Raw genomic sequence first — 53,823 nt, 5'->3', positions numbered from 1 at the left:
GCGCAAGCGCTCGGGCTGCGGGACCGTGCGCGCGGACGCCGTCTCGCTGCACCCGTACGACTACCGGCACTCGCCCACGTACAAGAAGATCCCGGCCGACGACGTCACGATCGGCACCGTCAGCCGGCTCACGAACGCGCTCACGCGCCTGCGCCGGGCCAAGGCGCTGTCGACCTCCAAGGGCCGCGAGCCCGCCGTGCACCTGACCGAGTTCGCCTACTTCGCGTCCGGCTCGCTCGCGTTCCCGCGCTCGACCCGCGCCCGCTACATCACGCAGGCCTTCGAGCTCGCGCGCAAGAACCCGAAGGTCTCCGAGCTCCTCTACTTCGGGCTGCTGCAGAACCCCGAGGTGCAGTGGAACACCGGGCTGCTGCGCCCCGACGGCTCGCCGGACGCCTCCTTCACCTCGCTGAAGGCGTGGGTGGAGCGGCAGCGCCGGGCCGGACTGCTCCGGCCCGGTGCCTGAGTCAGCTCACGGCTTGGCGGCCGACATCGCGTAGCCGACGCAGTCGGTGTGGCGCGGCTCACGCTCCCCGCGCGGGAGCTTGTAGCCGCGCTGCGCCATCACGGCGCGCAGCCGGTCCGGATAGTTGGTGATGATCCCGTCGACACCGGCGTCCATCAGCGACGCCATCGTCGCGGGATCGTCGACCGTCCACGGCACGACGGGCAGGCCGACGCGGTGCGCCTCGCGCACCAGCGCCGGCGTCGTGTACGGCACGTAGTTCGGGTCGCCGACCTTGCCGTTCTGCGGGTTGCCGTGCACGGGCGAGAGCGCGTCGGCGCCGAAGGAGTGCGCGGCGCGCACGTAGGAGCCGCCGAAGTCGTCGACGTCGATCCCGCCCAGCCACGGCGACGCGCCCGGCTGGCCGACCTGCAGGAAGTCGCCGTTGGTGAGCGCGACGATCGGCAGGCGCGGCATCACCTGCCGCCAGCGCATCAGGCTGCCCCAGTCGAAGCTCTGGATCGTGACGCGGTCCTGGACGCGCGCGCGGCGGATCTCCTGCGCCGTGATCTGGACGAACTCCTCGCGCGGCGCGGTCTCGTGCGGCGCGCCGGCCTCGACCTTGGTCTCGATGTTCATCCACGTGCGGTCGCCGCGCATGCACTCGGTGAGCGCGAACACCTGCCGCAGCAGCGGCATCTTGACGCCGCGGATGACCTCCTGCAGCGGGTAGTCGGCGAGCGGCTGGCCGCAGTCCAACGTCCACACCTGGGCGAGCGTGAGGTCCTTGATGAACTTGCCCACATACGGGAACTCCGGGTCACCCGCCGTGACCGGCGTGGTGTCCTTGCATTTCTGGGCGGACACGCGGCGGTCGTGCGTGACGACGGCGTACTTGTCCTGCGTGATCTGGACGTCGAGCTCGAGCGTGGTGACCCCGAGCTCCAGCGCCTTGCGGAAGCCCTGCAGCGTGCTCTCGGTCGTGAGCCCGAGCCCGCCGCGGTGGGCCTCGAGGTCGAACTGGCGCGGTCCGCCGTCGGCCGGCAACGGCCGGTCCCTCGCCTCGGCCGGGACCGCGGTGCAGAGCAACCCGCCCAACATCAGGGCGGCGATACGTGCGCGCATGCGCTTCCTCCTGAATTCAGAGGCCCTTCCCGCAGGGCCAGTGACCGCGGCGACGCTAGGCGAGCGGCGCGGGTATCCCGTGAAGATTCAGCGCCAGCGGTGCGCTTCGAAGCGCGCCGCGACCTCCTCCCGCGGTGGCGGGTGCGCGAGCACGTGCTGCACGCGCACGAGCGCCGCCGCGCCGAACAGCGCCGGCAGGCCGAGCTGGAAGACGCGGTAGCCGACAACCGCCGCCGTGGCCAGTGGGAGCGCCGTGCCGTAGGCGACGAAGGCGCCGATCAGGCCACCCTCGGTGCCGCCGACGCCGCCGGGCGTGGGGATCAGCGCGCCGGCGTGGCCGAGCGCGTAGGCCAGGACGAACACGCCGAGGTCCGGCGCGCCGCCGCCGAAGGCATGAAACATGCAGGCGAGGCTCGCGACGTCGAACGCGAAGTAGGTGATCGAGCCGACGATCAGCAGCGGGTCACCGTGCAGGACGAGCTGAAGCGACGTGCGCACCCCGTCGCGCACGAAGCCCCAGACGCGCCACACCAGGTGCCGCACGCGCCCGCTCTCCGGCTCCTGCGGCGGATCGCTGCGGCCGAACAGCACCACCAGCGCGAACAGCGCCCCGATCGCCGCGGCCGGGCCGAGCGTCCAGATCAGCGCGACTTCGCCGGGCAGCAGACCGATCGCCGTCAGCGTGCCGGCGACGATGATCGCCGCGAAGCTCACCGCGCTGGTGACCAGGAACAGCGCGGCGTGGCGCTGGGCGGCGAGGTCGGCGGGCACGCCGAGCCGCGTCAGCACGTACGCGCCGTAGGCCGGCCCGCCCGCGCCGCCGGCGGGCAGCAGGACGTTCGCGCCCTGCTCGGCCAGGCCGAGGACGAGCGCGCGCCGCCACGGCATGACGCGGTCGAAGGCCGACCACAGCGCGCGCACGAACCCCAGCATCGAGCCGATCCGGAACACGGCCGCGGCAACGATCCAGCCCGGCTCGGCCTGCGAGAACTCGGTGCGGACCTCGTCGATCCCGGGCAGCTCGGCGAGCGCCACGATCGCGAGCACGGCCACCACGGCGAAGAACAGCGCGCGCTTGCCGACGGCGCGGAAATCGATGCCTGCCTCGTGCGCTCTCGCCATACCGAAGGCGTAGGTTGGCAGCGAACCGATATCTGACTAAAGTCAGAGACCATGGAACCGGTCGCGCAGGTCCGCTCCTTCAACCGCACCGTGACTGAACGCGTCGGCGCGCTGATGGACTCCTACCTGGACCTCGGGCGCCCGCTCGGGGCCAACCGCGTGCTGTGGGAGGTGGGCGCCGTGACCGACGTGCGCGAGCTGCGCGCGCGGCTGGACCTGGACTCGGGCTACCTGAGCCGGCTGCTGCGCACGCTCGAGGCCGAGGGCCTGGTGACCGTGCGCGCCGGGGCCGACGACCGGCGCCGGCGCACGATCACGCTGACCGCCGCCGGCCGGGCCGAGCGCGCGCGGCTGGACGAGCGCAGCGACGACCTCGCCCGCTCCCTGCTGGAGCCGCTCAACGAGCGGGGACGCACGCAGCTGGTCGAGGCGATGCGCACGGTCGAGCGCCTCCTGACGTCGGGGATCGTCGAGCTGGCGGCCGAGGACCCAGCCGGCGACGGGGCGCGCGCGTGCCTGCAGCGGTACTTCGCGGAGATCGACGAGCGCTTCGAGGCGGGCTTCAGCGAGGACGTCGCGCTGCCGTTCGACTCGGGCGTGTTCGTGGTCGCACGGCTGCGCGGCGAGCCGATCGGCTGCGGCGCGCTCAAGACGGCCGACCCGCCGGAGATCAAGCGGATGTGGGTGGCGCCCGAGGCGCGCGGGCTGGGCGTCGGCCGGCGCATCCTGGCCGAGCTCGAGCGCCACGCGGTGCTGGAGGGCGCGACGGCGATCCGGCTCGAGACCAACCGCGCGCTGACCGAGGCGCAGGCGCTGTACCGCTCCTCCGGCTATGTCGAGGTCGAGGCCTTCAACGCCGAGCCGTACGCCGACTACTGGTTCACGAAGACTTTGACGCCGGGCACCGCGACGAATCCGAGCCTCCCGTAGGCGCCGCGTCGCCGCCCGGGCGCGAGGTGCGCGAGCGTCCGCACGCATCCTCTTGCGCCACCACACAGGGTCGCGCACCAGCGTTTCAGATTCGACCACCGGGGCGACACCTGCACGCGATGCCCGTCGCGTTCTTCGGTCTTCTGCTCGCCTGGGTCGCGGTGTTCGCGCCGTGGGCAGAGTGGGACACGCCCGCGCTGTGGGACCCGCGCGTGGAGGACGGCTTCTCGTTCCCGTACCTGCTCGTCGTGATCCTGGCCACCGCTCTCGTCCGTTGCCGGCCGGCCCGCTGCGTCGCGGGTGTGACGCTGATCGCGCTCGCCGCGCGCGCGGGTCTCCACCTGGCCCTCACCGGCGGCCCGTGGGTCGAGACCGCCCCGGACGCGGGGCTCGTCCTTGCCGCCGCCGGCGGAGCGGCGCTCGTGGTGAGCGGGTTCTCGACGATGTGGCTGGCGGTCGCGCTCGGGCCGCTGACGGCCGTCCTGCTGTGGCCGAGCGATCCGGTGCCCAAGGGCAAGCTGGATGTCATCGCCACCGACGGCGCCGAGGCGATCTGGTTCGACGGCGGCGACACCTACTTCAGCCAGCGCGGGTTCGTGCAGGTGATCACGCGCGGCACGGAGCTTCCCGCCGTCGCGCGCGAGGACCTCGAGCTGGTCGCGGCCTCCGGCGGCGCGCTCTTCGGTCTCTCCGAGCGCGACGGCACGGTCGTGCGCTTCGGTGCCGGAGATCGACCGCAACCGCTCGGTCAGCGCGCGTCCAGACTGGCCCCGGCGCCCGGCGGCGGGGTCGACCTGCTCACCGAGGAAGGGCTGCTGCGCTGGCGTGACGGATCGCTGCGGCCCGTGGTCCCGGGCATACGCGCGCGCGACTTCGCCGTCGGCCCGGACGGCGCCGTGTACTTCGCCCGCGAGGGCCGGGTGGTGCGCGTCGATCCGGCCGCGCGGTCCGAGACAGTCGTCGCCGACCTCGACGCGACGCGCGTGGCCGTCGGCCCCGACGGCACGGTCTACGTCAGTGACCGTGTGCTCCCGCGCATCGTCGCCCTCCGCGACGGACGGCGCTTCGTCGTGGCGGGAACGGGTGTGCGCGGCACCCATCGGGGCGACGGGCGCGCCGTGAGCGCGCGGCTCGGCTTCGTGCGGTCGCTGGCCGTCGACGCGGACGGGGACCTCTACATCGGCGAGACGGACCGCCTTCTGCGCGTCGGTGGGCCGCTGCTCGGCGGCCGCGCCGGCGCCGGCGACCCGCCGCCGCAGCCCGCGTGCGACGCGCTCGGCCGCTTCGCCCGCGCCACGCTGACGGGCCGCGACGTCGGCGCCGCCGCCGCGCGCGTGCGGGCGACGATCCCCGGCGAGTTCGAGGACCCGGCGCGCTCGGTCGAGCGGTTCTGGGAGCAGGGACCGCCGGGCGGCCGGATCGGGACGTTCGCCGAGGAGCGTTGCGGGTTCGTCGGTGGCTACGCCGTGACCGACGACGAGGCGCGCGCGTTCTGCTCCCAGGCGGCCGGCGGGCTCCCGCCGGCGCCCCGTTCGCTCGGCGTCGTCACGCGCGAGGCCGCGACGCGCTTCGCCTTCCGCGCCTGTCTGATCCGGCTCCCCGAGGCCCGGTAAACTCCCCAAAACCAGACCCCCTTTTAGGAGGAGACACGATGGGCCTCACCATTGGCGATACGGCTCCAGACTTCGAAGCGGAGACCACCGAGGGCACGATCAAGTTCCACGAGTGGCTCGGTGACTCGTGGGGGGTGCTCTTCTCGCACCCGCGGGCGTTCACCCCGGTGTGCACGACCGAGCTTGGCTACATGGCGTCGATCAAGCCGGAGTTCGACAAGCGCGGCGTGAAGATCATCGGCATCTCCGTCGATCCCGCCGAGAACAACGTCGGCTGGTCGAAGGACATCGAGGAGACGCAGGGCACCGCGCCGAACTACCCCATCATCGGCGACAAGGACTTCCAGGTCGCCAAGGCCTACGGGATGCTCCCGGCCGAGGTCGAAGGTGAGGCCACCGAGCGCACGCCGGCGCAGAACCAGACGGTGCGCAACGTGTTCGTGATCGGCCCGGACAAGAAGATCAAGCTGCTGCTCGTGTATCCGATGACGACCGGCCGCAACTTCGACGAGGTCCTGCGCGTGATCGACTCGCTGCAGCTGACCGCCACCCACGCCGTCGCCACGCCCGCCCAGTGGCAGCCGGGCGAGGACGTCATCATCGCCGGCTCGGTCTCCAACGAGCAGGCCAAGGAGAAGTACCCGGACGGCTGGGAAGAGCCCAAGCCGTACATCCGGATCGTGCCGCAGCCCGCCTAACCGAGGCTGCGCCAGAGGTGCACGACGGCGTACGCGCGGAACGGTCGCCAGCGTTCCGCGTCCACCGCGCCGTCGTGCAGCGCGTGGCGCACCCCGAGGTCGGTTCCGAGCCACGCGTCGCGGTCCTTGAGGGCCCGCATGTTCACGTAGGTCTGCGTCCACGCGCCGACGCCGCGCAGCTCGATCAGCCGGTCCAGCGGTTGCCCGGCCAGTGAGCGCAGCGTGTCGCGCCGGGTGACGGGCATCGCGAACGCGCTGTCGGGCGCTTCGGCGATCGCCTCCAGCGTGGGGAACCGGTGCGTGACGGCCCCCGAGGGCGCGGCGAGCGGCTCTCCCACCGCCTCCACCAACCGTCCCGCGTGGGTGGCCGCGGCCTGGATCGAGATCTGCTGGCCGAGCACGGCCCGCACCGCGATCTCCTCGCCGCTGACGCAGCCTGGCACGCGCGTGCCCGCGTCGTAGCCAGGCAGGTCGATGCGGGCGGCGATCTCGGCCGCGGGCGCGTCGAGATCGAGCAGTCCCGACACGTCGTGCGTGGCCTCGAACCCCTCGGGATGCGGGTGCAGCTCGACGACCTCGCCGCTGGGCAGGCTGCGCCGGTACACGCCGTCCACATACTCCTCCACGCCCGGCACCATGCGGCGGACGAGGAAGTCGAGCAGCGCCGCGCCGTCGTAGGGCTGCTCGGCGGCGCGCAGGATCACGTGGCGGGTTCGGCGGCCTTCTCCGCCTCCCGCTGCGAGCGGCCCGCCGCGATGACCTCCTTGAAGGACTTGAAGCGGAAGATCCGCACGACGGCGAACAGCCCGATCAGGAACGTCAGCGCCGCGATCGCGATCTGCTGGCCGACCGAGTACGCGGCGACGGTCGCGCCCGAGCCGAAGACCGTGACCAACAACGCCTGCTGCACGCCCGCGCCGCCGGGCGTGAACGGCACCAATGCGGCGATCGCGTTCACACCGAGCACGAGCAGCACGTTGCTCACCGACCCGCCGACGTTGAACGCCTCCAGCAGGCACCAGAAGGCCGCGAACCGGCACAGCCAGCCCGCGAACTGCACCAGCCACACCTCGCGGAAGTAGCGCTTGCGGTCGAACACGATCGTCAGGCCCTGGCGCACGCGTTCCCAAAAACGCCGCACGCGCGCCGACAGCAGCGCGAAGCCGACCATCACGCCGATGCCCAGCACGGTCAGCAGGAACAGCGTGAAGCGCGGGTTGGAGGCGAAGAAGGCGAGGTCGAAGGCCGGCAGCGCGGAGAAGTCCGGCGGCTTGGGGAACACGCCCTGGCTGAACGCGTACGCGAGCACGGGCACCGCGATCGTGAGGTCGAAGATGAACTCGATCGCGAACGCGGCGCCGACCGCCGGGTAGCTGGCCGTCGGCACCGAGGACCTGGTGAGGAACAGCCGGATCACGTCGCCGCCGCGCGCCGGGATGACCGAGTTGAAGCCGTAGCCTGCGAAGTACGCGCCCCACACGCGCCTGAACTCGATCTTGACGTCGGGATAGGCGGCACGCAGGATGTGGAACGACGCGCGTGCCCGCAGCGTGAGGTAGGTCGTGAAGAAGACCAGCGCGAGGAACAGCGGGATCCACTGGACGGCGGCGAAGTTCTCGAAGAACGAGCCGACGGCGTCGAAGAACGACGAGAAGGAATCTCCGATGCTGGCGTAGGTCACTGCCCTCTAGCGTGCCACGCGCAGCGGTGCGATGAAGAGCGCGGCCGTGGCGGCGAGGATTCCGGCGCCGAGGAAGCCGAGCCGCGGGTCGGCGTGATAGAGCGGCAGCCACATCAGCGGAGCGACCGCGTTGCCGGCGAACTTGAACGCGCTCACGACCGACGTCCCGCCCGCCCGATTGCCCGGCACGGCCTCCACCGCGAGCACGTTGATCCCCGCCCACACCAGCGCGGAGCCGAGCCCGACCGCGAACCAGATCGCGCCCAGCGCGAGCGGCGAGGGCGCGATCCCCATCGTCACCACGAGCGCGGAGCTGATCGCGATCCCCACGAGCGAGACCGGGACGCGGCCAAAGCGGTCGACGGCGTCGCCCGCCGCCCGGCCGAGCAGCATGCCCGCGACCCCGAATCCGGCGAGCAGCACGCCGCGCATGATCGAGCCGACGCTGAACGCGTCCGCGGCCTCGACGGCCACGAGGAAGCCGATCCCCGTGACGCCCGCGTAGGCCGTGAACGCGGCGCCGCTGAGCAGCCCGACGCGGCGTGTCAAGACGGCGCGCAGGCGCGGGGCCTCGTCGCGCTTCTCCGGGTCCGCCGGCGGCATCAGCGCCAGGGCGACCGCGACCGCCGACTGCACCAGGAACACGAGCCGCCAGTCGAACGCGCCCAGCAGCCCGCCGCCGAGCGGCGCGAGCGCGACCGCCGCCGTCTGCACGGCGGCGAACGTCCCCACGGCGCGCCCGAGCTGGCGCGCGGAGACGAGGTCGGCGAGCCCGGCCAGCAGGAGCGGCGTGAGGAACGCGTTCGCGCAGCCCTGCAGCGCGCGGATCACGAGGAAGCCGCCGAGGCTCGGCACGAACGCGGCCGCGAGCGACAGCAGCGCGTAGGCGAAGTACGCCGTGCGCACCACGCGTCGCCGTCCCAGCCGCTCGCCGATCGTTCCGGACACCAGCTGCAGCACGGCGAACGGGATCAGGTACGCCGGGATCGTCGCGGCGACGCCGGCGGTCGTCGCGTCGAACGCGTCGCGCAGCTGGGGCACGAGCACGGCGACCACACCCCCGCCGAACGGGCCGAGGAAGCCACCGATGTAGAACGGGAGCGTCCGCACGCGTCGATCCCTACCCTGCCACGCTCGTGTTCCGGCGTAAGGCCACAGCTCCCGACGGGTCCCGGTGGACGCTCGGCCGCCGCTGGCTGCCGCGCCGCAAGCGCATGGAGGGCGTCGACACGGGTTCCTTCGAGTTCCCGGACCTCGGCTCCGCCGACGACATCCTCGGCGCGATCCTGCTCGTCGTGTTCGGCGCGATCGCGATCCTGTTCCTCATCGTCACGCTCTTCAACGTGGTCGTGCTCGCCATCGAGCTCACGATCCTGATCCTCGGCCTGATCCTCGGGCTCTTCGCCCGCGTGGTGCTGCGCAAGCCGTGGACGGTGTTCGCCAAGTCGGGGCCGTGGCTGGAGGAGCGCCAGGTGGTCGGCTGGCGCGCGAGCCGGCGCCTGCTCGACGAGCTCGCGGGCGAGATCGAGTCAGGCCGGCTTCAGCTCGCGCTGGACGACCGGCGACGACTGGATGATTGACGTCGTCGTCTGGCCGTAGGGCGTGAAGCGGTCGATGACCTCCTCGAGGTGCTCGACCGACGCCACGTGGACCTTCATGTAGAAGCAGTCCTCGCCGGTCACCCGGTGGCACTCGGCGACCTCCGGCGTGGCCTGGGCGACCTCGGCAACCTTCGGGATCTGGCGCGGGGCGGGGCGCATGCGGATGATCGCGGCGAGCGTGAAGCCGAACGCGCGCGGGTCGACCGCGGTCCGGTAGCCGGTGATGGTGCCGTCGCGCTCGAGCCGGGCGAGTCGCTCGGCGACGGCCGGGGCGGAGAGGCCGACGCGGCGGCCGAGCTCGGCCTGACTGAGGCGTGCGTCGCGCTGGAGCTCTTCGAGCAATCGAAGGTTCGTCGCGTCGAGTGCCCCGTTGTCCGAAGGCATGCAGTGGAGAATAGCTTCGATCGGCCATTCCGTCGGCGCGTTGCGCCGACGATCCTGTGTGGCGCTCATGGCCGCTCGCCTCCCGTTCGTCGTCAGCGCGATCTTCCACTACCTCGGCCCGGCGTTCGCCGTGCTGCTGTTCGTGCGCGTCGACGTGCTCGGCGTGGCGTGGATGCGGATCGCGGCCGCGGCGGTGGTGTTCGCGCTCTGGCGCCGGCCGTGGCGCCTGCTGCGCAACCGCGACGTGATCCTCTGGGGCGCGGTCCTGGCCGCGATGAACTGCTGCTTTTACCTCGCGATCGACCGGCTGCCGCTGGCGACCGTCGCGGCGATCGAGTTCCTGCCCGTGATCGCGCTCGCCGCGCTCGGGATGCGCACCAAGCGCAACTACGCGGCGCTGGCGCTCGCGGTCCCCGGTGTGTACCTGCTCACCGGCGTGCACTTGGAGGGCGAGCCGCTCGGCGTCGCGCTCGCGCTGGCCAACGCCGGGCTGTTCGCGGCCTACATCGTGCTGGCGCACCGGGTGGCGTCGACCGGCGCGGGCGTGGACGGCCTGGCGGCGTCCATGCTGGTCGCACTGGTGTTCGTCACGCCGATGGCGGGCTGGGCCGCGATCCCCGCGCTCGGTGACCCGATCGCGATCCTGGCCGGCATCGGCGTCGGGATCTCCTCCTCGGTGATCCCGTACGTCGCCGACCAGATCGCGATGAAGCGGCTCTCCCGCGCCGGCTACGCGCTGATGGTGTCGCTGCTGCCCGCGACGGCGACGGTCATCGGCCTGCTCGTGCTCGCGCAGGTGCCGTCACTGCGGGACGCGCTCGGGATCGCGCTCGTCATCGCGGGGGTGGCGCTCCATCGCGAGCCCACACCTCCGCCAGCCGCACCACCACCGCCGCGGCCGCGGCCATCTCCTGCAGCGACGCCCATTCCCGCGGCGAGTGGTAGTCGTGGCCACCCGTGAACAGGTTCGGCGTCGGCAGGCCCATCGCGCTCAGCCGTGAGCCGTCCGTGCCGCCGCGGATCGGGGTGCGGATGAGCTGGATGCCCTCGGCGCGGATCGCCTCCTCGGCGGCGGTCACGGCCTGCGGGAAGGCGTCGATGTAGCGGCGCATGTTCGGGTACTGCGCCGTCACCGCGACGTCGAGCCGCGCGCCCGGGTGACGGGCGACGATTTCCTCCGCGGTGGAGCGCAGCCGCGCCGTGTGCGCGTGGAGCTGGTCGTCGTCGAAGTCGCGCACGATCGCGCGGACCTCCATGCGCCCGGAGCCCCCGGCGAGCTCGTAGACGTGGATGAAGCCGTCGCGGCCGTCCGTGCGCTCGGGCGTGAGCTCGGGCGGCAGCGCCGCGACGACCTCGGCCGCGATCCGGGTCGCGTTGACCAGCACGTCCTTCGCCCAGCCCGGGTGCGCGTCCACGCCGTCGATCGTGAGGACGACCTCCTCGGCGCTGAACGTCTCGTCCTGCAGCTCGCCGAGGTCGGAGCCGTCGAGCGTATAGGCGCAGACGGCGCCGAAGCGCTCGACGTCGAACAGCGTCGCGCCCTCGCCGATCTCCTCGTCGGGCGTGAAGCAGATCCGCAGCGTCGGGCGCGGGAGCTCGGGATGCGCGGCGAGGTGCGCGACCGCCGCCATGGTCTCCGCGACGCCGGCCTTGTCGTCGGCGCCCAGCAACGTGTCGCCGGACGAGGTGACGATGTCGCCGGCGGACGCCTCCACGACGATCCCGTGGCGCGGCAGCTCGATCGGGCCGCCCGGGTGATCGCGGTGCACGAGCGGCTCGACCCCGGCGCCGGGCGCGTCCGGGCTGGTGTCCACGTGCGCGATCAGGCCGATCACCGGCCCGGTGCCCGCGAGGGTCGCGGTCACATAGCCGTTGCCGTCGAGCGCGGCGTCGTCGAGCCCGATCGCCTGCAGCTCGTCGACGAGCAGCCGCGCGAGGTCGAGCTGGCCGGGCGTGCTCGGGGACCGGGTGCGCTCGCGCGCAGACTGGGTGTCGATGCGGACGTAGCGGAGGAAGCGCTCGAGCAGGCCGGGGGCGAGCGCCTCGGCCAGGGGCGAAGTGAACGTCACCCGTCAGATCATGGCTCAGCGACCCGCTCGATGCGGGTCCAGCCCTTCCAGCCCCGCTCCTGCAGGATCTCCCGCAGCCGCTCGGCCATCGGCGCGGCCTCGGCCGCGGCCTCGTCCAGCAGGTCCACGAACGGGTCGTCGAGACCGTCGTCGGCGTCGACCTCGCCGGCCTCCAGCGCGCGGCGCATCTGGCGCTCCATGATGTCGGCGATCTCGACCACTCGCGGGTCGTCGACGTCCCAATCGAGCGCCTGCCCGAGCAGGCGGTAGAGCCGCACCATGTCGGGATCGTCCAGCTCGGAGTGCTTGTGCGCGATCACCTCGTCGATCTGCTGCGGCCACTGGGCCGCGAGCACGATCCAGGTGTCGCGCTCGAGCTCGACGTACCGCTCGTCGACGCCGAGCGCGCGCACCCGCTCCAGGTAGCCGACGACGCTCTGCGGCAGCGCGAGATGCTCGCCCGCCGCGAGGCCCGCGATCCTCCGGCGGTTCTCCTGCAGGCGCCGGATCTCGGCCCGCAGGTGCCGGTCGACCTCCTCGACGCCGCGTGCGAACTCGTCCGGCCCCGCGTCGAGCAGCTCCTGGACCCGGGCCAGCGGCACGCCGGCGTCGGCGAGCGTGCGGATCCGGATCAGCCGCACGACCGCCGCGGCGTCGTAGATCCGGTAGCCGGAAGGCCCGCGCTCGGGCTCGGGCAGCAGCCCGATCTGGTGGTAGTGGCGCACGGCTCGCACCGTCACCCCGGCGTGCGCCGCCAGCCGGCTGATCGTGAGCATCGCTCAGGCGAGCTTACGCCGGTAGATGAGGACGGCGAGCCCGAAGGCCACCACGAGCAGCCCGGCGCACCACGCGAGCGCGACCCAGACGTCGCCGCCCACCGGCTGCCCGGCGAACAGGTCGCGGATCGTGTTCACGATCGAGGTCGCGGGCTGGTGCTCGGCGAACGCGCGCACGGCGGCCGGCATCGTGTCCGTGGGCGCGAACGCGGAGCTGACGAACGGCAGGAAGATGAGCGGGTAGGCGAACGCGCTCGCGCCGTCCACGGACTTGGCGGTGAGCCCGGGGATCACGGCGAGCCAGGTCAGGGCGAGGGTGAACAGCAGCAGGATGCCGGCGACCGCCAGCCACGCGGCCACGCCCGCGTCCGAGCGAAAGCCCATGAGCAGCGCGACGAGCACCACGACGACGAGCGAGAGCACGTTGGCGACCAGCGAGGTGAGCACGTGCGCCCAGAGCACGCCCGAGCGGGCGATCGGCATCGACTGGAAGCGCTCGAACAGGCCGCCCGTCATGTCCGCGAACAGCCGCACGGCGGTGTACGAGATGCCGGACGCGATCGTGATCAGCAGGACGCCGGGCAGCATGTAGTCCACGTACGAGACCGAGCCGGTGTCGATCGCGCCGCCGAACACGTACACGAACATCACCATGATCGCGATCGGCGTGATGACGGTGGTGAGGATCGTGTCCAGGCTGCGGGTGATGTGGCGCAGGGAGCGTCCGGTGAGAACGGCCGTGTCGGCGAACCAGTGCGTGGTCATCGCGCCGCGCCCACGATCGCGAGGAAGACGTCCTCGAGCGTCGGCTGCTTCTCGACGTACTCGACCTCGGCCGGCGGGAGCAGCTGCCTGAGCTCGGCCAGCGTGCCGTTGACGACGATCCGGCCGTCGTGGAGGATCGCGATCCGGTCGGCGAGCTGCTCGGCCTCGTCCAGGTACTGCGTGGTGAGCAGCACCGTCGTCCCGCGCTCGGCGAGCGCCTTCACGGCCTGCCAGACCTCCAGGCGCCCCTGCGGGTCCAGCCCGGTCGTGGGCTCGTCAAGGAAGATGATCGGCGGGTCGCCGATCAGGCTCATCGCGATGTCCAGGCGGCGGCGCATCCCGCCCGAGTAGGTCGCCACCCGGCGCGCGCCGGCCCGGGTCAGCCCGAAGCGCTCGAGCAGCTCGTCGGCGATCCGGCCCGGCTCGCGCAGGTGCCGCAGCCGGGCCATCAGCACGAGGTGCTCGCGCCCGGTGAGGATCTCGTCGACGGCGGCGAACTGGCCCGTGAGGCTGATCGACTTGCGTACGTCCGCGGCCTGCGCCGCGACGTCGAACCCGTTGACGCGCACGGCGCCCTCGTCCGCCTTGAGCAGCGTGGACAGGATCTTCACGATCGTCGTCTTGCCCGCCCCATTGGAGCCGAGCAGGGCGAAGACGCTGCCGCGCGCCACCTCGAGGTCGACGCCGCGGAGCACGTCCAGCTCGGCGAACGCCTTCCGGAGCCCGTGTACTTGAATGGCCGGCATGCAAGCGAGTGTCGGGGTTGACGCTGCGTCAAGGTCAAGGGGTCGATGATCGAGGCCATCCGTGCCGGGCTCGCCGCGCGCGCCGACCCGGCGAAAGCGCCGGACATGCAGCGCTACATGAAGTCGCAGCTGCCCTTCTACGGCGTGCAGAAGGCCGGGCGCGTGCAGCTGGCGCGCGAGGTGTTCGAGCCGCTCGAACGCGACGAGTGGGAGCGCGTGGTGCGCACGCTGTGGGACGAGGCGCGCTTCCGGGAGGAGCGCTACATGGCGCTCGCGGTGCTCAAGGACCGCCGCTACCGCGCCCACCGGGACATGGCCGCGCTGCCGCTGTACGAGAAGCTGATCGTCACGGGCGCGTGGTGGGATCTCGTGGACGAGGTCGCCACGGGCCCGCTCGGCGCGCTGCTGCCGGACGTCGCGCCGGTGCTGCGCGCATGGGCGGTCGACGAGGACCTGTGGAAGCGGCGCGCCGCGATCATCGCCCAGGTCACCCGCAAGCGCGAGACGGACTTCGAGCTGCTGCAGGCGTGCATCGAGCCCAACCGCGGCGACCGCGAGTTCTTCATCCGCAAGGCGATCGGCTGGGGGCTGCGCTCCTACGCCTGGATCGACCCCGAGGCGGTCGTGGCGTACTGCGAAACGCACGAGCTGGCACCATTGAGCCGGCGCGAGGCTTTGAAGAACGTGCGCACATGATCAGCGTCCACACCCCCAACTTCGTCATCGGGCTGGTCAGCGGCATCATGGCCGCGACCCTGATCCCACTCGGCGTCACGTTCCTGATCGTGTTCGGGATGCTGGGGCTGCCGTTCCTGATCGTCGGCGTGATCGAGGCGATCGTCGCGCTGGTGGTGTTCTACGGCGGCCGCAGGCGCGCCGCGCGCGAGGAGGCCGCGCGCATCTCGCACGGCACGGCCCAGGTCGTCGCCGCCGAGCACAGCTGGGACACCGAGGTCGGCGCGCGCCACCCCGTCAAGCTCACGGTCGCGCTGGGCGGCGGCGAGCACACCCGCGCGCTGCTCGTGCCTTCCCATGTCGACTGGCAGCCGGGCCAGACGATCGACGTGCGTTACGCGCCGGACGACCCGGCGAACTTCGTGCCGGCGGCCTAGGACGAGCCGCCGCCGTCGCTGCCTCCACCGCCGTCCGAGGAGCTGCCGGAGTCGTGGTTGTCGCTGCGACCGAAGAACGGCACCGACAGCTCGCCGCAGTGACCGCTCATCTGCGTGGGTAGGTTCAGAAGCCTATGCCCAAGAGCTTGCAGATTCCTGAGATCGACCTCGCCGACGGCGTCCGCATCCCGCAGTTCGGTCTCGGCGTGTTCCAGGTCCCGCCGGACCAGACCGCCGAGAACGTCGCCCACGCGCTCGAGGTCGGATACCGCCACATCGACACGGCTCGCATCTACCAGAACGAGGCGCAGGTCGGCCAGGCCGTGCGCGCGTCTGGAATCAGCCGCGAGGAGCTGTTCATCACCACCAAGCTGTGGAACAGCGACCAGGCGAACCCGATCGACACGCTCAAGGGCAGCCTCGAGCTGCTCGCGACCGACTACGTCGACCTCTACCTGATCCACTGGCCCGCGCCCGGCCGCGACACCTATGTGCAGGCGTGGAAAGGGCTCGTGGAGGCCCAGAAGCAGGGCCTGGTGCGCTCGATCGGCGTCTCGAACTTCCAGCCCGAGCACCTGCGCGCGATCATCGACGCGACCGGCGTCACGCCGTCCGTCAACCAGATCGAGCTGCACCCGTACCTGACGCAGCCCGGGCTGCGCCGCGAGCACGCGGACCGCGGCATCGTCACCGAGGCCTGGAGCCCGCTCGCGCAGGGCATGGTGCTCGACGACCCGGTGATCACGGAGATCGCCGCCGCCCACGACCGCACGCCGGCCCAGGTCGTGCTGCGCTGGCACGTCGACATCGGCAACGTCGTGTTCCCGAAGTCGATGACGCCCTCGCGCATCGAGGAGAACATCGACATCTTCGACTTCGAGCTGTCGGCGGAGGAGGTCGAGCGCATCGAGGGTCTGGACCGCGGCCATCGCACCGGCCCAGACCCCGACACGTTCAACGGCTGAGGACCGGCACACTCGATCACGCACGATTCTGGCGGCCGCCGATCACCGCCTGGACCCACCCGGCGACCGGTCATGGGCCACCAGCCCACTTCCGGTCACCGTGCGGCCCCAGCCGGCGCCGGCGACCACCAGCGATCGCACGTGCTCGAGCGCACCGGTCTAGCGGCCGACCATCCCGTTGCGGGCCACGGCGCGCACGGTCGCCTTGGCCCGCAGCCCCCGCGGGAGCTTCACGGTCAGCGCGGAGCGGCCGTCGACGCGGCGCACCAGCCGGCGGCCGTCGCTGAGCTCGAGCGTGACGATGTGCGCCGGCGCGGCGTCCTTGCGCCAGCTCACGCGCACCCGGCCGCCGTGGCGCGCGGTCTTGACCGCGTGCACCCGGCCGGGCTTCTTCGCCGCCGGCGCCTGGTAGGTCGCGATCGCCGCCTGGGTGGACGGCAGGCCGTCCTGCTCGACGACGGCGACGATGTGACGCCGCTCGCCGCGGCCGTCGGCGGGGTCGAACGCGATGGTGCCGCGCCGGCCCTTGGCCTTGCCGAGGATCGCGCCCGCGGTCGCGCCGCGCTCGGCGAACGTCACCTTCGCGTCCCCGTCGACGCGGTAGGAGAGCACGCGCCGGCCGCCGCGGCGCTCGACCTTCGCCGTCACCTTCGGCGCCCGTCGGCCCTGCGCGCTGCGGATCTCGGTGATCGCGGAGGAGCCGGGCTCCGGGACCACGCGCCACTCGCCCGCGGACGGCTTGCCGACCAGGATCTGCGTCGACCTGGAGGCCGGGTCCTTGATCACGAAGAACGGGTTGCGCTGCGTCACGCCGGTGCCGGCGGGCGTGGTGAACCGCTCCCCCTTGGGGCCGATGAGCGTGACGGTCGGCGGCGCGTCCGCGCCGGTGATGGCGATCGCCGCGCCCGGGAGGCCGGAGGGCAGCGTCACGCTCTGCGGAGCACGGCTCGCCCGCGCCGCGGTCACGCGCGTCTTGTACGGGCCGAGCTCGCAGCCGCTGAGGTAGATGGTCGGCGAGTCGCCCCACCGGTAGCCGAGCCCTGGGTTCCAGGTCGTCACGCCCAGGTCGATCGAGAGGCACACGCCCACACCGGCGTTGGACACCACCGCGCGTGCCTTCGCGGCGCACCAGTCGAGCAGGCAGGCCTCCACGCTGCCGGAGGCGTTGAACTGCGTCCCGCGCATCTCGAGCCCGAGCCGCCCGTGGATCATGGCCACGCCCGGCCACGGCCACTTCACGCTCCCGCCCGCCTTGATGTAACCGTTGCCGTGCATCTCCAGCTCGGCCTCCGCCCAGCGGATGCCGACGATGTCGATCTCGCCGAAGGCCCGGAAGCGCATCGGCAGATCGTCGTAGAGCGCGATGCCAAGACCCGCGTCGAGCGAGAGCGCGGACGTGCCGAGGACGGTCGGACCGGCCACGAGGCCGACCTCACCGCACAGCGCGAACGTCGGGACGCCGTAGTCGATCGTGGCCGGCGGCTCCGGCATCCCGGGGAAGGAGTGATCGAGCCCCGGCAGGCCGGTCGACGGGCTCGGCTTGACGCCGATGTTCGGCACGCACTCGCTCTCCTGGGGCGTGATCTCGACCCGGAACTTGATCCGCTTGAGGAAGACCGGGCCGATGATGTTGAAGCCCTGGCCGTTGAACGTCATCTCGCCGTCGGCGTAGTCGAAGTCGCCGTGGCGGATGCCGGCGCTGCCCCGCACGCGGGCGTCGACGGGCGGCGGGAGCGTGGCGTCGGCCTTGATCTCCCAGGAGCCCTGGCCGTCGTAGTCCAGCACGAGCTTGTGCAGCTGGATCGGCCCGAGCACGGCGTTCTCGACCTCGAAGTGGAAGCCCTCGTCGGCGGCCGCCAGCGGGCGGATGCCGCCGGCGGTCACGCGCACCGGCTTGTCGGAGGTCGGCGCGCCGAACTGCTGCGGCATGCGGACCATGAACGCGAACCGGGTGCCGCCGGCGATCAGCTGGGGCGACTCGGTCAGCGAGACGATCGGCAGCCCGCCGAGCTTGCTGTCCGCGGGCGGCTGGATGCCCTCGAAGCGCCCGTTCACGACCTTCCAGGAGATGCGGCCGCTGTCGACGGTGATGGTCTCGCCGGCCTTGGTGAACGTTGCGGTGCCGTCCAGCGTGCCCGCGCTGATCTTGCCCGACTTGGGGACGTTGACGAGCACGTCCTCCCCCCTGGCGGGCGTGATGGTGACGCCGTTGACCCTGACCGGCCGCGTAGAGCGCCAGTACTCGCCGCCGTCGTCGATCCAGCCGGGCGCCTTGCGGGGCAGCAGACACTCGCCCGTCGCGAGGAAGGCGCCGTGCTGAACGGTCTCGACGCAGCCGATCGGCTTGCTCGGGAGCGGTGGCGCGGGCGTCGGCGTGGGGTTCGCGAGCGCCGGTGTGGGCTGCGGGGAGGGAGTGGGCGTCGGGCTGCTCGTGGGCGCGGCGACGGTGAACGTCTTGGTCGCGACCGCGGTGCGCGGCGTCGGGCCGCTGATGCGCGCCTGCAGGCGAACGGTGTGCGTGCCCGCGTCGAACGCGCGGGTCGCGGCCGGCTTGCGACCGTCGTCGAACTCGCCGTCGTTGTCGAGGTCCCAGTCGGTGGCGATCGGGTCGCCACCCGGCGCGAGGCTCGTGCTCGTGAAGGTCACGGGCTCCCCGGGCGCCGGCGCGGCCGGCGCGTACGTGAAGTCCGCCGTCAACGGCGGCGGGGCGGCACGCGCCAGCGGGGCGAGGACGAGCGTGGTCAGGGTGAGGATGAGCAGGTTGGGGAGGAATCGCATGCCGAGCACGGTCCCGCGCCGTGACCCGCAGGCCATCCAGGGTGACCCTGATCCGGGACCCGCAACTCAGGGTGGGGGATCAGGGTCGTGCCCGATGGCACGGACCCGGAGCGCCTCGACGATGCTTGCCATGACCCTCCCCATCCTCACCGGCACCGCCGTCCGCGGCTTCGTCGGCGCCCTCGTGGCCGGCATCCTCGCTTCCACCTTCGTGCCGCTCGGCGTGACGTTCACGATCGTCGGGCCGGCCACGCTCGGCATCGCACTGCTCGCGCTCGGCCTGGGCTTCGCGGCGACCGCCCCGGTGCTCGCGCTGCTCGGCCGGCGCAGAGACGCGCGCGAGCGCGACGCCCGCACGGAGCGCACGACGGCGATCGTGCTCGAGGCGACGCTCGACCAGCACTCGCGCGTCGGCGTCCGCCACCCGCTGCGCCTGGCCGTCAACATCGCCGGGGCCCGCGCGGCCCGGACGCTCTTCGTCCCGTCGTGGATCGGCTATACGCCCGGGACCGCGATCCAGGTCGCCTTCGCGCCCAACAACCCCGACAACTTCCTGCCCCTGGAATGATTCCCGGCGTTGCTGCTGGGTCGGGACACGGAGCTGGCCAAGATCGCGGAGGCCCTGGACGGGCTGGACGCCGGACGCAGCGGCCTGCTGCTGGTCTCGGGGGAGCCCGGCATCGGCAAGTCCGCCCTGCTCGGCGCGCTCGCCGAGCAGGCCGCCGCGCGCGGGTTCCGCGTGTTGTCCGGGCACGCGACCGAATTCGAGCGCCTGCTTCCGTTCGGCGTGCTGGTCGACGCGCTCGACCCGTACCTCGACGAGCTCGAGGACGGCAAGCTGGCCCGCATGGGCGTCAGCCGCACCGAGGAGCTCGCGACGGTGTTCCCCGCGCTGGAAGGCCCGCGTGACGCCGTCCCCGAGGCGTACCGGCTGCACCGGGCGCTGCGCGAGCTGCTCGACGGCATCGCCGGTCCGCGGCCGCTGGTCCTGGTGCTCGACGATCTGCAGTGGGCGGATGACGGCGCGCGGGAGGCGCTCGCCGCCCTCGCGCGCCGGCCGCCGTCCGGCCGCGTGCTGATCGCCGGCGCGCACCGGCCGGACCCGGCGCTCGACGACCTCGACCGCTACGGCCACCCGCGCCTGCGGCTCGGCCCGCTGGGCGACGGCGACGCCCGGCGGCTGGTCGAGGAGCGCGTCAGCGGCGCGGCGTTGCGCACGGTCCTCGACCAGGCGGGCGGCAACCCGTTCTACCTCGAGCAGCTGGCCCGCTCGCCCGCGCGCGGGCCGCTGCCGTCGGCGATCGCGAGCTCGATCCGGGCCGAGATCGAGCAGCTCTCGCCCGCCGCCCAGGCGCTGCTGCGAGGCGCGGCGGTGGCGGGGGAGCCCGCGGATCTGCGGCTCGCGAGCGTGGCCGCCGAGCTCGACGAGGCCACCGCTCACGCCGCGGTCGACGAGGCCCGGCGCGCGGAGCTGCTGCGCCCCGTCGACGGCGCCGCCGCGTTCACGTTCCGCCATCCGATCGTGCGCCGGGCGGCGTACGAGTCGGCCGGGCCCGGCTGGCGGATCAACGCGCACGGACGGCTGCGAGAGGCACTGCTCGAGCTCGGCGCCGACGTCACCGTCGTCGCCCAGCACGTCCGCCACGGCGCCGGGCTCGGTGACGAGCAGGGGATCTTGATCCTGATGGCCGCGGCCGAGCGGGTGATCGAGCGCGCGCCGGGGGACGCTGCCGCGTGGCTGGAGGCCGCGCTGCGCCTGCTGCCGATGCAGGTGGGCGAGCGCTACGCGGCGCTGCAGGCCCGGCGCGGCACGGCGCTCCTGCTCGCGGGCGAGCTCACCGCCGCGCGCGAGGCGCTGCTGGCTGCCGGCAGCGACACCGCGGAGAAGTGCTGGCGGCTGGCAGAGGTCGAGCGCTGGCTCGGGCTCGAGCAGGAGGCGGTGCGCCACCTGGCCCGCGCGCGGGAGCTCGCCACCGACGATCCGCGCGTGCGGGTCAAGTGCGAGATCGAGCTGGTCCTCGTTCACGAGTGGAACCTGCGCTACGACGACGCCCGGGAAGCGGCGCAGGCCGCGGCGGGGGCGCCCGCCGACAGCGGCGATCCCGTCCTGGTGGCCGAGGTCGAGGGCGTGATCGCCACCACGCTCGTGCAGACGGACCCGCGCGCGGCGGCCGGGCCGTACGCGCACGCGGCGACGGTGGTCGCGGGCTACGACGACCACGACTTTCCCGCCCACCCGATGAGCCTCTGGGACCTGGGCTGGGCGGCGACGCACCTGGAGCGCTACGACGAGGCGATCGCGCACTTCGACCGCGGGCTGCGGATCGCGCGTGACCGCCGTGCGCACGGCAACGTGGCCATGTTCCTGATCGACCGGACCGAGCCGCGCTTCCGCGCCGGGCGGCTCACCGAGGCCGTCGAGCTCGCCGAGGAGGCGGTCGAGGCCGCGCGCGTGACGCCGAGCGCCCGCTACGAGTGGTGGGCGCTGGCCCGGCTCGGTCTCCTGCTCGGCCGCAGCGGCGATGCCGCCCGAGCCGCCGAGGTGATGCGCGACTGCGAGCGCGTCGCCGCTTCCTTGCCGGAGAGCCCGCTGGTGGACCTGTGGACGGCCTACGGCGCGGTGACGGCGGCGGTTGCGGTCGGCGACCTGGACGTGGCCGAGCGGCGGCTGGTCGCCGCGGCCGGGGCCGAGCTCGAGCACATGGCGCCGATCGATCGCTCGCGGCCGCGGCTCGTGCTGCTGGAAGCGGCGCTCGCGCGCGGTGACGGGGCGGCGGCCGAGCGCCTGGCCGACGACGCGGACGCGTGGGCGCTGCACTCCGGGCTCTCGACGCCGTCGGCGTGGGCACTCGCCGGTCGGGCGCACCTGGCGCTGGCGCGCGGCGAGTACGCGCGCGCGGCGGACGCGGCCGGGGCCGCGGTGGAGGCCTACGAGCGCGCGGGGGCGCAGCTGGAGGCCGAGCGGATGCGGGTGGTGCACGGCCGCGCGCTGGCCGAGTCCGGGGACCGCTCCGGCGCGCTGGACGCGTTCGAGCGCGCCGAGCGGCACCTCCACCGGATCGGCGCCGACTTCGACCGCGGCGCGGCCGTGCGCGAGCTGCGCAAGCTCGGGCGCCGCGCACCGCGGCGCGATGCGCCGCCGGCGGGCGGCAACCGGCTGTCAGGGCTGAGCGCGCGCGAGTCGGAGGTCGCCGCGCTCGTCGCCGAGGGCGCCACGAACCAGGCCATCGCCGACGCGCTCTTCCTCAGCGTCAAGACCGTCGAGAGCCACCTGCGCAACATCTTCGCCAAGCTCGGCGTCTCCAACCGCGAGGCGCTCGCGGCTGCGGTCCAGCAGGAGGGCTAGCGCCGCCGAGTCGCGGCTGCCGGGCGGCGCGCTGTAGACCACGACCCGCAGGTCGGAGCCGTGCACCTGCAGGACGTCGCAGTCGAGCGTGAGCCGGCCGGCCTCGGGGTGGTCGATCGTCTTGGTCGCGGACGAGTGCACGGCCACCGGGCTCTGCTTCCACAGCGCCTCGAATCGTGGGCTCTCCGCGCGCAGCTCGTCCACCAGCGCGTGCAACCGCTCGTCGGCTGGGTGGCGGATGATCGCGGCGTGCAGGTCGGCGACGATCGACGCGCTCATCTCGTCCTCCTGCTCGGGCGTGCGCTCGATGTAGAGCGATTCGCCCAGGAAGTGGTTGCGGGCGATGTTGCCCGAGCGCAGCCCGGTGATCGCCTCGCCGAGCGGGTTGGACGCCACGAGCTCCCACGAGAGGTCGTAGACGAGCACAGGCAGGTCGTGGAAGCGCTCGAGCAGCCGCTGCACGGCGGGCGTGATCTCGTTGCTGAAGCGCTCTCCGCACGGCGGCGCGTGGCCGGCCAGCAGGTACAGCGTGTCCGTCTCGTCGGCGCTGAGCTCCAGCGCGCGGGCGAGCGCCGCGCACACGAGCGGGGAGGGGTGCGTGGCGTGGCCCTGCTCCAGGCGCGTGAGGTAGCCGACGGAGACGTCCGCGCGCGCGGCGATCTCTTCCCGGCGCAGGCCGGGCGCGCGGCGCCGGCCCGGCTGCTCGGGGACGAGCCGGTCGCGCCAGGTGCGCAGGTTGGCGGCGAGGTCGTTCACGCCCTTCAAGGTATCCCTGTCAGAGGCATGGTCTTTGCGGCCTGGCGCGCCAAGCTGGTTCCCATGTCAACGATCTTGATCACCGGGGCCAACCGCAGCCTCGGTTATGAAGCCGCCCGCCGCCTGATCGAGGCGGGTCACGACGTCTGGGTGGCGGCGCGCGACGAGGCGCGGGGCCGCAAGGCCGCGGAGGAGCTCGGCGCGCGTTTCGTGCAGCTCGACGTCACCTCCGACGCGTCCGTGGCCGCCGCCGTGGAGACGGTCTCGGAGACCGGGCTGGACGTGCTGGTCAACAACGCCGGCATCCCCGGCGAGTTCGTCCCGGTTCCCGAGGTGACGGTCGCCCACCTCGAGCCCGTGTTCGAGGTCAACGTCTACGGACCGGTGCGCGTGCTGCAGGCCTTCCGGCCGCTGCTCGAGCAGTCCTCGAACCCCGTCGTCGTCAACGTCTCGAGCGGCATGGGCTCGATCGGGGTGTGCGGCGACCCGGACCGCATCGAGTCGACCCTGCACAACCTCACCTACGGGCCGTCGAAGACGGCGCTGAACATGCTCACGGTCCAGTGGGCCAAGGCGTACCCGGGCTTCCGGGTCAACGTCGTCGACCCGGGCTACACGGCGACCGACTTCAACCACCACAGCGGCCCGCAGACCGTGCAGGAGGGCACCGACGCGATCGTCGAGTACGCGCAGATCGGTCCGGACGGGCCGACCGGCGGCTACTTCGACCGCCACGGCGTGCTGCCCTGGTGAACCCGCTCGCCCGGTGCGATCGCGGCGCGTTGCACGAACTCGGCCAGCAGCGCGGCGGCGGCCAGCTCGACGGCGAGCAGGCTGAGTAGGACGACCAGCTGCGTGGAGGCGGCTTCGGCGGGGCGCGCGCCGCCGAGCAGCAGGCCGACGAACGCGCCCGGCAGCGTGACCAGGCCGACGCTGCGCGTCTGGTCGATCGCCGGCGTCAGGCCGGTGTGGATGGCGCGCCTGATCGACGGGCGCAGCGCCTCGCGGGCGCTGTCGCCCAGGCAGAGCCGCGCCTCGATCTCCGCGTGGTCCGCGTCCAAGGCCTCGATCAAGCGGCGGCCGGTGAGGCTGGTGGCCGCCATCGCGCCGCCGATCAGGATCCCGGCGGTGGGAACGGCAGCGCGCGGCGTGACGTCGAACGCGCCGACCGCCAGCAGGAACCCGGTCGCGGTGAGCGCGGGCGCGGCGATCGCGCCGAACGCGTAGACGCGGGCGCGCGGGACACCGCCGATTCGGCGCCCGGCCGTGAACGCGGCCGTGACGAGCATCACGGCCACGAAGGCGAACGCGAGCGCGGGGACCTCGAAGATCGCGACGATCACCGCGCCCACCGCCGTGAGCTGGATCACCGCTCTCGCGGCCGCGATCGCGAGCTCCTTCGAGAGGCCGAGCCCGAGCCGCGACGCGAGGACGACGGCGACCGCCGCGAGGACGATCCCGGCGCCAGCCTGAATCAGCACCTCGCTCATTGGGAAAGAGCGCCTTCCGCGCGGTGGCCGGACGGCAGGAGCGGCGTGGTGCACGGCTGGCCCCGGCGCCAGGCGGTCACTCGGCGCCCAGTCGCTGCTCGCGGTCGGCCCACTGCTGCACGACGGCGCGGTCGTGCGAGGTCACGCACACGGCCAGGCCGTCGGCGGCCAGCTCGCGCACGTGGCGCCCGATCGCCTCGGCCAGCGGCGCGTCCAGGCCGGAGGTGGGCTCGTCGAGCAGCAGCACCTCGGGCTTGCGGGTCAGGGCCCGCGCGATCGCGACCCGCGCCTGCTCGCCGCCGGAGAGCTCGCTCGCGTCGCGGTCGGCGAAGCGCTCGTGCAGGCCCGCGGCCTCGAGCGCGGCGCGCGGGTCGGGCGGCGCCTGGAGCCCGTAGGCGAGGTTGTCGGCGACCGAGCCCGGCAGCATCACGGGCCGCTGCGCGACGAGCCCGACGCGGCGGCGGAGCACGCGTGGGTCGAGCGACGTGACGTCCACGCCGTCCAGCGTCACGACCCCGCCGTCAAGCGCGACGAGCCGTACGATCGCGCGCAGCAGCGTCGACTTGCCTTCCCCGCTCGGCGCCGTGAGCGCAACGACCTCCCCAGGCGCGACGGCCAGCGAGACGCCCCGCAGCACCTCTCTCACGCGTACGTTTTCGCACCGCAGCCCGTCGCTCACCACAGGAGCTTCGCAACTTGCCCCGTCGGAGTCCGTCCTTGCTGCATGCACCGGATGCCCTTCGTCGTGGCCGCAGTCTGCGTGCTCCTGGGTGGCTGCGGGGAAACGGCGGCGCAGCCCGCCCCGGTGCCCGCGACCGAGCGGCCGCTCCTCGGCGCGCCCGACCTCGCCGGCCCAACCCACCGCGGCGTGTTCCTCGAGGACCCGAAGGGGCAGGTGGAGCGGATCGCGGCGGGCGGCCACTTCGTCGCCTGGTCGATCCGCACCCCGGCCGACAAGCGCCACGGTGGCTACGACGACGTGGAGCCGAAGACGCTGCCGCGAGCCTCGAAGGTCGTTGTCGCCGACGAGCGCACCGGCACGACGCTGAGCGTGGACCTCGGCCGGCGCTGGGTGTCGACCCTGCGCATGATCCGCGGCGCCGGCGGCCCGGCCGAACCCCAGCTCGCGATCGAGAGCTGCCGTACCCTCGAGCCGTCGAGCTGCACCGCCGAGCTGCTGACGCTCACGCCCGAGCCGCCGCTTCGGGTCACGGCGCGCACCCGCGGGGCCGCCGCCGAAGCGGCGGTCGACGGCCGCCTCGACAGCGGCCGGGTGCTCGGCGTCGCCTCCCGCGGCAAGTGCTCGGCGCGTCTGACCGTGCGCGAAGTCGACGGGCGCACGCGCACGCTGCCCGCGCTGCCGGCGCGCGACCCCCAGTACCGGCGCTGCCGGGGCCTCAACGGCTGGATGATCCACGGCCGCTACGCGTTCGCCTCCGTGCGGCGGGAGGATCCGCGGCACAACCTCGAAGCCGACTTCTTCTACGCCCTCGACCTGAGCGCCGCCGCGCCGCGCTGGGCCGAGGTCGCCCGCCCGTACAACGGCACCGACGGCGGGGCCGCGCTGGACATCGGTCCGGGCCTGACCGACGGCGCGCTGTACTGGGAGACCTACGACAGCGTCGAGGAGAGGATCTACTCGCTCACCCAGGTCGCCCTGCCGCGCGACATCGAGACCGAGGCGACCGCCGCCACACCCAACCAGAGCGAGCCGATCGCGCCGGACAAGGGCGGCGCCTGCGACATCGCCGCGACCGACGCCGCGCTCTACGAGCTCGCCAACCCGCGCTGCGCGCTCGACTACGGCGAGGGCTCGCGCGGCGAGATCCGGCGCCTGGTGAACCCCGAGTTCCGGCCTCAGGAGGGCTGAAGCTCCCCGATCGCCTTCAGGACCTCGTCGTCGTGCGTCTTCGGCGACACCTTCGGGATGACGTGCACGATCGTGCCGTCGGCGTCGATGATGAACGTCGCGCGGTTGGCGCCCATGTAGGTCTTGCCGTACATGGACTTCTCGCCCCAGACGCCGTAGGCCTCGCACACCGTGTGGTCCTCGTCGGCCAGCAGGGTGAAGTTCAGCGCCTGCTTGTCGTGGAACTTCTTGACGGCCTTGACCGGGTCGGGCGAGACGCCGAGCACGCGCACGCCCGCGGCCGTGTAGTCCGGCAGGTGGTCGCGGATGCCGCACGCCTGCGTCGTGCAGCCGGGCGTATCGGCCTTCGGATAGAAATACAGCACGACCGTGGTGCCGGCCAGAGCCGACAATGTGACGTCTTCGCCGTCCTGGTCGGGCAGGGTGAAGTCAGGGGCCTTCGCGCCAGTCTCGAGCATGGAGCGGAGGCTATGACATGAGCGCGCGCGTGGCGGTCGTCGGCGTCGGCGCGATCGGGGGCGTCGTCGCGGCCGAGCTGCTCGCCGCGGGCGCGCAGGTGACGCTCTGTGCCCGCACGCCGCTCGACCGGCTCGTGGTCGAGCGGGAAGAGCACCCGCGCGATCTCGGCGTGAGCGCGCTCACGGATCCCACGCAGGCGGAGCCGACCGAGTTCGCGGTCGTGGCCCTGAAGGCGCAGGACAGCGCGCACGCGGCGCCGTGGCTCGCCCGCCTCGCGGTGCCGGAGACGACCATCGTGGTGATCCAGAACGGCGTCGAGCACGACGAGCGCCTCGCCCCGCACGCGGTCGTCCCGGCGATCATCAACACCGCCGTGGAGCGCGTCGCGCCCGGCCGGCTCAAGCACGGCGCCGGCGACACGCTCACGCTCGCGGACCGCCCGGGCGCGCGCGCCTTCGCCGCGCTGCTGGACGGCAGCGTCATCAAGGCCGTCCTCGAGCCCGACTTCACGACCGCCGCCTGGCGCAAGCTGTTCAGCAACCTCGCCGGCAATCCGCTCACGGCCATCACCGGCCGCCGCAGCGAGGTGCTGCAGGTGCCCGAGGCGCGCGAGCTCGCGCTGCGCGTGCTCGAGGAGGCGCTGCCGGTCGCGCGCGCCGAGGGCGCCCGGCTCACCGACGAGGACCCGCGACGCACCGTGGAGATGCTGACCGCGCTCCCGCCCGACGTCGGCTCCTCGATGCTCTACGACCGCCTCAACGGCCGCCCGCTGGAGATCGACCCGCTCGTGGGCGCAGTCGTACGCGCGGGGCGCCGGCACGCACTGCCGACACCCCGCGCGGAGACGCTCTACGCGCTGCTCAGCGCGCTCTAGGAGGCCGCCAGGTCGTAGCGATCGAGGTGCATGACCTTCGACCAGGCGACCGCGAAGTCGTGCACGAACTTCTCGCGCGCGTCGTCGGACGCGTAGACCTCGGCCACCGCGCGCAGCTCGGAGTTGGAGCCGAACACGAGGTCGGCGCGCGAGCCCGTCCACAGCAGGTCGCCGTTGGCCGCGCGGGCCTCGAACTGGTCGCCCGAGGCGTGCCACTCGGTGCCCAGGTCGAGCAGGTTCACGAAGAAGTCGTTCGTGAGCACGCCCGGCTTGTCGGTGAGCACGCCCAGCGACGAGCCGTCCCAGTTGGCGCCGAGGACGCGCAGGCCGCCGATCAGGACGGTCAGCTCGGGCGCGCTCAGCGTGAGCAGGTTCGCGCGGTCGATCAGCAGGTGCTCCTCCGGCAGGCGGTGGACGCCCGGGCGCAGGTAGTTGCGGAAGCCGTCCGCGGTCGGCTCCAGCGGCGCGAAGGAGTCGGCGTCCGTCCACTCCTCGGTCGCGTCGCCGCGGCCGCCGATGAACGGCACCGAGACCTGCACGCCGGCGTCGGCCGCGGCCTTCTCGACCGCCGCGGTGCCGCCGAGCACGATCAGGTCGGCCAGCGAGACGTCCTTGCCGAAACCGGCCTGGATCTCCTCGAGCTTGCCGAGCACCTTGCTCAGCTGCGCCGGGTTGTTGACCTCCCACGAGCGCTGCGGCTCCAGGCGGATACGGGCGCCGTTCGCGCCGCCGCGCTTGTCCGAGCCGCGGAACGTCGAGGCCGACGCCCAGGCCACGGAGACGAGCTCGCTCACGGACAGGCCGGAGCCGAGGATCTGCTCCTTGAGCGTCGCGACGTCCGCGTCGGTGAGCTGCGGGCCGGCGGGCACCGGGTCCTGCCAGATCAGCGTCTCCTGCGGGACCTCAGGGCCGAGGTAGCGGTGGATCGGGCCCATGTCGCGGTGCGTGAGCTTGAACCAGGCACGCGCGAAGGCCTCGCGGAATTCCTCCGGGTTCTCGTGGAAGCGGCGCGAGATCTTCTCGTAGGCCGGGTCCATACGCAGCGCGAGGTCGGTCGTGAGCATCGTCGGCAGGCGCTGCTCGCCGTCCGCGTTCGGCGCCGGGACCGAGATCGGGCTGACGCCGCCGACCGGCTGCCACTGGTGGGCACCCGCGGGGCTCTTGGTCAGCTCCCACTCGTGCCCGAAGAGGTTGTCGAAGAAGCCGTTGCCCCACTGCGTCGGGGTGGCCGTCCACGTGACCTCGAGTCCGGACGTGATCGTGTCCTCGAGCTTGCCCTTGCCGTAGGACTGCTTCCAGCCGAGGCCCATCTGCTCGATCGAGGCGCCCTCGGGCTCCGGGCCGACGTACTGATCCGGATCGGCGGCGCCGTGCGTCTTACCGAACGTGTGGCCGCCGGCGATCAGCGCGACGGTCTCCTCGTCGTTCATCGCCATGCGGCCGAACGTCTCGCGGATGTCGCGCGCGGCGGCGAGCGGGTCCGGGTTGCCGTTCGGGCCCTCCGGGTTGACGTAGATCAGGCCCATCTGGACGGCGCCCAGCGGCTTCTCCAGCTCGCGGTCGCCCGTGTAGCGGTCGTCGCCGAGCCACTCGGTCTCCGGGCCCCAGTACACGTCGGCGTCCGGCTCCCACACGTCGGGGCGCCCGCCGGCGAAGCCGAACGTCTTGAAGCCCATCGTCTCCAGCGCGACGTTGCCGGTGAGGATCATCAGGTCGGCCCAGGAGATGGCCTGGCCGTACTTCTTCTTGACCGGCCACAGCAGGCGGCGGGCCTTGTCCAGGTTGCCGTTGTCGGGCCACGAGTTCAGCGGGGCGAAGCGCTGCTGGCCCGCGCCGCCACCACCGCGGCCGTCCTCGATCCGGTAGGTGCCGGCGCTGTGCCACGCCATGCGGATCATCAGCGGGCCGTAATGACCGAAGTCGGCGGGCCACCAGTCCTGCGAGGTCGTCAGCACCTCGGCGATGTCGGCCTTGACGGCGTCCAGGTCGAGCGCCTTGAAGGCCTCGGCGTAGTCGAACTCGTCGCCGAGCGGGTTCGAGACCGCCGGGTTCTTGGCCAGGATCTTCAGGTTCAGGCGCTCGGGCCACCACTCGGCGTTGGCGTCGCGCTGGGTCGGGTGCGGCAGGCGATCGTGCGCGACGGGGCAGCTGCCCTTCGCGTCGATCGGCTCGTTCATGTCGCCGACGACGGCGTTGGGATGCTCTTGATCAGCCAAGGGGGACCTCTTCCTCTTCGGGCTTGCAGGTGGGGCACACGCCCCAGTAGACGACCTCGGCCTCGTCGATGACGAAGCCGTGAGCCTCGGACGGCTCCAGGCACGGCGCCGCGCCGACGGCGCAATCGACGTCGGCGATGACGCCACAGGATCGGCACACCACGTGGTGGTGGTTGTCACCGACCCGTGACTCGTAGCGGGCGACGGAGCCGGGTGGCGTGATGCGGCGCACCAGGCGCGCCTGCGTCAGCGCGTTGAGCACGTCATAGACGGCCTGTTGCGACACGTCGCCGAGCGCTTCGCGGACCAGGCCGAGGATCGAGCTCGTGTCGGCGTGCGGGTGCGTGTGGACCGCTTCCAGCACGGCTACGCGCGGGCGCGTGACGCGCAACGAGGCGCCACGCAGCAACTGCTCCAACTCGGGGACGGCCGGCATCGGCCGCGCAGTGTAAACCCTAGATTGGAGTGATTCCAGATTAAGCGGTGATGCGCCGGCGCTTGAGCGCCCAGGCGATCAGCGCGAGCACCAGGATCCCGCACAGGACCACGACCACGGTGGCGACCGGCCCGATGTAGTCGGCGACGCGCTCGTAGTTGCTGCCGAGCGCCCAGCCGGCGCCGATCAGCGTGGTGTTCCAGAGCGCGGAGCCGGCGGTCGTCAGCAGCACGAACTGCGTCAGCGGCATCTCCGACAAGCCGGCGGGGATCGAGATCAGGCTGCGCACGCCGGGCACGAGGCGCCCGAAGAACACGAACCACGGGCCGCGCTTGTCGAACCAGGCGTCGGCCTGGTCGAGGTCCTCCTCGCGCACGCGCGCGACCCTTCCGAGCTTGAGGACGAGCGCGCGGCCGCCGTAGCGGGCGATGCCGTAGAGGATCAGCGCGCCCACGACCGACCCGATCGTCGCCGCGATGATCGCGAGCACGAAGTTCATCGACCCCTCGCCCACGAAGTAGCCCGCGACGGGGAGGATGATCTCCGAGGGGATCGGCGGAAACAGATTCTCCGCCAGGATGAGGCCGGTCAGGGCCGGGTAGCCGCCGGTGTCGACCGCGTCACGCGCCCACTCGCCGAGCGCCGCCATAAGCATCAGCATTCGCGCACTGAGGGTACCCGGCGCGTCGCCGCGCGGATCTGAAGTACCCTCGCCGCGTGCTCAGGATGTGGCTGGTGGCGCTGGCGATCTTCGCCGCGCTGGGCGGAACGGCGTCCGCCGACGTGTTCGACGACAACCCGGCCGCCGTGTCGTTCGGCCCCGGCGACGTCCAGCTGTTCGCGCGCGGGCCGGATGGGCGCATCCTGCACCGCAGCCTCTCCGGCGGCACGTGGAGCAACTGGACGGCGGTCGACGGGCTCGACGCCGGTTCCGGCCCCGCCGCCGTCGTGTTCGGCGAGACCCTGTACCTGTTCGCCCGCCGCGAGTCGGACGGCGCGCTGTGGCAAAACACGCTCGTGAACGGCGCGTGGTTGGGCTGGGTGCCGCTCGGCGGCGGACTCGCGTCCGCTCCGGCCGCCGGCGTGCGCCGCGGCAACGCGATCGTCGACGTGTTCGTGCGCGGCCTCAACAACGCGATCTTCCACCGCGCGCTCGTGCCCGGGACGGGCTGGTCCGCGTGGCAGTCGCTCAACGGCAACGCCACGTCCGCGCCGGCGGCGGTCGGCTTCTTCAGCGGCGGGACGATCGACGTCTTCATGCGGGACGCCTCCGGCGCCGTGGCTTGGCGCTGGGCCTCGGGAAGCACCTGGACGCCGGCCGCGGAGTGGGCGCCCAAGGGCGGCCCGATCCAGGGCGCGCCCGCGACCGTCACCCCGGCCGTCAACGTCCTCAACCTCTACGCGCGCGGCGCCGACGACGGGCTCTGGCATCACCGCCACGTCAACGAGTCGACGACGTGGAACCGGGTCGATTCGACGCGGCTGAACTCCTCGCCGGCCGGCGTGTCGGACGCGCAAGGTCGTGAGTACCTGTTCGCGCGCATCGGCGGCGAGCTTCACTGGCGTGAGGTCACCGCCGCCGAGACCGCCACGCCGAACTGGGGTGCCTGGAGTTCGCTCGGCCCCGTCGCGCTGCCGCCCGCTCCACCGCCGCCGGCGCCGCCCGCACCCCCCGCTCCGCCCGCGCCGCTGACCACGCTCAACCCGCGGCTGACCTGGACCTACAAGGCTTCACGCACGTCGACCCGGCTCGGCTCGCTCACGCTCAGCCGGATCGCGGCGGGCGCGACCGTCAAGGTCACCTGCTCGAAGGGCTGCTCGGCCAAGCGCTGGACGACCACGCCGAAGAAGTCGACGCTCTCGCTCAAGCGCTTCACGCGCCGCTCGATCCGTGTCGGGCGGACGATCCGCGTCGAGGTGACCGCGCCGGGCAGGATCGGCAGCGTCAAGACGCTGAAGATGCGCCGCAAGCGCGGCCCTTCGCTGACGTCCCGGTGCCTGCCGCCGGGCGCCACGAGCCCGCAGCGCTGCGCTCCGTAGCCCGCGCCCGTGGGTCGGATGATCGGGGCGGGGCGGAGGGGATGCTGCCTACTTCAACAAACGCGACAGGCGGCGGTCCTTGAGGATCCGGCCCTCGGTCTGGCAGTGCGGGCAGTAGCTCATGACGTAGTCCTCGTAGAAGACCGCCTCGAGCACCGTCTCGCAGCGCGGGCACGGCTCGCCCTGGTGCGCGTGGACCCTGGTCGGCTTCGGGAACTTCTCCGGCAGCGGGAGCGCGACCTTCTCCTCGTAGACGTCCAGGACGCGCTGCAGCTCGCCGACCATCGCCTTGCGCAGCGCCTTCGCCTCGGCGGCGGAGAGGTCGTCCCCCCGCTTGAACGGCGAGAGCTTGGCCTGATGCAGGATCTCATCGACCCACGTGCGCCCGATTCCTGCGATCACCTGCTGGTCGCGCAGCAGCGAGTGCAGCGGCCGCGGGACGCTGAGGAGCTCGCTCAGGTCGGCGGGCGGGTCCGGCCACGCCTCGGGGCCCAGCGACTTGAGCGCGGGCTCGGCTTCCAGCCCATCCAGCGTCAGCAGCTTCACCCAGGCGGCCTGCTTGGTGCCGAACTCGCGCAGGCGCAGCTCGCGGTCGCCGGGCAACCGAACGAGTACGCGTGAGGTCTTGTCGCGCAGCGAGCCGCGCTTGTCGTAGAGCATCAGCCGGCCGGCGCTCATCAGGTGCACCAGCAGCGTGAGCGGGCCGTGCGAGTCCGTGTCGACCTCGAGCGCCAGCAGCTTGCCGCGCCGGCGCACACCGGTGAAGCGGGCCCCGTCCAGCGCGCTCAGCGGCGGGTCGAACGTCTTGAGGACGTTGAGCCCCGGCGTGAGCACGGACTCGATCGTCTCCCCGGGAAGGGCCTCGGCCAGCCGGCGAGCGGTGATCTCCATCTCGGGCAGCTCAGGCACGGCGTCCACGTTAGCCTGAACGCGATGGATGCGTGGATCGAGCGGGCGGCGGCGGACATCGCGCGCCGGGCGCCGCGGGAGCTCGAGGCGCTGGTCGCCGTCTCCTCACCGTCGGGCGACGTGCACGGGGCGAACGAGTGCGCGTCGCTGTGCGCGGCGCTCGCTCCCGACGAGGCGAAGGTCGAGCGCGTGCCGTGCTCGAGCCCGAGCCACGCCGAGGATCTCGTGATCCGCCTTCCCGGCACAGGCACGCGCCGGGTCCTGCTCGTCGGCCACAACGACACGGTCGTGTCCCACGCCGAGCACAAGCCGCTGGCGCGCGTCGGCGAGCAGCTCGTCGGCTCCGGCGCCGTCGACATGAAGGGCGGGAACGTGCTCGCGCTCGGCGCGCTGCGCGCCTTCGCGGCCCGGCCCGAGCTGTACGCCGAGCTCGCGCTGTTGCTCGTGTGCGACGAGGAGTGGCGGACCGCCGACTTCAGCCACGTGCCGCGCTTCGCCGGCTTCGACGCGTGCCTGTGCTTCGAGGCGGGCGAGCTGCGTGACGGCGCCGAGGGCGTCGTCGTGCGCCGCAAGGCCGCGGGCACGATCCACGTCACCGCGCACGGGCGCAGCGCGCACTCGGGCTCGGCGCCGGACCGCGGCGCCAACGCGCTGCTAGCGCTGGCCGTGGCCGCGCAGGCCGTCGCTTCGCGTCATGCGCCCGCCGGCCCTTCGCACCTGACCGCCGTGCCGACGATCCTGCGCTCCGGCGAAGCGTTCAACGTCGTCCCCGGCCACGGCGAGCTGTTCTGCGACGTCCGTGCGGACGAGCTCGACGCGATCGAGGACGTCCTCACCCACATCCCGGCCGAGCACGAGGGCGTGCGGCTGGAGGCGGAGCTGATCCGCCGCTGGCCGGGCATGCAGGCCGAGGCGGCCACCGAGCCGCTGCTGAAGCGCGCGACCGCCCTGCTCGGCCGCCGGATCGCGCCCGCGGCCCGTGGCGGCGCGTCCGACGCGAGCCACTTCGCGGCGTCCATCCCGCTCACCGTCGACGGGCTCGGGCCGCGCGGCGGCAAGGCGCACAACCCGGACGAGTTCGTGCTGGAGGCCTCGTTGCGGCCCCGGGCCGAGGTGGCGCTGGCGCTTATCGCGGCGGCGTTGGGGTGCGCTGGAGCATCGACGGTGTGACTGATGTGGTGCAGCCGTGGATGTCTCGAGCCGCACGCGAGCGCAGGCGGGCGCCAGCCCGTCGAGCATCGTGGGTGGCGCGAGGCGCCGCGGATGTGCCGCAGCAGGCGCGCCGGAATGCTTCAGCGTGCCCCTAGCGCCGCAGCAATAGCTTCGAGCTCCTTCGGGCGCAGCAGGACGAGCAGCTGGCCGGCGGTGCGCTTGGCCTCCAGCGCGACGACGCCGCCCTTCTTGAAGTCCACGCGAGCGCCCGTGAAGTCGTAGACGACCTGCGAGAACGACGGCTCGTGACCGACCACCAGCACGTTGCCCTCGTGGGCGTCGAGCAGCGCGAGCGCGTCGACGCGGCTGAAGCCGTTCGCGAGTGCGTCCTCGCGCACCGGGTCCACGTTCAGCGCCGCGCACGCCAGCGCGGCGGTCTGCCACGCGCGCACCTTGGGGCTCGCGTAACAGGCGTCGAACTCGGCTCCAAGCGCGGCGAGCGCGCGGCCCGCGGCTTCTGACTGGCCGCGACCGCGCGGCGTGAGCTCGCGGTCGTGGTCGGGTTTCGAGTCGTGCGGCACGGCCTCCCCGTGCCGCAGCATCCACAGCTGCGCCGCCATCGCGGCCCAAGAGTACTCAGGCTGCGGCGTAGAGCGCGGCCGGCTCCTCGTAACGCCAGTGGCTGCGCGCCCGGTACGGGTCGTCCGCCGCGTGGCGGCCGTCCGTCAGCTCGGGCGAGTCCTCGATCTGCCACGCCGCGAACGGCGTGCGCAGCGAGAACCCGTCGATCCAGAGGTCGTCGACGGCCAGCATGCGCTTGCCACCGAACGCCCCGTCCAGCCGGACCACGACCATCTCGACGTCACCGCCGTCGAACGGGTAGGTGTCCACGACCTGCCCGACCGGGACCCCGGCCCCGTCACTGACCTGCTGACCCAGCACGCTCCATCGGCTCCAACGCTTCCTCATGGTTTGAGGTATCGGGTCGACCCGGCGCGCGCCGTACCGGGTCGGGACCCTAATAGCTGCGAACCGAAGGACCGGTGTAGGTCGTCCCGCTCGGGGACGTCCACTTCACGCGGTAGTGCTGGCCCTTCTTGCGGGGCGTCTTGAGCGCGTACACGCCGGACGCCGTCGTGTCGATCGTCTTGAGCACCCGCCAGGTCTTGTAACCCGTGATCCGGCGCTCGATCGTCACCTTGCTCACCGCCCGCTGCGGGCGCACGAGCCCCCACAGCACGTCCTGGTTGCCGTACGCCTCGACCGCGAGCGGCAGCCGGAAGCCGTTGAACGCGGGCTTCTCCTTGCCGTCGGCGCTCTTGAGCCCGCTCTCGAACCCGCCGTAGCGGTAGCCGCTCGAGCGCGGCGGGTCGTCGCTCATCAGGTACTGGGAGAACGCGGCGACCCGCGGGTTCACGTAGGCGATGTGCTCGGAGACGGCGAGGTACGCGGCCTGGCGCTCGAGCGAGACGCCGCTGATCTTGTCCGGCTCGGTCTGGATGCCGAACTCGGTCAGGTGGATCGGCAGGTGCTTGGGGAGCGCGCCCGCGCGCGCGGCCTTGTCCAGCGCGGTCACCAGCCGCGGCAGCACGCCGATCGTCACGTCGTCGGCGTTCTGGGGCACCCAGCGCGGCCCCGCGCTCGTCGTGTACGCGTGGTGCGCGTAGCCGCCCGGCTCGAGCTTCCCGCACGACTTGGACTTGCGGTACTTGGAGTCCAGGCACAGCATCCCGCGCAGGAACGCGAGCGGCGCGACGATGTTCGAGTTCCCGCGCGGCGACGTCTCGGCGATCAGCAGCGTGTCCTTCGCGTTGGCCGGCGTCGAGCGCAGCCCCCTCTCCGCCGCCTGGTAGAGCTTGCGGTAGAGCTTCGGCGAGTAGGCCTTGCCGCTCTTGAACTGCGGGCGCAGGAACTGCGGCTGGTTCGGCTCGTTCCAGACCGACCACAGGTTGACGGCGTCGCCGTAGCGGCGGCCGATCGCGGTCGCGAAGGCCCCGAACTCCGCCGGCAGCGGATCGGTGTAGTTGTCGCGCTTGCCCTTGGTCGCCCACCTCGGGACGGGTCCGGTGAGCGTGAGCGTGACATCGATCTTGCGCTCGCGCGCGGCCGCGACCAGGCCGTCGAGGTTGTCCCACTTGTTCGCCGGATAGCTGTCGGGGTTGCTCGCGTCGAAGCCGGCGGGCTTGGTCTTGCTGTCGGGCTCGGGCGCGATGTCGCGCCAGTACACGAGCTGGCGCACGCGCTTGACGCCGAACTGGCTGATCTGATCGAGCGTGGTGGCGCGCGTAGAGCCCGAGAGCAGCTCGCGCGGCGCCTCGAAGGTCGTGACCTGGCGCGAGGAGGCGCCGGCGGGCGGAGCCCACGCGCACAGCGCGATGAGCGGGAACGTCAGGAGAAGTCGTCGCATCAGGGGTGGGGGAGCGCCGACGCAGAGGGAGGAGCGGTCGGCTCTGGTACTTCCAACCCGCTGTATGTGAGCGGGTTGCGGTTTACGCTGCATAAGCGTGACCGCGATCGTTGCTACCCCGGAAGAGGCGAGCGCACTCGATCAACCACCGCTGCTGGTGCTGCGGCCGCTCGAGCGCTTCCTGGACGAACACGGGCTGGGAACGGGAGAGATCACGGCTCAGCCGGTCGGAGACGGGCACTCCAACGTGACGTACCTGGTCGCCCGGCGTGGCGGAGTTTGGGTGCTGCGGCGCCCGCCGCGCCCGCCGCTCCCGCCTTCCGCGCACGACGTCCTGCGCGAGGCACGGCTGTTGCGCGCGCTCGAGCCCACGGCGGTGCGGGTGCCGAAGGTCGTCGCCACCTGCGACGACGAGGCGGTGATCGGCGCGCCGTTCTACGTGATGGAACGCGTGCACGGAACCGTGATCAACGCCACACTCCCCGACGGCGCCACACCGGCCGGCGTGGCGGCCGAGCTCGTGGACGCGCTCGTCGAGGTCCACGCCACGGACTGGCAGGCGTGCGGCCTGGAGGGCTTCGGCAAGCCGACGGGCTACCTGCAACGCCAGGTGCGCCGCTTCACGGGGCTGTGGGAGCACAACGCGACGCGCGAGATCGCGGCGCTGGACGAGGTCACGGCCTGGCTGGGCGAGCAGCTCCCCGAATCCGGGCCCGCGACGATCGTCCACGGCGACTACCGGCTCGGGAACGTGATGTTCACCGGCGGGCGCCTGAGCGCGATCTTCGACTGGGAGCTGGCGACGATCGGCGACCCCCTGGCCGACGTGGGCTACCTGCTCGCGACCTGGGCGCAAGAGGGGGATCCGCAGAGCACGATCGCCTCCCTGACCACCGTCACACGGACCCCCGGCTTCCCCACCCGAGACGCCCTCGTGGCCCGCTACGAGGAGCGCTCCGGGCGGTCGATGCGGGACCTGCGCTGGTACACCACGCTGGCCCTCTGGAAGTCGGCGATCTTCCTGGAAGGAAGCTATAAACGGCGACTCGCCGGCACCACCGAGGACGCGTTCTTCGACCGCCTGAAGGAGGGCGTGCCGGAGATCGCCGAGCGGGCGCGCAGTACCGCCCTGGGCTGAACCGCTACCTCCGTCCAGTGGACGCATGTTCGTCTTTCACTGGAGCGTCCGCGGTGGAACGCTTGACCTCCCGTCAAGGATGGCGGGGGAAGCATTTCGGACAAGGGCAAGGTCGCTCATTCTCCAGGGAACGGGACAGGTGGCGGTGCGCCGTGCGGCGGATCGCTTGGAGGCGACGGCGGCGCGCTCGGGATACCGGCGCCGTCGTCACCTCGATACGTCGCTCCACGCGGAGGCGCTGGTCGCCGCCGCGGCCGAGCGCGCCCGCGCCGGCGAGGATGACGCGCTGCGCCTGCTGTACCTGCTGTACGCGGACAACGTGTTCGGGTACGTCCTCGCGATCGTGCGCGACGAGCACGACGCCGAGGACCTGACGAGCGAGGTCTTCGCACGCCTCCCGCGGGCGCTTTCCCATTACCGGGCGGGCGCCACCCCCTTCGCGGCCTGGCTGTTGCGAGTCGCACGGAACGCTGCGCTCGATCACCTTCGAGCGCAGCGTTCAGTGCCACTGGCCGAGGTGCACGCGACCGGCGCGACGGCCGAGCTGCACGCGACCGAGCGGCTCGACGCGCTCAAGAGCGCGCTGGCCGCGCTGCCCGAGGATCAGCGGCAGGTGATGCTGCTGCGGCTGATCGCCGGCCTCACGCCGGGCGAGGTGGCCGAGCGGCTGGGCCGCTCCATCGACGCCGTCCACGCGCTCCAGCACCGCGCCCGCCGGCGCCTGCGTGACGAGCTCACGCAGTCCGGCTGGGCCCCGACCTCAAACGCGGCGTGAGCCGCGGCCGAAGAAGAGCTTGAGGCCCCGCGTGATCAGCCCGGTGACCCGCGCGTTGTAGGGGAAGAAGTGGAGCTCCCGTTTCAGCGGCAGGCGGTACGTCATCACGGCCTGCTGCCGTGTGTACTTGCGCAGGCCCGCCGGGCCGTGGCGCACGCCCAGGCCCGACGCTTTCCAGCCCCCCATCGGCAGTTCGAGGGCGAGGTAGTTGACCGCGGCGTCGTTGACGCAGACGGCGCCCGCTTCGATCCGGCGGGCGAGCCGCTCGCCTTTGGCGACGTCCTTGGTGAAGACCGCTGCGCCCAGCCCGTAGGGCGAGTCGTTGGCCTGGCGCACCGCCTCGTCGGCGTCCTGGACGCGCATGATGGGCAGCGTCGGGCCGAACGTCTCCTCGCGCATCGCCGTCATCGAGTGGTCGGCGTCCGCGATGATCGTGGGCTGGAAGAACCGGCCCGCGCCGGCGCGGCGATGCCCGCCGGTGAGCACGCGCGCGCCCGCGTCCCGGGCCTGCTGGACGTGCTGCTCGACGATCTCGAGCTGCGGTGGGAACGTCATCGCGCCCACGTCGACCGAGCCCGGACCGTCGGGTGGGCCCTGACGCAGAGCCTTGGTCTTCTCCGTCACCTTGGCCACGAACTGGTCGTAGACGGGAGCCTCCACGTAGACGCGCTCGATCGAGATGCACGTCTGGCCGCCGTTCTGCATCGAGTAGTAGACCGCGGCGTTGGCGGCGCGGTCCAGGTCCGCGTCGGCAAGGACGATCATGGGGTCCTTGCCGCCGAGCTCGAGCGAGACGGGCGTGAGGGTCTGGGCGGCGCGCTCCATGACCTTTCGCCCGGTGCGCGTGGAGCCCGTGAACATCACCATGTCGACGTGGTCGATCAGGACGGCCCCGGTCTCACCGGTGCCGACCGCGACCTGGAAGACCCCCTCAGGAAGGCCACATTCATGCAGTCCACGTTCGAACAAGAGGGACGTCAGCGGCGTCACCTCGGATGGCTTGACGACGACGGCGTTCCCCGCGGCGAGCGCTGGGATGGCGTCCCCGACGCTGTTGACGAGCGGGTAGTTCCAGGGGCCGATCACGCCGACGACGCCGACAGGGCGGTAGCGGACGACCATCCGGCGCCCCAGGACGAGCGGGTTCGTCGTGCGGACTCGTTCATCCGCAAGCCATTTCGGCGCTTTGGCCGGCCAAAAGCCGAGGGCGTTGACGCCGTAGGCGATCTCCACGAGCAGGGCGTCCTCGCGCGCCTTGCCCGTCTCGGCCACGATCGTGTCCGCGACCTCGTCCGCGTGCTGGAGCAGCCACTGCTGCGCCCGCTTTAGGATCTGGCCGCGGCCCGCATAGCCCAGCGCCTCCCAGGCGGGCTGGGCCTGGCGCGCGCGCTCGACGACCGCCGCGACGTCCTCCGGCGGCGTGACCGGCACCTCACGAATGGTGGCGCCGGTCGCCGGGTTCTCGACAGGGATGGTCGCCATGGGCTGAGCCTAGCTCAGCCGCGGACCTGCACCGTGAAGCTCTGCCGGATCATCGGCTCGACATACGGGCGCCTGTGGGCGTTCCTCACAGGACCGCCCACGTGCGTCACCCGCGAGCTACTCGGTGATCGTCAGCTTCTCGATGCGGGCGTCCTCGCGCGGCTTGTCGCCGGGACCCGTCGGCAGGTTCTCGAGCTTGTCGACGACGTCCATGCCGTCCGTCACCTGGCCGAAGTTGGTGTGCTTGCCGTCGAGCCACGGGGTGGCGTCGAGCGTGACGATGAAGAACTGCGAGCCATTGGTGTTCGGGCCGGCGTTGGCCATCGCCAGCGAGCCGCGGACCAGCTTGTGCTGGTTGATCTCGTCCTCGAACGTGTAGCCCGGACCACCGGTGCCGGTGCCCTGCGGGCAGCCGCCCTGGATCATGAAGTCCTTGATGATCCGGTGGAACGAGAGGCCGTCGTAGAAGCCCTTGTTCGCGAGGTCCTTGAAGTTCTGGACCGTCTTCGGAGCATCGGCGTCGAACAGCTCGATCGTGATGTCGCCGTGATTGGTCGACATGGTCGCCACGGACATGGCGGGCCTCCCTAGTTTCGGATTGGCTCCAGCGCGACCTGGTGGCCACGCACGGAGACGACCTCCGGCGCGGAGCCGGCGGGCACTTCGACGAGCGCGAAGCGCTCGAGAATGCGGACGTTGCGGATCGCCTCGCCGTCCAGGCCGCTTGCGGTCAGGCCGGCGATCAGGTCGGCGGCCTCGATGCCCTCGTGGCGGCCGGCGGTCGCGATCAGCTTCGTATAGACGGCGCCGTTCGGGGCGGCCTCGGCGTCGCGCGGCTTCTGGTGGCGGCGCGGGCGCGGCTCGGAGGCGGGCGTCGGCGCGACGCGCGCGCCCTCGGTCCACGGCGCGATCTTCGTCGACGCATGGTTCTCGATCGCCTCGAGGTCGCGCTTCTGGCGCGGCTCGATGAACGTGATCGCGCGGCCGGAGCGGCCGACGCGGCCCGTGCGGCCGATGCGGTGCACGTAGACGTCGGGGGAGGTCGGCACGTCGTAGTTGACGACGTGCGTGACCGTGGAGATGTCCAGGCCGCGGGCGGCGACGTCCGTGGCGACCAGGATCGGCACGCGGCCGCTCTTGAACGCGATCATCACGCCGTCGCGCGAGCCCTGGCTCATGTCGCCGTGCAGCGCGCGCACGTTCATCCCGCGGTTCTTGAGCGTCTGGAAGAGCTGCTCGGTGCGGATCTTGGTGCGCGCGAAGACGATCGCCTGGTCGGGACGCTCGGCCTCGAGCACGCGGGCGAGCGCGTCCGTCTTCTCCTTCGGCTGCGTCTCGAGGTAGAACTGCTCGACCGTGTCGATGGTCAGCGTCGCGGCCTTGACCTTGACGGTGACCGGGTCGTACAGGTGACGCTCGGCCAGGCTGCGGATCTCGTTCGGCATCGTCGCGCTGAAGAGCGCGGTCTGGCGGCTGCCGGGGGCGAGGCTGAGGATCTTCTCGACGTCCTCGAGGAAGCCGAGGTCGAGCATCTCGTCGGCCTCGTCGAGCACGATGTAGCGCGCGGAGTGCAGCACGAGCGAGTGGCGGCTGATGAGGTCCAGCACGCGGCCGACCGTGCCGACCACGACCTGCCCGCCGGCGCGCAACTGCGCCTGCTGGGTGCGGATCGGCGCGCCGCCGAAGACGGCGACGGGGTCGATGCCCTTCTTGGCGCCGTAGGTCCGCAGCGCCTGGGTGACCTGGATGCACAGCTCACGCGTCGGCGTGAGGACGATGGCCTGGACCTCGTCCTCGGACGGGTCCACGAACTCCATCAGCGGCAGCCCGAACGCGGCGGTCTTGCCCGTGCCGGTCTGCGCCTGACCGATCATGTCCCGCCCTTCGAGGAGCGGGGGGATCGCCTGCTCCTGGATCGGGCTGGGAGATTCGTACCCGATCTCTTGGAGGGCCTGCAGGATCGGCTCGGACAGCCCGAGCTCGGCAAAAGTCGTCATTTTCGCTCCAGCAGGCTAGCGGCTACCCTCACGCGCCTTATGTCGCTCACCGTAGTCGGATCCATTGCCTTTGACGCCGTCGAGACCGAGTCGGGCAAGCGCGACCGCCTGCTGGGCGGCGCCGCCGTGCACTTCTCGCTCGCGTCCTCGTTCCTCGCCGAGACCCGCGTCGTCGGGCCCGTCGGCGACGACTTCAGCGAAGAGGAGTACGCCGTGCTGCGCAACCGCGGCGTGGTGACGGACGACATCGAGCACGTGCCGGGCGGCAAGACGTTCTTCTGGGCGGGCCGCTACGAGCGCGACGTCAACATCCGCCACACGCTCCAGACGGACCTGAACGTCTTCGAGTCCTTCGAGCCGAAGCTCTCGCAGGCCTCCAAGGACGCCGACGTCCTGTTCCTGGCCAACATCCAGCCGGACCTGCAGCGGGCCGTGCGCGAGCAGTGCACCGGCGCGCGCTTCGTCGCGCTGGACACGATGAACCTCTGGATCGACATCGCGCGCGAGTCGCTCGTGAAGACGATCGCGGGCGTCGACTGCCTGATCGTCAACGACGGCGAGGCCAAGCAGCTCACCGACGAGCCGAACCTGGTCCGCGCGGCCCGGAAGATCATGGAGATGGGCCCGCGCGTGGTCGTGGTCAAGTTCGGCGAGTACGGCGCGAACATGTACACCAAGGACGGCGTCTTCGGCATCCCCGCGTATCCGACGGCGGACGTCGTGGATCCGACCGGCGCGGGCGACACCTTCGCCGGCGGCTTCGTCGGCTACGTGGCCGCGCACGCCGACGAGGAGATCACGGACGAGCTGCTGCGCCGCGCGATGGCCTACGGCACGGCGCTGGCCTCCTTCAACGTCGAGGCCTTCGGCACCGAGCGCATGCAGACGCTCACGGCCGAGGAGGTCAACGAGCGCGTCGCCGAGCTCCAGCGGGTGACGGTGTTCGACGCCTCGCCCGTGCCGCTGCGCGGGTAGCGCTGCGCCATATCTGACGCGCCCGCTTCCCCGGCGGGCGCATCGGCGTACCATCCACGGGCGAATGGGCTGGGCGATGCTTTACCTGTTCGTCTTCCTCAAGCTGCCGATCGCGGCCGCTTGTTACATCGTCTGGTGGGCGGTCAAGCAGACGACGGACACGGACGACGTCACCAACGACGGCGGGACCCCCGTCCCGCGGCGTCCGCACCCGCATCGTCCGCGCCGGCCGCGGCCCCCGCGCCGCGGCGGACCGGCCTGCGGCGCCCGCCTCACGTCGCCGCCGCGCGTGCGGTCGGTCACCGCGTTCGGGCGCGCCCGAACGCCACATCACTAGTCTTCCCCGCCGTGACCGCGTCCGTCCTCTCCGACGGCACGATCCGCCGTCTCGTCGATGACGGCCAGATCGTCATCAAGCCGTGGAACCCGTCGCTCGTGCAGCCGGCGTCCGTCGATCTGCGCCTGGGCGACTCCTTCCGGGTCTTCAGCAACCACAAGGTCGCGACGATCGACCTGCGTGAGGGCCCCGCCGCGAACCTGACCGAGGAGGTCGTGGTCACGCCGGACGAGGGGTTCGTCATCCACCCCGGCGAGTTCTGCCTCGGGCGCACCGAGGAGTGGGTTGAGCTGCCCGACGACGTGGTCGCGCGGATCGAGGGCAAGTCCTCGCTCGGGCGGCTCGGGCTGATCGTCCACGCCACGGCCGGGTTCATCGACCCGGGCTGGAAGGGCACGCTCACGCTCGAGCTCAACAACCTCACGCGCGTCCCGATCAAGCTCTATCCCGGGTTGCTCATCGCGCAGCTGTCGTTCATGGCTCTGGACAAGCCCGCGGAGGTCCCGTACGGGTCCCCCCAACTGGGCTCGCACTACCAGGGCCAGGAGGCGGCGACCGAGAGCCGCTACATGCGGTAGCTTCCCGCTCGATGCTCGCCACCGTGCTGTTCGCTGCCGAGGTCGCGGAGGAGGAAGTCTCCAAGGCGCCGTTCTACATCTCCGCGGGCGTGCTGGTGACGTTCGCGGTCCTGCTGTCGGTCGTGGGCATCGCCCGCCACGCGACGTTCCCGCCCTCGAAGGTCGTCGGCAACGGGCTCATCCTGCTGACCGTGATCCTCGTCGCGGTCACGGCATACACGTCCGTCATCACGGGGTAACCGACCCCAAGAGTCGGCGCCCGCCACAATGGGGGTCAGAGACTTAACCCTCCCCTCGAAGAGGAGCCTCATGGGAACCGAGGAGCAGACTGAAACCGGTGGTGTGGCGACGGCGTCGGACACGCTGACGATCACGGACAACCGTACGGGCAAGACCTACGAGGTCCCGGTCGAGGATGGAACCATCCGCGCGACCGCCTTACGGAACATCAAGGTCAACGAGAGCGACTTCGGGGTCATGTCCTACGACCCCGCGTTCATGAACACCGCGTCGTGTCGCAGCGCGATCACGTATCTGGACGGCGAGGCCGGCGTCCTGGAGTACCGCGGATATCCGATCGAGCAGCTGGCCGAGCACTCCACGTATCTGGAAGTCGCTTATCTGCTCGTGCACGGCGAGCTGCCCAACCAGAAGCAGCTCGACGAGTGGACGCACCGCATCACGACGCACACGTTCGTCCACGAGAACGTACGCAGCTTCATGCAGGGCTTCCGCTACGACGCGCACCCGATGGGGATGCTGCTGGCGTCGGTCGGCGCGCTCTCGACGTTCTATCCCGACGCCAACCAGATCAAGGATGAGGAGACGCGCTACCTCCAGATCATCCGCCTGATCGCGAAGATGCCGACGCTCGCGGCGTTCGCCTACCGCCACAACATGGGCCAGCCCTACGTCTATCCGGACAACGAGCTGCGCTACCCCGGCAACTTCCTCTCGATGCTGTTCAAGATGACCGAGCTCAAGTACGAGCCCGATCCCCGGCTCGAGCGGGCGCTGGACATCCTCTTCATCCTGCACGCCGACCACGAGCAGAACTGCTCCACGAGCGCGGTGCGCGCCGTCGGCTCCTCGCAGGTCGACCCGTACTCCGCGGTGGCCGCGGGCGTGGCCGCGCTGTACGGCCCGCTGCACGGCGGCGCCAACGAGCAGGTCCTGCGCATGCTGCGCCGGATCGAGAAGAAGGAGAACATCGCCGACTTCATGCAGGGCGTCAAGGACGGCAAGGAGCGCCTGATGGGCTTCGGCCACCGGGTCTACAAGAACTACGACCCGCGCGCGAAGATCATCAAGAAGGCCTGCGACGACGTCTTCGAGGTCACCGGCGTGAACCCGCTGCTGGAGATCGCCATCGAGCTCGAGAAGATCGCGCTCGAGGACGAGTACTTCGTCAAGCGCAAGCTGTACCCGAACGTCGACTTCTACTCCGGCCTCATCTACGAGGCGCTGCACATGCCCGTCGGCATGTTCACCGTCCTGTTCGCGATCCCGCGCACGAGCGGCTGGATCGCGCAGTGGCTGGAGATGATCGACGACTCCGAGCAGAAGATCGCCCGTCCGCGGCAGATCTACACGGGCGAGCGCGGCCGGGATTACAAGCCGGTCTCAGAGCGTTAAGCCCTAAGACGGCGGCTACCCCCACTTGACGGGGAGGGGAGCTGAGTTGTTTGATGCAACTCATGCTCCTCACCCTCCCCGCGCTGACGGTCCTCATCCGGCCGATCACGCCTGAGGACAAGCCGCTGCTCTCCGCCGGTCTCCGGATGCTGTCCCCGGAGACCGCCATGCGGCGCTTCCTCTCCCCCAAGGTCTCCTTCAGCGCGGCCGAGCTGCGCTACCTGACCGAGGTCGACCAGGTCGACCACGTCGCCCTGGTCGCCGTCGACGCGCTGCACGGCGGGCTGGTCGCGGTCGCGCGCAGCGTGCGCGTCTCCGAGGACACCGCCGAGCTGGCGATCGTGGTCGGTGACCCATGGCAGCGCATGGGCCTGGGCCGCCGGATGATCGAGCTGCTCGCCGAGCGCGCGAACGTGGACAAGTTCTCGGGCACCATGCTCGCCACCAACCGCGGCGCGGTGAAGCTCCTGCGCGGCTTCGGCACCCACGTCGACCGCGACGTGATCGAGGGCGGTGTGCGCGAGATCGTCGTCCAGCTGCCCTCAAGGGCGATGGCGGGTGCGCCGATGGTCTGACGGTGAGGTCTGTCTCAGCGCTGCTCGTCGACGTCCCAGCGAGTCACGCGGCGCAGATCGCCCGCGTGCTGCCGGAGCTGCGCACGGTGCCGGTGACGGGCGAGGAGGCGCTGAGCGCCGCGCTCGCGCGGCGCGGCTGGGACGCCGTGCTGCACGGCGGCGACGCGCCGCACGCCAAGGCGCTCGCGCTCGTCCGGCTCGTCGACCCGCACCTGCCGTTCATCGTCGTCTCGCCGCTGCAGCGTGCCCACGGTGTGCCGAGCGTGTCGTCGCTCACCCAGCTCGGACCGGTGCTGACGCGCGAGCTCGAGGGCGCGCGCATGCGCCGCCGCGTCGGCGGCGCCCACCGCCTGCTCGCGGCGCAGCAGGCGATCGCCGACCACCTGGCGGCCGGCCTGGAGCCCGTGACGCTCTGTGAGCGCGTCCTGACGACGCTCGGTGAGGCGCTCGGCTGGGCCGCCGGCGCCGTCTGGCGTCCCGACGAGGACATGCTGCGGTGCGTCGTCGCGTGGCACGCGGCCGACTCGCGCACCGCCGTCGCCGCGTTGGTCGACGGCGTTCGCGGCGAGACCTACGCCGCCGGCCAGAGCCTCCCGGGCCGCGTGTGGGCGTTCCGCCGCCCGATCTGGGCCGCGGGTTCGGACGCCGCGCTGCGCGCCGGGCTGGTGACCGCGGCCGCGTTCCCGATCACCGACGGAGACGAGTGCGTCGGCGTGATCGAGCTGTTCGCGACGGACGCGCGCGAGCCGAGCGGGGAGGCGGCGGCGATGTTCGCGACGATCGGCGGGCAGCTCGGCGCGTATCTGACCCGGCGGCGCCGGCGCGCGTTCGACGCGGCGGGCGCGCTGATCGTGGCGGTGGACGCGGCGGGGTGCGTGGAGATGGCCAACGGCACGGCGTGCGCGATGCTCGGGCGCAGCGAGGCCGAGCTGCTGGGCCGGCCGTTGCCCTCGATCGCGGGGGTCAGCTGGCGGTGGTCGGAAAGCCGTGACGCCGACGGCCGACGGCTGGGCGCGGTCGGCTGGGGCGAGCGTGCACGGCTCGTCGCCGCCAGCGCCTGGTGACGGCGTGTGACCTCACGACTACGCTTGAAGACATGCACCGCCTCGCGCTGGCCGTGATCGCCGCGCTCGCCTTCGCGGCCTGCGGCTCGGACGAACCCACCACCCCCGCGACCGGAGGTGGCAGCGACGAGCTCGCCAGCCTCGTCGTGACCGTCGATTCCGACGGCGACGGCGCGGAGGCCCCGAAGGAGCTCGAGGTCAGCTGCAAGCAGCCGACGGACAGCGACGCCTGCGGCGCCGCCGCCGGGATCTCCGCCGCGGACCTGAGACCGACCGCGGACGACGTCGCGTGCACGCAGCAGTTCGGCGGCCCGGAGACGGCGACGATCAAGGGCGCGATCCGGGGCGAGCCCGTCGATGCGAGCTTCGCGCGCTCGGACGGGTGCGAGATCTCGCGCTGGGAGAAGGTCGCCCCGCTGCTCGACCAGGTGAAGTGAGCTACCGGGTCACGGTCCGGCGTGGTCCGAAGGTCAGCCACCAGGACTACGAGACGCTCAATCAGGCGCTCGCGGCGATCGAGCGCGAGGCGCGCGGCGACCGCCGGCCCGTGAACGCGCTCGGGCGCACGTACGAGCCGGGCCAGCTGGTGGCCGCGCGGATCGAGCTCAAGGGCGCGAAGCACCCCGCGGGCGTGGACGTGCGCGGGGACGGGTCGCTCGTGGCCTGGACCGGCCGGCTGCGGCGCAAGGCGCTCGAGGGCGAAGACGCCCTGCAGGCGCTCCGTCAGAGCGTCAGCGTCGACCCGTAGCGCTTCAGCCAGGCCGAGTGCTCGCGCCAGCGCGGCGAGCGGGAGGCCAGCAGCGCCCAGAAGCGCGGCGAGTGGTCCATGACCTCGAGGTGGGCGACCTCGTGCTCGACGACGTAGTCGAGGATCTCCGGCGGCGCCAGCAGCAGGCGCCAGTTGAACGACATCGCGCCCGAGCTCGAGCAGGACGCCCAGCGCGTCTTCTGCCCGCGGATCGTGAGCCCGTTGTAGCGCGAGCCCGCCCGCGCGCAAGCGGCGTCCAGCCGCGGGATCACCTCGACGCGGGCGCGGCGCCGGTACCAGCGCTCGAGCGCCTCGCGCGCGTCTTCCCCCTCCGGGATCAGCAGCCGGTCGCCGACCCGGCGGACCTGGGTGCGCCCGCGCTCGGGGACGAGCGTCAACGTCTCCCCGAGGTAGGGCACGGTGCCGGGCGCGCGGCCGACCTCGCGCGCCGCGGCGGCGACCGCCTGGCGGCGGCGCGCGATCCACGGGGCGAGCTCGCGGACGGCCTGCTCGGCGTGCCGCTCGGGTGAGCGCGCCGGAAGCACGACCTCGATCTCGCCGTTGTTGTCCACGCTGACCCGGATCCGGCGGGCTCGCTGGGAGCGGCGGATGCGATAGGGCTGCGCGGACACGGCGGCGAAGAGCCTAGAGCGCCTGGCGGCGTACCCTCCCAGGCGCTGATGGCGCAATCCCGCGTTCCTCTCCCGCCCGGTGTGCGCGAGCCGTTCACGGTCTACGTGAATGGGGTGCGTCAGGAGCTGGGGCGGGATTACCGGGTCTCGGAAGGCCGGCTGGTGTTCGAGAAGGAGCTGGTCAAGGAGGCGCGGCTCGGCTTCTGGCGGTGGTTCTTAGGCGCATGGGGTATCGGTACCTATGGGCGCAACGACCAGGTGGATGTCGCGTGGGACGTGGATGGTCAACCGCGTGTCGCGCACGCCCTCGACATCGAACCCAGCGCACCGAAAACCGGCCCCTAGAAGGTGGCTCTCATGCTGCCTGCAGGAGCCGCCGATGACTCCCCCGGATGGCCCGCTTCGACAAGCCCGACACTCGCGTACACGACGCTCTGAAGCGCATCGGCCCGCTGCCGGTGCTCGGCGGGACCGTGGCCCGCATCCGCACGCTGGCCAACGACCCGCACGGCACGACCAGCGACCTCGTGCAGGTGATCGAGTCCGATGAGGCGTTCAGCGCGAACCTGCTCCGGTACGCGAACTCGGCCGCCTACATGCGCGCCATCCGCGCGCGCACGATCCGCCAGGCCGTGACGCTGCTCGGGCGCCGCGCGCTCGTGCGAATCGCCCTCGAGGCCGAGACCTACCGCTTCCTGGAGCGCTTCCCCGGCGGCGCGCACCTCAGCCGCGGCCAGTTGCACGTGCACGCCGTCACCGTCGCGGCCTACTCAGCCACCACGGCCGACCTGCGCGGCGCGCACACCGACACCGCACACCTCGCCGGCCTGCTGCACGACGTCGGCAAGCTGCTGATGCCCGCGGCGTTCGGTGTCCAGCCGCTCGAGGACATCGCCGCCGAGGCGCCGTTCGGCGTTCCCCGCGCGGAGCTCGAGCGCAGGATCCTCGGCCTCGACCACGCGCAGGCGGGCTCGCTGCTCGTCGGCCTGAGCGAGCCCGACGATGACGTCACCCGCGCGATCGCCTACCACCACGGCGGCCCGACCGGGCTCGCGGTCCCGTCCGACGAGACCGCGTGCGTGATCGTCGGCGACGTGCTCGCGCACATGGTCACCGGGGGCGAGCCCGACCGCGAGCTGCTCGCGATCGCGCTCGATCGCCTCGGCGCCACAGCGGACCTCCTCGACGAGGTGGCCGAGAAGGCCGGCGTCGCCGCCACCGGCGCGTCGGGCGACCTCGCCGAGGCCGTCGGCCGGCTCGAGGCCGTCGCGCACACCGACGACCTCACGGGCCTCCACAACCGCCGCTCCTGGATCGAGACGGTCCGCCGCGACCTCGCCACCGGCACCGAGGGCGCGCTGCTGATCTGCGACGTCGACGGCTTCAAGCACGTCAACGACACCCACGGCCACCGCGCCGGCGACCTCGTCCTGACCGAGGTGGCGCGCGTGCTCGCCCGCCACGGGGTCGCGGGCCGGCTCGGCGGCGACGAGTTCGGCGTCTGGGTGCGTGCGGGCGAGGTCGCGGGCCGCCAGGCGGCGGACGCGATCATGCAGGATGTCGCCAACACGCTCCCGGTCGAGCTGGTAACGGGCGAGAACCCGCTCGGGATCACGGTCGGGCTCGCCTCGGCCCCGCAAGGCGGCGCTGAGGTGATGGAGCTGATCGAGGCCGCGGACCGCGAGCTCTACGCCGCCAAGCCCGGCGGCCGCCGCTCTACGCGCTGACCGGGCGCCGCCACGGCGCCAGGCAGCGCAGCGCGCTGAGGATCGCGCGCGTGGAGGGCGAGCGGTTGAGCGTGTAGAAGTGGATGCCGGGCGCGCCGTTGGCCAGCAGGTCGGCGCACTGCATCGTCGCGTAGGCCACGCCGAAGTCCGCCGCCGCCTCCGGCTGGTCCGTGCGCAGCTCGAGCTCGCGCAGCAGGCCGGGCGGGATCGACGCGCCGCACATCTCCGTGAAGCGCTTGACCTGGCTGACGTTCGTGATCGGCATGATGCCCGGGATGATCGGGACGTCGATGCCGGCGTCGCGCGCGCGGGCCACGAAGTCGTAGTAGAGCTGGTTGTCGAAGAACAGCTGCGTGATCAAGAAGCGCGCGCCCGCTTCGACCTTCTCCCGCGTGTAGCGCAAGTCGGACTCGGCCGACTCCGCCGCCAGGTGGACCTCCGGGAAGCAGGCCGCGCCGACCGCGAAGTCGTAGTCCGCGCGGATCAGCTCGATCAGCTCGCGCGAGTAGTTCAGGCCGCCCTCGGCCGCGACCCAGTTCTTGGCGTCCACGCCCGCCGGCGGGTCGCCGCGCAGCGCGAGCACGTTCTCGATCCCGGCCTCGCGCATGCGGTCGAGCGTCGCGCGCAGCTCGTCCACGTGCGCGCCGACGCACGTGAAGTGCGCCATCGCCTCCAGGCCGTGGTCGGCCTTGATGCGCGAGACGATGTCGATCGTCTTGCCCTTCTGCGCCGGCGTGCCGCCCGCGCCGTAGGTGACCGAGACGAACGTCGGATCGAGCCGGGCGAGCTCGGCGAGCGCGGCGTTCAGGTTCGCCTCGCCGTCCTCGGTCTTGGGCGGGAAGAACTCGAACGAGAAGGCCGGTTCGGTCCCGCTCGCGATCCGTTCGTCGATGCGCATCGGGCCGAGTCTACGAGGCGAGCTCCCAGTGCTGCACGGGATCTGCACCATCGTTGAGGACCTCCCCCAAGCGCTGGAGGTGCACCAACCAGGCGCGCGTCATCGTCATCAGCCAGCTCGCCATCAGCTCGTTGAACGCCTCGCCGTAGACCGTGCGCGCGACCTCGTAGGCGCTCTTCGGGCCGTCCGCGAGCGCGGCGCGGGTCGCGTCCACGCGCCGGCGGACCTCGGCGCGGTTGGCGTCGATATGGGCCTGGATGTCCGTGAACGGGCGGGCGTGGCCGGCGAGGGCGAGCCGCGCGTCCAGGCGCTCGACGACGGTCAGCGACTCGAGGAACTCCCCCACCGGATCGGGCGTGTAGCCGACGTCGAAGTACTGCGACACGCGGCCGAGCAGATGATCGCCCGTGATCAGCAGGCGCTGCTCGGGCTGATGCAGGCACACGTGCGAAGGCGCGTGGCCGGGCGTCTCGATCACGTTCCAGGTGCCGGCGTCGGTGTCGACCGTCACGCCGGGAACGAGGTCCTTGTCGGCGTACAGCTCGCCCGCCTGGCCCGTGCCCATCCCGCGGCGCGCCTCGGCCCAGCGCCGCAGCGGCCCCTCCGGGACGCCCGACAGCAGCGCGATCTCGATCGTCTTGTCCAGGTCGTCGGGCGCGTGCAACCGCCACTTCGGGTGCATCCACACCTCGCAGCGGGCGCGCCGGGCGAGCGGCGGCGCCTGGCCGCAGTGGTCGATGTGGGCGTGCGTGATGACGATCAGGTCGATGTCGCGCACGCTGTGGCCGGTGCGGTCGAGCGCCTGCTCGAGGTGGCCCATCGTGCCGCGGTCGTGCAGGCCGGTGTCCACGAGCACGAGGCCGCGGCCGGCCTTCAAGGCCCAGGCGTTGACGTGGGGGACGCCAGGGAGGTCGAGCGGGAGCCGCAGCCGCCAGACGCCCGGCAGCACGCGTTCCCCCCGGCCCACCTCACGCGGTCGAGTCGGCTTGCGCACCGCAGAGACGCTACCGTCGAGGCGATGGCGAAGAAGGCCCGCCTGAAGGCGCCCGAGTTCTCCTACAGCGACGCGAACGGCTCCGCCCTGGTGCTGCGCGGGTCGATGACGCCCGCCACGCGGCTGCAGTACGCGGAGGTCGTCAGCGGGAACATCCTCAGCCAGGAGGACGCCTGGCACCGCTCCGTCGAGTTCCTGTTCGAGCGCCTCGTCGTGCGCTGGGAGATCGCCGGCACGCCCCCGATCACCAAGCAGAAGGAGCTGCTGGCCCGCTACCGCTTCGCCTCCCAGGACGAGCGCGTGTGGATCCGCGGCGTGCTGCGCGAGCACCTGGCCGAGCACTTCCCGGAGATGCAGGCACCATGAACCACGTCGACGGCTTCGCCCGCCTGCTGACCGACTACTGCCTCGAGGTACAGCCCGGGCAGCAGATCCTGGTCCAGTCCTCGACGCTCGCCGCGCCGCTGCTGCTGGCGCTCCAGCGGGAGATCCTCGAGCGGGACGCGTGGCCACTGATCCGGGCGTCGCTGCCCGGCGCGGACGAGGTGTTCTGGAATGCCGCACGCGACCTGCACCTCGACGGCTTCCCGACCGCCGAGCTGGCCGAGGCCGAGGAGATCGACGCGTCGCTGCGCATCCAGGCCACCGACAACGCGAACGCGCTGGCGGGCGTCGACCCGGCGCGCCTGTCCCGCGCGGCGCGCTCGCGGGCGCCCCTGCGCGAGGTCGCGCTGGCCCGCCGCTGGGCGATCACGCTGTGGCCGACGGCCGCCGCCGCGCAGCAGGCCGGCATGGGCACGCGCGAGTTCGAGGACTTCGTCACCCGCGCGCTGTTCCTGGACCATGACGATCCGCCCGCGGCCTGGGGCGAGCTGCGCGCGTTCCAGGCGGCGTTGATCGAGCGGCTCACGCCCAAGCGCGAGATCCACATCCAGGCCGAGGGCACCAACCTGCGCCTGACCGTGGACGGGCGCACCTGGATCAACTCCGACGGCAAGCGCAACATGCCCTCGGGCGAGGTCTTCACGGGGCCGCACGAGACGTCCGCCGAGGGCGTGATCCGGTTCACGATCCCGACCTCCCCGCGCGGCGTGGTCGTCGAGGACGTGACGCTGGAGTTCCACGCGGGCCGGGTCGTGCGCGCCCACGCCGAGCGCGGCAACGACTACCTGCAGGCGACGCTGGCGACCGACGAGGGCGCGCGCTACCTGGGCGAGCTCGGCATCGGCACCAACTTCGGCATCGACCGCCCGATCGGCGCGATCCTGTTCGACGAGAAGATCGGCGGCACCGTGCACCTCGCGCTCGGCCGCTCCTATCCCGAGACGGGCGGCACCAACGACTCGGTCGTCCACTGGGACCTGATCTGCGACCTGCGCGAGGGCGGAACGCTGAGCGCCGACGGCGAGACGATCCTCGCCGACGGCGCGTTCACCTAGCTGTCCTGCCTCTAGAGGTTGTGAACGCGGCTGATAGGCGGTCGGTTGCCGATCGCTGAGTGCG

The 53,823-nt window shown here is 72.2% G+C and carries 57 protein-coding genes and 2 pseudogenes (1 of these 59 only partly in view); 31 read left to right on the top strand and 28 right to left on the bottom strand.

Annotated elements, in window-relative coordinates; all coding sequences use genetic code 11:
* Positions 1-466 carry the end of a hypothetical protein gene (locus OJ962_RS05675; RefSeq protein ID WP_202956145.1) on the top strand. It extends 677 nt beyond the left edge of the window, so the window shows 466 of its 1,143 coding nt (coding positions 678-1,143); the start codon falls outside the window, past its left edge; the stop codon is at positions 464-466.
* A gap of 6 nt (positions 467-472) precedes the next feature.
* Here the strand turns inward: OJ962_RS05675 and OJ962_RS05670 are convergent, their stop codons facing one another.
* The gene (locus tag OJ962_RS05670) at positions 473-1,570 is read right to left on the bottom strand and encodes a glycerophosphodiester phosphodiesterase family protein (RefSeq protein ID WP_202956144.1); all 1,098 of its coding nucleotides are present in this window, start codon (positions 1,568-1,570) and stop codon (positions 473-475) included.
* 87 nt (positions 1,571-1,657) lie between these two features.
* The gene (locus tag OJ962_RS05665; RefSeq protein WP_202956143.1) at positions 1,658-2,692 is read right to left on the bottom strand and encodes a lysylphosphatidylglycerol synthase domain-containing protein; all 1,035 of its coding nucleotides are present in this window, start codon (positions 2,690-2,692) and stop codon (positions 1,658-1,660) included.
* A gap of 51 nt (positions 2,693-2,743) precedes the next feature.
* Here OJ962_RS05665 and OJ962_RS05660 point away from each other — a divergent pair, with 51 nt between their 5' ends.
* The 3 genes from OJ962_RS05660 to OJ962_RS05650 all read left to right on the top strand — a co-directional run bounded on the left by OJ962_RS05660 (position 2,744) and on the right by OJ962_RS05650 (position 5,933).
* Positions 2,744-3,622: a helix-turn-helix domain-containing GNAT family N-acetyltransferase gene (locus OJ962_RS05660; protein ID WP_202956142.1), complete on the top strand. Its 879-nt coding sequence runs from the start codon at positions 2,744-2,746 to the stop codon at positions 3,620-3,622.
* A gap of 119 nt (positions 3,623-3,741) precedes the next feature.
* Positions 3,742-5,235 carry an NHL repeat-containing protein gene (locus OJ962_RS05655; protein WP_202956141.1) on the top strand — a complete coding sequence of 498 codons (1,494 nt, stop codon included), beginning with the start codon at positions 3,742-3,744 and terminating at the stop codon, positions 5,233-5,235.
* A 38-nt stretch (positions 5,236-5,273) separates the two neighbouring features.
* Positions 5,274-5,933: a peroxiredoxin gene (locus tag OJ962_RS05650; RefSeq protein WP_202956140.1), complete on the top strand. Its 660-nt coding sequence runs from the start codon at positions 5,274-5,276 to the stop codon at positions 5,931-5,933.
* On the opposite strand, the gene OJ962_RS05645 is transcribed toward OJ962_RS05650, so the two are convergent.
* From OJ962_RS05645 to OJ962_RS05635, 3 genes are read right to left on the bottom strand one after another with little or no spacing between them, the layout of a single operon-like run.
* Entirely contained in the window at positions 5,930-6,637 is a 708-nt protein-coding gene (locus OJ962_RS05645) for a DNA-3-methyladenine glycosylase family protein (protein ID WP_202956139.1), read from the bottom strand. The two genes, OJ962_RS05650 and OJ962_RS05645, sit on opposite strands and share 4 nt — an antisense overlap.
* The gene (locus OJ962_RS05640; protein WP_202956138.1) at positions 6,634-7,614 is read right to left on the bottom strand and encodes a lysylphosphatidylglycerol synthase transmembrane domain-containing protein; all 981 of its coding nucleotides are present in this window, start codon (positions 7,612-7,614) and stop codon (positions 6,634-6,636) included. The genes OJ962_RS05645 and OJ962_RS05640 overlap by 4 nt, the downstream gene beginning before the upstream one ends.
* 6 nt (positions 7,615-7,620) lie before the next feature.
* Positions 7,621-8,724 carry an MFS transporter gene (locus OJ962_RS05635; protein WP_202956137.1) on the bottom strand — a complete coding sequence of 368 codons (1,104 nt, stop codon included), beginning with the start codon at positions 8,722-8,724 and terminating at the stop codon, positions 7,621-7,623.
* Positions 8,725-8,750: 26 nt separating this feature from the next.
* Here OJ962_RS05635 and OJ962_RS05630 point away from each other — a divergent pair, with 26 nt between their 5' ends.
* Positions 8,751-9,194 carry a hypothetical protein gene (locus OJ962_RS05630; RefSeq protein WP_202956136.1) on the top strand — a complete coding sequence of 148 codons (444 nt, stop codon included), beginning with the start codon at positions 8,751-8,753 and terminating at the stop codon, positions 9,192-9,194.
* On the opposite strand, the gene OJ962_RS05625 is transcribed toward OJ962_RS05630, so the two are convergent.
* Entirely contained in the window at positions 9,144-9,599 is a 456-nt protein-coding gene (locus OJ962_RS05625) for an Lrp/AsnC family transcriptional regulator (protein ID WP_270006230.1), read from the bottom strand. The genes OJ962_RS05630 and OJ962_RS05625 overlap by 51 nt on opposite strands.
* Between OJ962_RS05625 and OJ962_RS34260 the strand changes: the two genes are divergently transcribed.
* Complete coding sequence (locus tag OJ962_RS34260) at positions 9,598-10,560, top strand: EamA family transporter (protein WP_407697494.1); 963 nt, start codon at positions 9,598-9,600, stop codon at positions 10,558-10,560. The genes OJ962_RS05625 and OJ962_RS34260 overlap by 2 nt on opposite strands.
* On the opposite strand, the pseudogene pepT reads toward OJ962_RS34260, so the two are convergent.
* The 4 genes and pseudogenes from pepT to OJ962_RS05600 form a co-directional block, all read right to left on the bottom strand.
* Positions 10,517-11,668 (bottom strand): annotated as a pseudogene (gene pepT / locus OJ962_RS05615) (peptidase T); the annotation flags it as partial. The gene OJ962_RS34260 and the pseudogene pepT sit on opposite strands and share 44 nt — an antisense overlap.
* Positions 11,669-11,676: 8 nt before the next feature.
* Complete coding sequence (locus OJ962_RS05610) at positions 11,677-12,444, bottom strand: MerR family transcriptional regulator (protein ID WP_202956133.1); 768 nt, start codon at positions 12,442-12,444, stop codon at positions 11,677-11,679.
* A gap of 3 nt (positions 12,445-12,447) precedes the next feature.
* Complete coding sequence (locus OJ962_RS05605; RefSeq protein ID WP_202956132.1) at positions 12,448-13,209, bottom strand: ABC transporter permease; 762 nt, start codon at positions 13,207-13,209, stop codon at positions 12,448-12,450.
* Positions 13,206-13,955: an ABC transporter ATP-binding protein gene (locus tag OJ962_RS05600; protein WP_202956131.1), complete on the bottom strand. Its 750-nt coding sequence runs from the start codon at positions 13,953-13,955 to the stop codon at positions 13,206-13,208. Before OJ962_RS05600 ends, OJ962_RS05605 begins: the two co-directional genes overlap by 4 nt.
* Positions 13,956-14,000: 45 nt before the next feature.
* On the opposite strand from OJ962_RS05600, the gene OJ962_RS05595 reads away from it, so the two are divergent.
* The 3 genes from OJ962_RS05595 to OJ962_RS05585 all read left to right on the top strand — a co-directional run bounded on the left by OJ962_RS05595 (position 14,001) and on the right by OJ962_RS05585 (position 16,032).
* On the top strand, positions 14,001-14,651 hold the full coding sequence (locus OJ962_RS05595; RefSeq protein WP_202956130.1) for a DNA alkylation repair protein: 651 nt from the start codon (positions 14,001-14,003) through the stop codon (positions 14,649-14,651).
* A complete protein-coding gene (locus OJ962_RS05590) occupies positions 14,648-15,067 on the top strand; it encodes a hypothetical protein (protein WP_202956129.1) in 420 nt (139 codons plus the stop codon). Before OJ962_RS05595 ends, OJ962_RS05590 begins: the two co-directional genes overlap by 4 nt.
* Before the next feature lie 134 nt (positions 15,068-15,201).
* Entirely contained in the window at positions 15,202-16,032 is an 831-nt protein-coding gene (locus OJ962_RS05585) for an aldo/keto reductase (protein ID WP_202956128.1), read from the top strand.
* Between the two features lie 159 nt (positions 16,033-16,191).
* On the opposite strand, the gene OJ962_RS05580 is transcribed toward OJ962_RS05585, so the two are convergent.
* Positions 16,192-18,810: a PKD domain-containing protein gene (locus OJ962_RS05580; RefSeq protein WP_202956127.1), complete on the bottom strand. Its 2,619-nt coding sequence runs from the start codon at positions 18,808-18,810 to the stop codon at positions 16,192-16,194.
* Between the two features lie 130 nt (positions 18,811-18,940).
* Here OJ962_RS05580 and OJ962_RS05575 point away from each other — a divergent pair, with 130 nt between their 5' ends.
* Together OJ962_RS05575 and OJ962_RS05570 are read left to right on the top strand one after the other, a co-directional pair.
* Positions 18,941-19,378 (top strand): hypothetical protein, encoded by a 438-nt coding sequence (locus OJ962_RS05575; protein ID WP_202956126.1) that lies wholly within the window; start codon positions 18,941-18,943, stop codon positions 19,376-19,378.
* A gap of 9 nt (positions 19,379-19,387) precedes the next feature.
* A pseudogene (locus OJ962_RS05570) lies at positions 19,388-22,072 on the top strand (ATP-binding protein); the annotation flags it as partial.
* Here OJ962_RS05570 and OJ962_RS05565 read toward each other — a convergent pair.
* The gene (locus OJ962_RS05565) at positions 21,971-22,912 is read right to left on the bottom strand and encodes a helix-turn-helix domain-containing protein (RefSeq protein ID WP_407697493.1); all 942 of its coding nucleotides are present in this window, start codon (positions 22,910-22,912) and stop codon (positions 21,971-21,973) included. The pseudogene OJ962_RS05570 and the gene OJ962_RS05565 overlap by 102 nt on opposite strands.
* 63 nt (positions 22,913-22,975) lie before the next feature.
* Between OJ962_RS05565 and OJ962_RS05560 the strand changes: the two genes are divergently transcribed.
* Complete coding sequence (locus tag OJ962_RS05560; protein WP_202956124.1) at positions 22,976-23,665, top strand: SDR family NAD(P)-dependent oxidoreductase; 690 nt, start codon at positions 22,976-22,978, stop codon at positions 23,663-23,665.
* On the opposite strand, the gene OJ962_RS05555 is transcribed toward OJ962_RS05560, so the two are convergent.
* A complete protein-coding gene (locus tag OJ962_RS05555; protein WP_202956123.1) occupies positions 23,632-24,402 on the bottom strand; it encodes an ABC transporter permease in 771 nt (256 codons plus the stop codon). The two genes, OJ962_RS05560 and OJ962_RS05555, sit on opposite strands and share 34 nt — an antisense overlap.
* 76 nt (positions 24,403-24,478) lie before the next feature.
* Positions 24,479-25,048, bottom strand: coding sequence for an ABC transporter ATP-binding protein (locus tag OJ962_RS05550; RefSeq protein WP_202956122.1), 570 nt, complete (start codon positions 25,046-25,048; stop codon positions 24,479-24,481).
* Between the two features lie 87 nt (positions 25,049-25,135).
* Here OJ962_RS05550 and OJ962_RS05545 point away from each other — a divergent pair, with 87 nt between their 5' ends.
* Positions 25,136-26,272 (top strand): hypothetical protein, encoded by a 1,137-nt coding sequence (locus OJ962_RS05545; protein WP_270006228.1) that lies wholly within the window; start codon positions 25,136-25,138, stop codon positions 26,270-26,272.
* Here the strand turns inward: OJ962_RS05545 and bcp are convergent.
* Entirely contained in the window at positions 26,260-26,730 is a 471-nt protein-coding gene (bcp, locus tag OJ962_RS05540) for a thioredoxin-dependent thiol peroxidase (RefSeq protein ID WP_202956120.1), read from the bottom strand. The genes OJ962_RS05545 and bcp overlap by 13 nt on opposite strands.
* A 17-nt stretch (positions 26,731-26,747) precedes the next feature.
* Between bcp and OJ962_RS05535 the strand changes: the two genes are divergently transcribed.
* Positions 26,748-27,605 (top strand): 2-dehydropantoate 2-reductase, encoded by an 858-nt coding sequence (locus OJ962_RS05535; protein ID WP_202956119.1) that lies wholly within the window; start codon positions 26,748-26,750, stop codon positions 27,603-27,605.
* Here the strand turns inward: OJ962_RS05535 and katG are convergent.
* The 3 genes from katG to OJ962_RS05520 are packed head-to-tail and all read right to left on the bottom strand — an operon-like array spanning position 27,602 to position 30,918.
* Positions 27,602-29,782: a catalase/peroxidase HPI gene (katG, locus tag OJ962_RS05530; protein WP_202956925.1), complete on the bottom strand. Its 2,181-nt coding sequence runs from the start codon at positions 29,780-29,782 to the stop codon at positions 27,602-27,604. The genes OJ962_RS05535 and katG overlap by 4 nt on opposite strands.
* 31 nt (positions 29,783-29,813) lie before the next feature.
* On the bottom strand, positions 29,814-30,257 hold the full coding sequence (locus OJ962_RS05525) for a Fur family transcriptional regulator (protein ID WP_202956118.1): 444 nt from the start codon (positions 30,255-30,257) through the stop codon (positions 29,814-29,816).
* Positions 30,258-30,297: 40 nt separating this feature from the next.
* Positions 30,298-30,918, bottom strand: coding sequence for a DedA family protein (locus OJ962_RS05520; RefSeq protein WP_202956117.1), 621 nt, complete (start codon positions 30,916-30,918; stop codon positions 30,298-30,300).
* A 56-nt stretch (positions 30,919-30,974) separates the two neighbouring features.
* Here OJ962_RS05520 and OJ962_RS05515 point away from each other — a divergent pair, with 56 nt between their 5' ends.
* A complete protein-coding gene (locus OJ962_RS05515; protein WP_202956116.1) occupies positions 30,975-32,297 on the top strand; it encodes a hypothetical protein in 1,323 nt (440 codons plus the stop codon).
* Positions 32,298-32,345: 48 nt separating this feature from the next.
* Here the strand turns inward: OJ962_RS05515 and OJ962_RS05510 are convergent, their stop codons facing one another.
* Positions 32,346-33,206, bottom strand: coding sequence for a DNA-formamidopyrimidine glycosylase family protein (locus tag OJ962_RS05510; protein ID WP_202956115.1), 861 nt, complete (start codon positions 33,204-33,206; stop codon positions 32,346-32,348).
* A 24-nt stretch (positions 33,207-33,230) separates the two neighbouring features.
* On the opposite strand from OJ962_RS05510, the gene OJ962_RS05505 reads away from it, so the two are divergent.
* Positions 33,231-34,376, top strand: coding sequence for a M20/M25/M40 family metallo-hydrolase (locus OJ962_RS05505; protein WP_238932041.1), 1,146 nt, complete (start codon positions 33,231-33,233; stop codon positions 34,374-34,376).
* A 122-nt stretch (positions 34,377-34,498) separates the two neighbouring features.
* Here the strand turns inward: OJ962_RS05505 and OJ962_RS05500 are convergent, their stop codons facing one another.
* Genes OJ962_RS05500 through OJ962_RS05490 form a run of 3 tightly spaced genes read right to left on the bottom strand, consistent with a single transcriptional unit; the run spans position 34,499 to position 36,765 of the window.
* Positions 34,499-34,978, bottom strand: coding sequence for a SixA phosphatase family protein (locus OJ962_RS05500; protein ID WP_202956114.1), 480 nt, complete (start codon positions 34,976-34,978; stop codon positions 34,499-34,501).
* Positions 34,979-34,994: 16 nt separating this feature from the next.
* On the bottom strand, positions 34,995-35,327 hold the full coding sequence (locus OJ962_RS05495; RefSeq protein ID WP_202956113.1) for a hypothetical protein: 333 nt from the start codon (positions 35,325-35,327) through the stop codon (positions 34,995-34,997).
* Positions 35,328-35,376: 49 nt separating this feature from the next.
* Positions 35,377-36,765 carry a cellulase family glycosylhydrolase gene (locus OJ962_RS05490; protein WP_202956112.1) on the bottom strand — a complete coding sequence of 463 codons (1,389 nt, stop codon included), beginning with the start codon at positions 36,763-36,765 and terminating at the stop codon, positions 35,377-35,379.
* Between the two features lie 97 nt (positions 36,766-36,862).
* Here OJ962_RS05490 and OJ962_RS05485 point away from each other — a divergent pair, with 97 nt between their 5' ends.
* Positions 36,863-37,903 carry a phosphotransferase family protein gene (locus OJ962_RS05485; RefSeq protein ID WP_202956111.1) on the top strand — a complete coding sequence of 347 codons (1,041 nt, stop codon included), beginning with the start codon at positions 36,863-36,865 and terminating at the stop codon, positions 37,901-37,903.
* A gap of 139 nt (positions 37,904-38,042) precedes the next feature.
* A complete protein-coding gene (locus OJ962_RS05480) occupies positions 38,043-38,678 on the top strand; it encodes an RNA polymerase sigma factor (protein ID WP_202956110.1) in 636 nt (211 codons plus the stop codon).
* Here the strand turns inward: OJ962_RS05480 and OJ962_RS05475 are convergent.
* The 3 genes from OJ962_RS05475 to OJ962_RS05465 form a co-directional block, all read right to left on the bottom strand.
* A complete protein-coding gene (locus OJ962_RS05475) occupies positions 38,664-40,160 on the bottom strand; it encodes an aldehyde dehydrogenase family protein (RefSeq protein WP_202956109.1) in 1,497 nt (498 codons plus the stop codon). The two genes, OJ962_RS05480 and OJ962_RS05475, sit on opposite strands and share 15 nt — an antisense overlap.
* Before the next feature lie 117 nt (positions 40,161-40,277).
* A complete protein-coding gene (locus OJ962_RS05470; protein ID WP_202956108.1) occupies positions 40,278-40,736 on the bottom strand; it encodes a peptidylprolyl isomerase in 459 nt (152 codons plus the stop codon).
* Between the two features lie 11 nt (positions 40,737-40,747).
* Positions 40,748-42,157 carry a DEAD/DEAH box helicase gene (locus tag OJ962_RS05465; RefSeq protein WP_202956107.1) on the bottom strand — a complete coding sequence of 470 codons (1,410 nt, stop codon included), beginning with the start codon at positions 42,155-42,157 and terminating at the stop codon, positions 40,748-40,750.
* A 39-nt stretch (positions 42,158-42,196) separates the two neighbouring features.
* Between OJ962_RS05465 and OJ962_RS05460 the strand changes: the two genes are divergently transcribed.
* The 9 genes from OJ962_RS05460 (at position 42,197) to OJ962_RS05420 (ending at position 48,069) form a co-directional block, all read left to right on the top strand.
* The gene (locus OJ962_RS05460) at positions 42,197-43,132 is read left to right on the top strand and encodes a PfkB family carbohydrate kinase (protein WP_202956106.1); all 936 of its coding nucleotides are present in this window, start codon (positions 42,197-42,199) and stop codon (positions 43,130-43,132) included.
* A gap of 64 nt (positions 43,133-43,196) precedes the next feature.
* Positions 43,197-43,469: a hypothetical protein gene (locus tag OJ962_RS05455; RefSeq protein ID WP_202956105.1), complete on the top strand. Its 273-nt coding sequence runs from the start codon at positions 43,197-43,199 to the stop codon at positions 43,467-43,469.
* Between the two features lie 11 nt (positions 43,470-43,480).
* Positions 43,481-44,047, top strand: coding sequence for a dCTP deaminase (gene dcd, locus OJ962_RS05450; protein ID WP_202956104.1), 567 nt, complete (start codon positions 43,481-43,483; stop codon positions 44,045-44,047).
* A gap of 11 nt (positions 44,048-44,058) precedes the next feature.
* Positions 44,059-44,286 (top strand): hypothetical protein, encoded by a 228-nt coding sequence (locus OJ962_RS05445; protein WP_202956103.1) that lies wholly within the window; start codon positions 44,059-44,061, stop codon positions 44,284-44,286.
* 70 nt (positions 44,287-44,356) lie between these two features.
* Positions 44,357-45,682: a citrate synthase gene (locus OJ962_RS05440; protein WP_202956102.1), complete on the top strand. Its 1,326-nt coding sequence runs from the start codon at positions 44,357-44,359 to the stop codon at positions 45,680-45,682.
* A gap of 62 nt (positions 45,683-45,744) precedes the next feature.
* Complete coding sequence (locus tag OJ962_RS05435) at positions 45,745-46,257, top strand: GNAT family N-acetyltransferase (RefSeq protein WP_270006226.1); 513 nt, start codon at positions 45,745-45,747, stop codon at positions 46,255-46,257.
* 2 nt (positions 46,258-46,259) lie between these two features.
* Positions 46,260-47,321 (top strand): GAF domain-containing protein, encoded by a 1,062-nt coding sequence (locus tag OJ962_RS05430; RefSeq protein ID WP_202956100.1) that lies wholly within the window; start codon positions 46,260-46,262, stop codon positions 47,319-47,321.
* A 32-nt stretch (positions 47,322-47,353) separates the two neighbouring features.
* A complete protein-coding gene (locus tag OJ962_RS05425; RefSeq protein WP_202956099.1) occupies positions 47,354-47,758 on the top strand; it encodes a hypothetical protein in 405 nt (134 codons plus the stop codon).
* On the top strand, positions 47,755-48,069 hold the full coding sequence (locus OJ962_RS05420; RefSeq protein ID WP_202956098.1) for a hypothetical protein: 315 nt from the start codon (positions 47,755-47,757) through the stop codon (positions 48,067-48,069). Before OJ962_RS05425 ends, OJ962_RS05420 begins: the two co-directional genes overlap by 4 nt.
* Here the strand turns inward: OJ962_RS05420 and OJ962_RS05415 are convergent.
* Positions 48,045-48,701 carry a M48 family metallopeptidase gene (locus OJ962_RS05415; RefSeq protein WP_202956097.1) on the bottom strand — a complete coding sequence of 219 codons (657 nt, stop codon included), beginning with the start codon at positions 48,699-48,701 and terminating at the stop codon, positions 48,045-48,047. The genes OJ962_RS05420 and OJ962_RS05415 overlap by 25 nt on opposite strands.
* 48 nt (positions 48,702-48,749) lie before the next feature.
* Here OJ962_RS05415 and OJ962_RS05410 point away from each other — a divergent pair, with 48 nt between their 5' ends.
* Together OJ962_RS05410 and OJ962_RS05405 are read left to right on the top strand one after the other, a co-directional pair.
* A complete protein-coding gene (locus tag OJ962_RS05410) occupies positions 48,750-49,046 on the top strand; it encodes a hypothetical protein (protein ID WP_202956096.1) in 297 nt (98 codons plus the stop codon).
* A gap of 47 nt (positions 49,047-49,093) precedes the next feature.
* Complete coding sequence (locus tag OJ962_RS05405; protein WP_202956095.1) at positions 49,094-50,428, top strand: GGDEF domain-containing protein; 1,335 nt, start codon at positions 49,094-49,096, stop codon at positions 50,426-50,428.
* On the opposite strand, the gene metF is transcribed toward OJ962_RS05405, so the two are convergent.
* On the bottom strand, positions 50,418-51,326 hold the full coding sequence (gene metF, locus OJ962_RS05400) for a methylenetetrahydrofolate reductase [NAD(P)H] (RefSeq protein ID WP_202956094.1): 909 nt from the start codon (positions 51,324-51,326) through the stop codon (positions 50,418-50,420). The two genes, OJ962_RS05405 and metF, sit on opposite strands and share 11 nt — an antisense overlap.
* Before the next feature lie 10 nt (positions 51,327-51,336).
* Positions 51,337-52,320, bottom strand: a complete 984-nt coding sequence (locus OJ962_RS05395) for an MBL fold metallo-hydrolase (protein WP_202956093.1) — start codon at positions 52,318-52,320, stop codon at positions 51,337-51,339.
* A 24-nt stretch (positions 52,321-52,344) separates the two neighbouring features.
* On the opposite strand from OJ962_RS05395, the gene OJ962_RS05390 reads away from it, so the two are divergent.
* Both OJ962_RS05390 and OJ962_RS05385 read left to right on the top strand, forming a co-directional pair.
* Positions 52,345-52,686, top strand: coding sequence for a hypothetical protein (locus tag OJ962_RS05390; protein ID WP_202956092.1), 342 nt, complete (start codon positions 52,345-52,347; stop codon positions 52,684-52,686).
* Complete coding sequence (locus OJ962_RS05385) at positions 52,683-53,759, top strand: aminopeptidase (protein ID WP_202956091.1); 1,077 nt, start codon at positions 52,683-52,685, stop codon at positions 53,757-53,759. The genes OJ962_RS05390 and OJ962_RS05385 overlap by 4 nt, the downstream gene beginning before the upstream one ends.
* The last annotated feature ends 64 nt before the right edge of the window (positions 53,760-53,823 follow it).

Origin of the sequence: Solirubrobacter deserti (assembly GCF_027587175.1) — a bacterium.
Lineage (GTDB): Bacteria > Actinomycetota > Thermoleophilia > Solirubrobacterales > Solirubrobacteraceae > Solirubrobacter > Solirubrobacter deserti.
This window is presented reverse-complemented; position numbering and strand designations above follow the sequence as displayed.

What these genes read in the sequence shown, in the direction of transcription:
- OJ962_RS05670 (WP_202956144.1), bottom strand. Translation starts at nt 1,570, where the DNA reads ATGCGCGCACGTATCGCCGCCCTGATGTTGGGCGGGTTGCTCTGCACC.
- OJ962_RS05665 (WP_202956143.1), bottom strand. Translation starts at nt 2,692, where the DNA reads ATGGCGAGAGCGCACGAGGCAGGCATCGATTTCCGCGCCGTCGGCAAG.
- OJ962_RS05660 (WP_202956142.1), top strand. Translation starts at nt 2,744, where the DNA reads ATGGAACCGGTCGCGCAGGTCCGCTCCTTCAACCGCACCGTGACTGAA.
- OJ962_RS05655 (WP_202956141.1), top strand. Translation starts at nt 3,742, where the DNA reads ATGCCCGTCGCGTTCTTCGGTCTTCTGCTCGCCTGGGTCGCGGTGTTC.
- OJ962_RS05650 (WP_202956140.1), top strand. Translation starts at nt 5,274, where the DNA reads ATGGGCCTCACCATTGGCGATACGGCTCCAGACTTCGAAGCGGAGACC.
- OJ962_RS34260 (WP_407697494.1), top strand. Translation starts at nt 9,598, where the DNA reads ATGCAGTGGAGAATAGCTTCGATCGGCCATTCCGTCGGCGCGTTGCGC.
- OJ962_RS05625 (WP_270006230.1), bottom strand. Translation starts at nt 9,599, where the DNA reads ATGCCTTCGGACAACGGGGCACTCGACGCGACGAACCTTCGATTGCTC.
- OJ962_RS05610 (WP_202956133.1), bottom strand. Translation starts at nt 12,444, where the DNA reads ATGCTCACGATCAGCCGGCTGGCGGCGCACGCCGGGGTGACGGTGCGA.
- OJ962_RS05605 (WP_202956132.1), bottom strand. Translation starts at nt 13,209, where the DNA reads ATGACCACGCACTGGTTCGCCGACACGGCCGTTCTCACCGGACGCTCC.
- OJ962_RS05600 (WP_202956131.1), bottom strand. Translation starts at nt 13,955, where the DNA reads ATGCCGGCCATTCAAGTACACGGGCTCCGGAAGGCGTTCGCCGAGCTG.
- OJ962_RS05595 (WP_202956130.1), top strand. Translation starts at nt 14,001, where the DNA reads ATGATCGAGGCCATCCGTGCCGGGCTCGCCGCGCGCGCCGACCCGGCG.
- OJ962_RS05590 (WP_202956129.1), top strand. Translation starts at nt 14,648, where the DNA reads ATGATCAGCGTCCACACCCCCAACTTCGTCATCGGGCTGGTCAGCGGC.
- OJ962_RS05585 (WP_202956128.1), top strand. Translation starts at nt 15,202, where the DNA reads ATGCCCAAGAGCTTGCAGATTCCTGAGATCGACCTCGCCGACGGCGTC.
- OJ962_RS05580 (WP_202956127.1), bottom strand. Translation starts at nt 18,810, where the DNA reads ATGCGATTCCTCCCCAACCTGCTCATCCTCACCCTGACCACGCTCGTC.
- OJ962_RS05575 (WP_202956126.1), top strand. Translation starts at nt 18,941, where the DNA reads ATGACCCTCCCCATCCTCACCGGCACCGCCGTCCGCGGCTTCGTCGGC.
- OJ962_RS05560 (WP_202956124.1), top strand. Translation starts at nt 22,976, where the DNA reads ATGTCAACGATCTTGATCACCGGGGCCAACCGCAGCCTCGGTTATGAA.
- OJ962_RS05555 (WP_202956123.1), bottom strand. Translation starts at nt 24,402, where the DNA reads ATGAGCGAGGTGCTGATTCAGGCTGGCGCCGGGATCGTCCTCGCGGCG.
- OJ962_RS05545 (WP_270006228.1), top strand. Translation starts at nt 25,136, where the DNA reads ATGCCCTTCGTCGTGGCCGCAGTCTGCGTGCTCCTGGGTGGCTGCGGG.
- bcp (WP_202956120.1), bottom strand. Translation starts at nt 26,730, where the DNA reads ATGCTCGAGACTGGCGCGAAGGCCCCTGACTTCACCCTGCCCGACCAG.
- OJ962_RS05535 (WP_202956119.1), top strand. Translation starts at nt 26,748, where the DNA reads ATGAGCGCGCGCGTGGCGGTCGTCGGCGTCGGCGCGATCGGGGGCGTC.
- katG (WP_202956925.1), bottom strand. Translation starts at nt 29,782, where the DNA reads ATGAACGAGCCGATCGACGCGAAGGGCAGCTGCCCCGTCGCGCACGAT.
- OJ962_RS05525 (WP_202956118.1), bottom strand. Translation starts at nt 30,257, where the DNA reads ATGCCGGCCGTCCCCGAGTTGGAGCAGTTGCTGCGTGGCGCCTCGTTG.
- OJ962_RS05520 (WP_202956117.1), bottom strand. Translation starts at nt 30,918, where the DNA reads ATGCTGATGCTTATGGCGGCGCTCGGCGAGTGGGCGCGTGACGCGGTC.
- OJ962_RS05505 (WP_238932041.1), top strand. Translation starts at nt 33,231, where the DNA reads ATGGATGCGTGGATCGAGCGGGCGGCGGCGGACATCGCGCGCCGGGCG.
- OJ962_RS05500 (WP_202956114.1), bottom strand. Translation starts at nt 34,978, where the DNA reads ATGGCGGCGCAGCTGTGGATGCTGCGGCACGGGGAGGCCGTGCCGCAC.
- OJ962_RS05495 (WP_202956113.1), bottom strand. Translation starts at nt 35,327, where the DNA reads ATGAGGAAGCGTTGGAGCCGATGGAGCGTGCTGGGTCAGCAGGTCAGT.
- OJ962_RS05490 (WP_202956112.1), bottom strand. Translation starts at nt 36,765, where the DNA reads ATGCGACGACTTCTCCTGACGTTCCCGCTCATCGCGCTGTGCGCGTGG.
- OJ962_RS05475 (WP_202956109.1), bottom strand. Translation starts at nt 40,160, where the DNA reads ATGGCGACCATCCCTGTCGAGAACCCGGCGACCGGCGCCACCATTCGT.
- OJ962_RS05470 (WP_202956108.1), bottom strand. Translation starts at nt 40,736, where the DNA reads ATGTCCGTGGCGACCATGTCGACCAATCACGGCGACATCACGATCGAG.
- OJ962_RS05465 (WP_202956107.1), bottom strand. Translation starts at nt 42,157, where the DNA reads ATGACGACTTTTGCCGAGCTCGGGCTGTCCGAGCCGATCCTGCAGGCC.
- OJ962_RS05460 (WP_202956106.1), top strand. Translation starts at nt 42,197, where the DNA reads ATGTCGCTCACCGTAGTCGGATCCATTGCCTTTGACGCCGTCGAGACC.
- OJ962_RS05455 (WP_202956105.1), top strand. Translation starts at nt 43,197, where the DNA reads ATGGGCTGGGCGATGCTTTACCTGTTCGTCTTCCTCAAGCTGCCGATC.
- OJ962_RS05445 (WP_202956103.1), top strand. Translation starts at nt 44,059, where the DNA reads ATGCTCGCCACCGTGCTGTTCGCTGCCGAGGTCGCGGAGGAGGAAGTC.
- OJ962_RS05440 (WP_202956102.1), top strand. Translation starts at nt 44,357, where the DNA reads ATGGGAACCGAGGAGCAGACTGAAACCGGTGGTGTGGCGACGGCGTCG.
- OJ962_RS05435 (WP_270006226.1), top strand. Translation starts at nt 45,745, where the DNA reads ATGCTCCTCACCCTCCCCGCGCTGACGGTCCTCATCCGGCCGATCACG.
- OJ962_RS05425 (WP_202956099.1), top strand. Translation starts at nt 47,354, where the DNA reads ATGCACCGCCTCGCGCTGGCCGTGATCGCCGCGCTCGCCTTCGCGGCC.
- OJ962_RS05410 (WP_202956096.1), top strand. Translation starts at nt 48,750, where the DNA reads ATGGCGCAATCCCGCGTTCCTCTCCCGCCCGGTGTGCGCGAGCCGTTC.
- OJ962_RS05405 (WP_202956095.1), top strand. Translation starts at nt 49,094, where the DNA reads ATGGCCCGCTTCGACAAGCCCGACACTCGCGTACACGACGCTCTGAAG.
- metF (WP_202956094.1), bottom strand. Translation starts at nt 51,326, where the DNA reads ATGCGCATCGACGAACGGATCGCGAGCGGGACCGAACCGGCCTTCTCG.
- OJ962_RS05390 (WP_202956092.1), top strand. Translation starts at nt 52,345, where the DNA reads ATGGCGAAGAAGGCCCGCCTGAAGGCGCCCGAGTTCTCCTACAGCGAC.
- OJ962_RS05385 (WP_202956091.1), top strand. Translation starts at nt 52,683, where the DNA reads ATGAACCACGTCGACGGCTTCGCCCGCCTGCTGACCGACTACTGCCTC.